This is a genomic window from Streptococcus cristatus AS 1.3089, from assembly GCF_000385925.1.
In the GTDB taxonomy this organism is placed as follows: Bacteria; Bacillota; Bacilli; order Lactobacillales; family Streptococcaceae; genus Streptococcus; species Streptococcus cristatus_B.
In genome coordinates, this window is sequence record NC_021175.1 from 1,815,640 (window position 1) to 1,873,310 (window position 57,671).

A 57,671-nucleotide genomic window follows, 5' to 3' on the forward strand; every position below is an offset into this window, starting at 1 on the left:
GCAACTCTCTTCCAGTATCTCCACTTTTCCTTTTGCAAAATAAAAAGCTTCCGTCTCTGAAACAGACGAAAGCCGTGGTACCACTGTTATTCGCCGCCCTAAAAGGCAGCCTCTACGCTCGTAACGTGAGCGACGTTTATGCTTGATCACACAAAAGATTACGAAGCATGTTCTTCGGTTTTTGCTTTCTTGGTGCTGCTCTCAGCTATCAGCACTCTCTGTGCAAGTCAGCAAGCCTACTTTGCTTCTCTTTTACTCTTAAATTGTATTTATTATAGTCGAACCTAAGACATTTTGCAAGTGATTTAGGGCAAATTTGTGATTTTCCTCTGACAAAGAAGCCACAGCTGGCTCTACCACTTGGATTTGATACCCCAGATTATAGGCATCAATTGCTGTATGCAAGACGCAAATATCCGTCAAGACCCCAGTCAAAATGACCGTATCTACCTTTCTTTCCCGCAGGCGAATATCTAAATCCGTGCCAGAAAAAGCAGAATAATGGCGCTTATCCATCCAAAAGACCCGAGAGTCCGCTTGGTGCTTCTCATAGAAATCCGCCAAGGGTCCATAAAGATTGCGACCGCTCGTTCCCTTGATATTGTGGGGCGGAAAAAGCTTGCTTTCTGGGTGAAAGGCATCATTTTCATCGTGGGCATCAATAGTAAAGAAGATATAGTCACCTCGATCAAATGCCGCCTCGGTTACTTGAGCGATAGCTTCAGAAATCGCCTGAGCGGGCGCTCCTGCTGTTAATTTTCCCTCATCTGCAACAAAATCAACTGTATAATCAATGGAAATCAGTGCTTTAGCCATTAGTAGTCCCTCTTTTTAATTTCCTCAAAAACATCTGGAATCAGGACTTTCAGATAAGTCCCTTTCATTCCCAGCGAGCGGCTTTCAATAATTCCCGCACTTTCCAGCTTACGCAAAGCATTGACAATAACTGAGCGGGTAATCCCGATGCGGTCGGCAATGACAGAAGCCGTCAGTTGCCCTTCATTGCCATTGAGCTCTCCCAGAATAGCTGAAACAGCTCTTAGCTCTGAGTAAGACAGAGTATTGACCGCCATAGTCACAGCTGTCCGGCGGCGGATGTTCTTCTCATCTTCTTCCCGCTGGAAGTTAAGCAGCTGAATACCGACCACTGTGCTGGCAATCTCGACCAAAATCAAATCGTCATCCAAAAATTCTTTATCATTGCGCCAGATAATCAATGAGCCCAAGCGAATCCCTGAAACATGAATCGGCGCGATAGTGGTCAGGCCATCTGGAAAGTCATCCTTAGTTTCCACAGGAAAAATGGTCAAATCATGCGTGACAGGCAGATTGGCCTCTGTCTCATAGACCATGTTCGCTTCTTGGACGTATCCTTTAGGGAAAGTCTTGTCTTGGAAAAAGGCTTCTACACGATCATTATTTGTCTTGTAGCGCATAAAGTAGCCCAAAAGACGGCCCTTGCTGTTGATGATGCAGGCATTACAGTGAATAATGTCAGCAAGCTGGCGAGTAATCGCATTGTAAGGAAGTTCCTCTTGAAGCTGCTCTTCTGAACGTTTCAAGATAGAAGTAATTTTCCTTGTTTTTTCTAATAGGTTTGCCATACATTTACCTCGTATTTAGTCTCCTTGATTGTACCACAATGACCCGAAATTTTCAATAATTATCTGAAAATTGTGTATTGAAAAAAAATTCGCTACAATTTAAAGAAAGTCCGAGCTTAGCAATAGAAAATGACAGGAAAAATCACCTCGCTCAAAAGAAAAACCATTTAAAACAATTCTACAAAAATCATTTTAAACGGTTTATGATTCAACATTTAGACTTATCTGCGGTATTGGCGCAGGAAGCGCGTCATTTTTTCTTGGATCTGAGCTAGCTCATCCACCCGTGGCAGATAGACAATCCGGAAATGATCTGGTTCTTGCCAGTTAAAGCCTCGGCCATGGACAAGAAGGACTTTTTCCTGCTTGAGGAAATCCAAGACAAACTGCTCATCATCATCGATACGGTACATTTCTCGATCAATTTTCGGGAAGATGTAAAGACCCGCCTTAGGTTTGACTGCAGACAAACCTGGAATATCTTGAATGGCATTGTAAATGAAGTTTCTTTGTTCATAGATACGACCGCCTGGCAAAAGCAATTCATCCACCGACTGGTGACCTCCAAGCGATGTTTGCACAACCTGCTGGGCCAAGACGTTGGAGCACAAGCGCATATTGGAGAGCATATTTAGCCCTTCGATATAGCCCTTAACATGCTTCTTAGGACCAGATAGCACCATCCAACCAACCCGGAAACCTGCGATTCGGTGGGACTTGGAAAGACCATTCATGCTGACACAGAAGAGGTCAGGAGCCAGACTAGCAACCGGCGTATGGACATGCCCATCCATGACCATGCGGTCGTAGATTTCGTCCGCGAAGATAATGAGATTATTTTGGCGCGCAATTTCCACAATTTCTAACAAAAGGTCGTCAGGATACAGTGCCCCTGTTGGATTGTTAGGATTGATGATAACGATAGCCTTGGTATTAGAGGTGATTTTTGACTTGATGTCGTCAATATCTGGATACCATTCTGCCTGCTCATCACAGACATAGTGAACAGCATTCCCACCAGCCAGACTGACTGCCGCCGTCCAGAGCGGGTAATCTGGCATCGGCACCAGCACCTCGTCCCCGTCATCAAGTAAGCCCTGCATGGACATGACAATTAGCTCGCTGACTCCATTTCCCAGATAAATATCATCGATATCCACACTTGGAAACTTCTTGAGCTGGCAATACTGCATAATCGCCTTACGGGCTGAGAAAATCCCCTTAGAATCAGAGTAGCCCTCACTATCACGCGCATTCATAATCAAATCATGAATGACCTCGTCTGGAGCGGTAAAACCAAACTCAGCTGGATTTCCTGTGTTCAGGCGGAGAATTTTTTCTCCATTAGCTCGCATCCGCATCGCTTCTTCCAAAACTGGTCCACGAATATCATAGGCTACATGCTCCAATTTACTGGACTTATTAAATTCTTTCATCCTATTTTCCTCAATTCATCTGAATGATTTTATTATACCACCAGAAAAAAAGATTGACAATTAGGAAGAATCTAGGAAAGCTCCTTTCAACTAAAATAAGGCTTCTAATTTAGGAAAATACACTTATCCATCAAAATAATTTCACTTGATTTCTGAATTTCATTTGCAGCTTTACTTTTTTTCTGAAAAGGTTTACAATATAGGTGAAGACATAAGGACTCGAATCTAAGATTCGACAAAAGATGGAGGTAGCTTTATGACTCAACAAAAATATGAAAATATCATGGTCGCTGTTGACGGCTCTCGCGAAGCAGAACTCGCTTTTGAGAAAGGTGTCAATGTGGCGCTGAGAAATGCTTCTCGCCTGACGATTGCTCATGTAATTGATACACGGGCTCTTCAAAGCGTTTCAACCTTCGACGCTGAGGTCTACGAAGATCTCCAAGAAGAAGCACAAAAGTTGATGACAGAGTACAAGGAAAAGGCGCAAAAAGCAGGGATTAAATACGTTGATATCGTCATTGAATTGGGCAATCCCAAAACCCTCCTTGCGACTGACATCCCTGACGAACACAAGGTCGACTTGATTATGGTCGGGGCTACTGGTCTCAACGCCTTTGAACGCCTCCTAGTCGGATCATCATCCGAATATATCCTCCGCCACGCGAAAGTGGACTTACTAGTCGTTCGTGACAAAGAAAAAACATTCTAAAAATATCTAGTAGGCAGCTGCGATAGCTGTTCCCTACTTCCCTCATAACTGTAAATTAAAATCCCTCATTAGGCTAGCCTCGTGAGGGATTTGTGTTTTAAAACGATAACAATATTATTTCAGCTTGCCTTTCAAGTACTGGCCGGTATAGCTGGCTGAATTAGCAGCGACTTCTTCCGGTGTCCCCGTGGCAATGATGGTTCCACCACCGACACCGCCTTCTGGTCCTAGGTCGATGATATGATCAGCTGTCTTGATAACGTCCAAATTGTGCTCAATGACGAGGACTGTATTGCCATCGTCCACGAAGCGAGCTAAAACCTTGAGCAAACGCGCAATGTCCTCTGTATGAAGCCCTGTCGTCGGCTCATCCAAGATATAGAAGGACTTACCAGTCGAGCGCTTGTGAAGCTCGCTAGCCAGCTTCATCCGCTGGGCTTCACCACCTGACAAGGTCGTGGCTGGCTGCCCTAGAGTCACATAGCCTAGTCCCACATCCTTGATGGTCTGGAGTTTGCGGGCAATCTTGGGAATATGCTGGAAGAATTCCACGGCATCATTGACCGTCATATCCAGTACCTGAGCGATATTCTTCTCCTTGTAGTGAACTTCCAGAGTCTCGCTATTATAGCGGGTGCCGTGGCAGACCTCACAGGCCACATAGACGTCAGGCAGGAAGTGCATCTCAATCTTGATAATCCCATCACCCGAGCAGGCCTCACAGCGACCGCCCTTGACATTAAAGCTGAAACGGCCTTTCTTGTAGCCGCGAATCTTGGCTTCATTGGTCTTGGCAAACAGATCGCGAATGTCGTCAAAGACTCCAGTATAAGTAGCCGGATTAGAGCGCGGTGTCCGGCCAATTGGACTTTGGTCAATATCAATCAAGCGGTCCACATGCTCAATGCCGCTGATTTTCTTGAACTTACCTGGTTTAGCAGAATTGCGGTTGAGTTTTTGTGCAATGGCCTTTTTAAGGATAGAGTTGACTAGCGTTGACTTACCAGACCCAGAAACTCCTGTCACAGCAATGAATTTACCCAAGGGGAATCTAGCCGTGATATTCTGCAGATTATTTTCCTGAGCACCTGTCACTTCGATAAAGCGTCCATTGCCTACACGGCGTTCCAATGGTACTGGGATCTCGCGCTTGCCTGACAGGTATTGGCCTGTGATAGACTTCTTACTCTTAGCTACTTGCGCAGGAGTACCGGCTGCGACGATTTCACCGCCGAAAACACCGGCTCCTGGTCCCACATCAATCAGCCAATCAGCCTCCCGCATGGTGTCCTCATCGTGCTCAACTACGATGAGGGTATTGCCTAGGTCACGCATCTTCTTGAGGCTGGCAATTAGACGGTCATTATCACGCTGGTGCAAGCCAATAGAGGGCTCGTCCAGGATATAGAGGACGCCACTTAGATTGGAACCAATCTGGGTCGCCAAACGAATCCGCTGGCTCTCTCCTCCTGATAAAGTCCCAGCCGAGCGAGACAAGGTCAGGTAATTGAGGCCAACGTTATTAAGGAAGGTCAGCCGGTCATGAATTTCCTTGAGAATCGGCCGCGCAATAGTAGCTTCATTATCAGTCAGACTCAACTTCTCCAACTGTTCCAAGTGATCTGCAATGGACAGATCTGAAATCTCACCGATATGCAGGCCATCTTCGCCGCCAACCTTGACCGACAAGGCCTGAGGACTGAGTCGATAACCATGACAAGCTGCACAGGTCAGCTCGTTCATATAAGTCCGCATCTGCGTTCGAGTAAAATCACTATTAGTTTCATGGTAGCGGCGGTTGATATTGGTGACAACCCCCTCAAAAGGAATGTCAATATCGCGCACGCCACCAAATTCATTTTCATAGTGGAAATGGAACTCCTGCCCATCTGAGCCAAAGAAAATCAATTGCTTCTCTTCCTCAGTCAGCTCCTCAAAAGGCTTGTCCATATCAATGCCAAAGGCTGCCATGGCCTGCTCCAGCATCTGAGGGTAGTAGTTGGAAGAGATGGGATTCCAAGGCGCTAGCGCTCCTTCGCGCAAGGTCTTGCCAGCTTCTGGCACAACCACATCTAGATCCACCTCCAGCTTAACCCCCAGACCATCACAGTCTGGACAGGAGCCAAAAGGTGCATTGAAAGAGAAGAGGCGTGGCTCTAGCTCTGGCACCGTAAAGCCGCAGACTGGACAGGCATAGTGCTCAGAAAAGAGCAGTTCTTGACCGTCCATGGTGTCAATCACCACATAACCCTCAGCAATCCGCAGAGCAGCTTCGACCGAGTCAAAAAGACGGCTGCGCACCCCTTCCTTGATGACAATTCTGTCTACCACGACCTCAATATCATGCTGCTTGCTCTTGGATAGCTCTGGCACTTCCGTTACATCGTAGACATCCCCATCCACGCGCACCCGGACATAACCATCTTTCTGAATCTTGTCAAAAACGGTCTTATGCTGGCCTTTTTTCTTGCGAATGACTGGCGCTAAAATCTGCAATCGCTGACGCTCTGGCAATTCCAAGACTTTGTCAACAATCTGCTCGACAGACGAAGCCTTGATAGCTCCGTGGCCGTTGATACAGTAGGGCGTTCCGACACGAGCATAGAGCAGGCGCAGGTAGTCATTGATTTCGGTAGCTGTTCCCACTGTTGAGCGAGGATTTTTACTGGTCGTCTTCTGGTCTATGGAAATAGCTGGGCTGAGACCATCAATCGAGTCCACATCCGGCTTTTCCATATTGCCCAAAAACTGCCGAGCATAGGCCGATAGACTCTCCACATAGCGGCGCTGCCCTTCTGCATAAAGGGTGTCAAAAGCCAGACTGGACTTGCCCGAACCGGACAGACCCGTCACCACGACCAGCTTGTCCCGCGGAATTTCTACATCAATATTTTTTAAGTTATGAGCTCGCGCTCCATGAATCACAATTTTATCTTGCATCTAGTCCACACTTTACCTTTAAACTTCCTCTATTATAGCAAATTTTTCTGCAAACTTTTGCCCAAAAAACTGGAATTTGTAGTATAATAAGACGGTGCTTAAAAATGATTCTAGGAGGAGATATGAAACAAGTATTTTTATCAACAACAACCGAATTCAAGGAAATTGATACACTTGAATCGGGAACTTGGATCAATATGGTCAATCCTTCCCAGAATGAATCTTTAGAAATCGCAAATGCTTTTGGCATTGATATTGCTGACTTACGAGCACCACTCGATGCCGAGGAAATGTCTCGGGTTACCATCGAAGATGACTACACCTTGATTATCGTGGATGTGCCCATCACAGAGGAACGGAATAACCAGACTTACTATGTCACCATCCCGCTTGGTATTATCATCACGGAAGATGCCATCATCACGACCTGCTTGGAAAAATTGCCCCTGCTCGATATTTTCATCAATCGACAACTGCGCAACTTTTACACTTTCATGCGATCACGTTTTATCTTTCAGATTCTCTACCGCAATGCCGAGCTCTATCTGACGGCCCTGCGTTCCATTGACCGTAAGAGCGAGCAGATTGAGAGCCAATTGCACCAGTCGACTCGAAATGAAGAACTGATTGAGCTCATGGAGTTGGAAAAAACCATCGTCTATTTCAAGGCTTCCCTCAAAACCAACGAGCGCGTGATCAAAAAATTGACCAGTGCCACCAGCAATATCAAAAAATATCTGGAAGATGAGGACTTGCTGGAAGACACCCTGATTGAGACCCAGCAGGCCATTGAGATGGCTGATATTTATGGAAACATCCTCCACAGCATGACAGATACTTTTGCGTCCATCATTTCCAACAACCAGAACAATGTCATGAAGACACTGGCCTTAGTAACCGTTGTTATGTCCATCCCGACCATGCTCTTCTCAGCCTATGGGATGAACTTCAAAGATAATGAACTACCTCTAAATGGTGAGCCCCATGCCTTCTGGATTATCATGTTTATCGCCTTTGCTCTGAGCGGCTCTCTAACCCTCTACCTCTTCCATAAAAATTATTCTAACCACCAGAAAGGACCACCATGTCACAAGTATTATTAGACAAACTAACCAAGAAAAATAAGGAATTTCTCCACATTGCTACTCATCAACTCCTCAAAGATGGCAAATCCGATGAAGAAGTGAAAGCAATCTTAGAAGAAATCATTCCAAACATTTTAGAAAACCAAGCCAAGGGTATCCCTGCCCGTGCTCTCTATGGGGCACCAACTTACTGGGCATCTTCTCTCACTGCTAAGGAGCGCTATGATGCCGAGCATCCTAAGCAAAATGATGATCCAAAATGGATGATGCTGGATTCCGTCCTCTTCATTTTCGGTTTCTTCACCGTTCTGACTTCCATCGTCAATTTAGCATCTTCTAAACCCTCTGTTTACGGCATGACGACACTTGTCTTTGGTAGTATTGTCGGCGGTCTCGCTTTCTACGCCCTCTATCATTTCGTTTACCGTTTCTACGGACCAGACACTGACCGTAGCCAACGACCACATCTACTCAAATCTATCCTTATCATGCTAGTAGCCATTGCTCTTTGGACCCTTTCAATCGTTGGTTCTAGCTTACTACCCGACTCTCTCAACCCGCATTTATCAAACATCATTGTTGCCATCATCGGAGGGATCACCCTAGCACTTCGTTTCTACCTCAAGAAACGCTTCAATATCAAGAGTGCAACCATGGGGCCAGCCAAATATTAAACAGCATAGAAAAGAGGTTATAAACCTCTTTTATTTTACTCTTTTTGAAAAGTATAACACCAACTCATCGTTATTCTCGCACGAAGCATAGGGGGTGAGTGGCTGATTTTGAAACCAAACTCCTGATCCATCTGGAATATAACCGCGACCTACATACAGTCGTTGTGCTGGACCATAGCCTTTATGCAGCCCAACACCCAAACTGATCACATCTGAATAATTCTGAGCCACTTGCTCTGCTTTGTTCAATAAAGCCGTGCCAATTCCTCGCTTTTGGAAACTTTCAAAAACATTAAAATCAGTTAACTCAGGATAAAGGCCAGCAAAGGGGCCATGCTTTGCCAATGGAATAACTGTAATGTAACCAGCCAAAGATTCCCTAATAACCGCCACCAAAACTTGGCGCTCACCCGCCTCTTGCTCCAGAAAGTAGTTTTTTAAAATCTCTCTCCGGCCAGGCCAGCCTTGCTGGATAAAAGCATTCGATAAGCCTTCAATATCCTCAAAAAACATCTTCCTGATGGCTAGTGCTTCTGTCATGGCAATCCTCCCATATCTTGATCGTTTCTTCTATTATAGCACTGTCCCTTTCTATCATCAAGATAGCAAAAATCCCTGCTAGAAGCAGGGACTCTCATTAGTCTTCATTTACGAAAGGCATCAAAGCCATTACGCGAGCGCGTTTGATAGCTGTTGTTACTTTACGTTGGTTTTTAGCTGAAGTTCCTGTTACACGACGAGGAAGGATTTTCCCACGTTCTGAAACGAAACGGCTAAGAAGCTCAGTATCTTTGTAATCAACATATTCAATCTTGTTTGCTGCGATGTAATCAACTTTTTTACGGCGTTTGAATCCGCCACGACGTTGTTGAGCCATGTTATTCTCCTTTATATTATAGTTCTAGTTTTGTCCATTATTAGAATGGTAAATCATCGTCTGAAATGTCCATTGGATTTGAATTGCCAAATGGGCTTTCATCACGAGAAAAATTCGGTACTTGGTTGAATGAGTCAGCACTTCCATAGCTTGGTGCAGAATTTCCACCGAAGCCACCGCCACCAAAGCCAGCTGAAGCCTGCCCTTCACGGCTTGCACGACTTTCCAGAAGCTGGAAGTTGTCTGCAACGACTTCTGTGACATAGACACGCTGGCCTTGCTGATTGTCGTAGTTACGAGTCTGAATGCGACCAGTAATTCCGATTAGAGCGCCTTTTTTGGCCCAATTAGCAAGATTTTCTGCCTGCTGACGCCAGATAACAACATTGATAAAGTCCGCTTCACGCTCACCACTTTGATTTTTAAAGTTGCGATTAACAGCTAGAGTAAAGGTTGCGACCGCTTGGTTCTGCGGTGTATAGCGAAGTTCAGCATCACGGGTCATACGTCCCACAAGTACAACGTTATTAATCATAATTTACCTTCTTAAGCGTCAAGTTTGACGATCATGTGACGAAGAATGTCAGCGTTGATTTTTGAAAGACGGTCAAACTCTTTAAGAGCTGCATCGTTGTTTGCTTCAACGTTAACGATGTGGTAAAGTCCTTCACGGAAATCTTGGATTTCGTATGCAAGACGACGTTTTTCCCAGTCTTTTGATTCAACAACAGTTGCACCGTTGTCAGTCAAGATAGAGTCAAAGCGTGCTACCAAAGCGTTTTTAGCTTCTTCTTCAATGTTTGGACGAATAATATAAAGAATTTCGTATTTAGCCATTGATATGTTCCTCCTTTTGGTCTAATGACCCCAAGTCGCTGCAAGGGGTAAGTGAGGTTCACTCACAAATAATAATTATACTAGATTTCCTTGCAAATAGCAAGAATAAATTTCGCTTTTCTTTGAATGATCTGCCAAAGCATTTCATCAGCTAGATAAAGCATAGCATCCAGTGATTATTGCACCTGTTCAGCTCCTTCTTTTAAGCGGCCATAGAGCAGATAGGGAACGGATCTTAATTCTTGAAGGTTACGGCAGGACAAGGCGCACATCAATAGACCTAACTCTTCTTTCCAGCCGTTTACGATAGCAATGACCTCTTCGACTGGATGTTTTACAACCAAGTCTAACATAGTCCGAGATAGACCAACTGCCTTTGCACCCAGAACCAAGGCTTTAACCATGTCTAGAGGATGGCGAATGCCTCCACTAGCCAGCAGCTCCACCTTGTCCACCCAGTCCTGTGCTGCCAGCAAGGCTTGGCCTGTGGTCTGCCCCCAACCGTTGAGATAGTCTCGCTGACCGCTCCGCCGATTTTCAATATAGGCAAAACTCGTTCCACCACGACCAGAAATATCAAAGGTTGAAATACCTAATGCCTGAGCCTCCTCAATCGTCTTCCGATCCATACCAAAGCCCACTTCTTTGAGGACAAGGGGAACTGGAAAATCTTTTCCATAGGCTTCCAGATGCTGCTTCCAAGCTCTGAAAGTCCGCTCTCCCTCAGGCATTAGCAATTCTTGCATGACATTGACATGTAGCTGGAGAAACAAAGGTTTCAAATCCGACACCGTCTGCAAGCCTGCTGCTACTGGTTTATCAAGACCGATATTGCTGGCCAAGAGTAGGCTAGACTTATCCTTTGCCACAGCATAAGAATCATCATCTGGATTTTTCAGAGCGGCACTGTAAGAACCTGTCACAAAGAGGATGCCACAGGCCTCTGCCACCTTAGCTAGTTTTTCATTGATTTCTCGCCCTTTTGGACTTCCACCTGTCATAGCATTGATATAAAAGGGAAAATCCCAATCACGACCAGCGAAATGAGTTGATAAATCAATCTCGGCCAAATCATAGGCTGGCAAAGAGCAATGAATCAATTCTATATCATCAAAGCTATTGTAGCCAAGCGGCTGTTCTAGGGCGTAGTTGATATGATCATCTTTACGACTTTGGCTCATGAGCACCCATCCTTTCTTGGTAGAGTAATTCCAGACCAGCTTCTTGCCAGCGTTGGATCAAGGTTTGGCTATCTTCGGTAGCAAAAGACAGGGCGAAGCCACAGTCTCCACCACCAGCTCCACTGCTTTTAGCGACACAATCCAAGCCCTGACTCGCCTCTCTTAAGGCCTGTAATTTCTCCGTGTAAATCAGCGAACTGAGCCTATCTAAAAGCTGGCTGGCAGTCGATATGCTATCTTTTACAGCTGTCTTATCAGCAGACTCAAGGGCTTCTTTCAAGCAATCCACCTGAAGCTGGGTCTGATTCAGGAAATCTTCGTTCAAGCCCGACTTAACCTGCTTGACAAGGTCACTAGAAATAGCTGGTTCTCTCGTCCAGCCAACCAGAAAATCACAGGCCAAAGCCGGCTGGATGGGCTTGATTTCATAGTCCCAATCTTGCTCCAAAATCTCTAATAGACTTGTGTCAGCCAATCGCTGGCGGATTGCCATCCGGTCAAAAGAACGATAATAAACCAGTTGCTCATAAGCAATACAAGCCAGATCTCCCATGGAGCCATTATCCCCCCGCTTGAGAAGCACTACTGCAGCTAGTTTAAAGAGGAGGTCAGAGCTTAGTTTCAGCTGATAAAAGGCAGCCATAGCCTTGATCGTCAAGACAACCACGCTGCCACTAGAGCCCAGCCCAAACTTACGACCGTCTTTCCCCATTTTTCCCCTGATCGTCAGAGCAAAGGGGTGCAATGGGCGTTGCAGCAAGCTAAGATAGTCATGCATCAGCTGGATGGTCTCCTGAATCAAGGCATAGTCCGCATCTGGTGCTAGACTGGCTTTGTGGCTAAAGAGATCCGAATCCAGCTCATAGCTGTCCGCCACCTCAATCTCTGCCCGCATATAGATGGGAATATTCTTAATCAAAGCCGCATGACCAGGACTCAGAACAGCGTATTCTCCCGCTAGATAAAGCTTTCCGCAGGTCTGGACTTGCATCTTAGTTTTCATCAGGCAATTCCTTGGTTTTGGAGACAATCAAACGGTACTGATTCTCAAAGAGGGGCACCAAGTCTTCCAAGTCCTCTTCAAGACAGAGAACCTTGACATTAGGACCAGCGTCCATGGTGAAATAGCAACGATGCCCCTGGCTTCGGAGCTGGCGAACAAAGTCCATCGCAGCATAGCTTTCCTCTGTCAGATAAGTAAATGGAGGCGTAGCTGTCTCTGTCGTTGCATGCATCCGCAAGGCATTCTCCTCGGTCAACTGCCCAACTTTCTCAAAATCATTATCCTTTAGGTAGGCCATCATATCCTGATAATCCTGAGCTGACTGGTCAATCCAAGCTTGAAAATTTTTGGAAGTTTCAGCACAAACTTGCATACCGAGTCGACTAGAAATCGGCTTTTTCTCATCATGAAGCACCAACATAATCATGGCTAGCTTCAGGTCGGTTTGCGCAGGATAAATTGCTCCGCTATCCTTGTCCCATGCTGCCAAAGGACCAAAAAAGGAGCGGGCTGACGAACCTGAAGCAAACTTGGCCAACTGGGCCAGCTCCTCGGTACTGTAATGAGTTCCAAAATAAGCATCACAAGCCTTGACCAGAGCAGATAAGCCGCTGGAACTAGAGGATAAACCTGCCGCTGTAGGCATATTGTTACTGGTGTCAATCCGAACCCAATCATTTGGCTCCGTCCGAAAACGATCAATAATTCGACTGACTTTGGCATGCTCTTCTGGGCTTTGCAGTTGCCCGTCGATATAAAATTCATCGCCAGCAGCCTCAGCCGCAAGCGGACTTAACTGGGTTTGGGTGTACATGTTTTCTAAAGTCAAGGAAATACTGCTGGTAGCAGGAATCATCCGCTCGGCATCCGCCTTGCCCCAATACTTGACAATAGCAATATTGGCGTAAGACTTGACACTTACAGACTTTCTATCCATATATTGCTGGCTCCTTTCTCTCTCAAAAGACGGGCTAGATCTTCCGCCTCTTTCTTTTCTTTTATTAGCACAATTACACAGCCACCTAGGCCGCCGCCGCTCATTTTAGCTCCGAGAGCTCCATTTTCAAGCGCCTGCTCGACCAAGTCATCAGATAGCTGGCAGGAAACTCCCAACTGGGCCAGTTTGCCGTGCGCCTTGGTCATGGCCTGTCCCATCGTCAGCAAATCCTTGAGTTGGATCGCCTTTTCAACGATTTTTGTCAGATTTCCCAACTCCTGTAAAAGGGGCAGAGCCTCCTGACCCAAGCTTTCTACCTTTTTGATGGCTTCCCGCGTATGTCCGTGAATACCCGTATCCGCAATCAGCAGATAAGCGCCCAAATCTAGCTCAATTTCTGAAAATCCGACATTACGGATAAACTTGATAGCTACATCACTAAGGCAGGTCTTGGCATCTAGACCGCTAGGATTCATATGGGCAATCATCTCTGCCCGATTGGCCAGAATTTCCAGTGTCTCATGATCCAAGGCTTCTTCGAAGTAGTCAAAAACCGCACGAATGGCTGCAATGCTGACAGCAGCAGACGAACCCATGCCCCGTTTTTCTGGCACCATAGAATCCACTTGACAACGAATCTGAGCGCCTTGCTTCCCTAAGTGCTCCAGACAGGCAAATACAGCCATGGACAAGGTATCTTGCTCGTAGAGAGTCCAAGGCTTCTCAGAAGGGAATACCTGACAAGTCACTTCGATATTGTTGAGAGGCAAAGCCAAGGCTGGATAGCCATAGACCACCGAATGCTCCCCCATCAGAATAATCTTGCTATGTGCCCTGCCGACACCCTTCTCTTTCGTCATACTTTCTCTCTATTTCTTCCTTCTATCTTCTATATTTTAATATACTTTTGGAAAAAAAGCGATTTTTTCCTGTTTTGATCGGCCAAGGCAAGTCGAACAGTCAAAAACTCCAAGCAAGTGCCGGAGTTCTATCCTATTTCATCATCAGTGACTGGCCTTTAGCTTCGGTAGGGCGGCCACTACCACTCTTTCCTGATTAAATCCATCAGTTCATTGCGGTCTAAAATCCATTGGGCACGTTCATCCTTCTCATAGGTGCGATTGGACAGAAAGATTGCAGCTTTCTGCTCCGCCCGATTGTACATGATAAAAGTACCCGTATAGCCAGTATGATCCAGCCATTTCCCCTCCAAATTCCAAGCCAGACTGCGTGTCTTGCCCGGCTCTGAAGCAAAGTTTTGGCTCAATTTCTCTGCAAATTCATCCTGCAAATAATGCTCTAAAAAGATCTGCAAATCCTCAAGCGTTGAAAAAAGCCCGGCACTCCCAGCATGCTGGCCTAAGACACGCGCTTTGGGATCATGAACCACACCCGCTTTAACACCACGAACAGTCGGAACCGCAGAAGCTACTGGTCCAAAGCTAGTTTTCCGCATCGCCCATGGCTGAAAAATCTTTTCTGCAAATAACCTGTCCAAATCCTCCCCATAGATCTCCTCCAGCATAAAGCCCAGCAGGAGAAAGTTGACATCTGTATAATGGAAGGTTTTATCATCCCGCACTGTCAAGCTATTGAGAGCCGCCTTTAATTCTTGAGCATTGAGCTTGTCCCGATTGGGAATAAAGGGATCGAGCCCAGAAGTATGGGTCAAAAGCTGGCGCAGGGTCACCCGATCATCATGAAAGGCAGGATAATATCGCCGCAAAGGCGCATCTATATCCAAGTCACCACTCTGAAACAGAAATGCCACCAAGGTCCCTACTCCGACAACCTTGCTGACACTGGCTAGATCATAAACCAGACCTGCTCGCGTTACTGATTGATTGGCTGGGTCTGCCAAGCCCAGATAGAAACTCTGCCAGTGCCCATCTCGATAAAGAGACAAACTAGCCCCAGGATAAAGCCCCGCAGCAAGCTGCTGATCTATCTTTTCTAAAATCCGCTGGGTCATAGTTGCTCAAACCATAGTTCAATATTACTTTGATCTTGGCTGACCAAGAATTTTTTAGATTTAGGGACAAAAAACTCCTGTGTCGCAAAAATCGATGACAGTTGTTCCACATCAAAGTCCGCCACCAAACATTTGAGCATGGCCAAATCCCAAGTTTTCGTATTATCAGCTGTCAAATCTTCTCCTTGGGCTTCCTGTACATCTAGGAAATCCAAGACATTGCTTACTGGCTGATAGAAGTCCTTGACAGCCTGCAAATCTGGAGCACGAAGCTCGATCTTTTCCACTTCAAATTGACTCAAGCCGATAAAATCGTCCTGCACTTCAAATGCAGGAGTTTCTTGGACTGGTTGCAGACAAGTCAACTTCTCTTCCGCATGGAGCAAGATACGATCACCTTCTGGGGAAATCGCTTCAAAAGCATATCCTTTCTCCCCACGATACAAATTGTCAATTTGGATTCCTCGAGCCAGCAAAGCCTCAATTTCTGCCACTTTTGCCACCTTGATTACTAAGCGAGCCAATTTCTTTGCTCCTTTAACTCGACGAGAGCGCATGCTTGGAGATTCTTCTAAAACCAATCTTTCTGTTCTGGTTTGATCGCCCAAAGACAACTGGGCTCCTTCTTCTAATAGGGATTTCATCCCCAGCGTTTTAACATAGAAATCTTGATTTAGGTTCCGATTATTTACTTTTATTACTGGAACGATTCTTGCCACATGATTTACACTCATAACTTCCTCCGAACCATTTTATTGTAATAGATTTTCATATTTTTTACAAGAAATTATGCGCAATCCAACAATTTTCAGAACATTTCCACTATCCTAATTAAACAAGTCAAAAAGTATAAAATATATGGTAATTCCCCACTACTCAAAGGTTGACAAAAAAGAGGCTGGGACAAAAGTCCTAGCCTCTCAATTGTCTTTGGATTATCGAGCAAGACGCAGTGGTTGAGTGGGCTCTATTACGCTGATTTCATCAGCTTTTACAGCCCTACTCAACTGTGCGGAGGTGGGACAACGAAATCGAATTCTAACGAATTCCCCATTTCTGTCCCACTCTCTTCGATAGATATTATCCGTAAATTGCTTTAAACAAAGCTACTGCTGTGATACCTGCAAGAATTGGTGCCACAACTGGTACCCAAGAATACCACCATTTTGAATCACCCTTGTGTTCACCAAGGATTGATTTTGGCAAGATAAAGTGCAGGATACGAGGTCCAAGGTCACGGGCTGGGTTAAGACCTGGTCCAGTAGGGCCTCCAACTGAAGTTACCAAGGCCATAACAAGGAAACCAAGCGCCAAGTGAGCAACAGCAGATGATCCATTTGTTGCTTGTGCAAATGTATTATGAATCAGACTTTGAACATCCGATTCTGCTACTTTTTGACCAGCTTGAGCTGCTTGAAGAGCTTGTTGTTGTACATTCTTCTCGATAAGAACCTTCAATTCCGCACCGAAGTGAAGTTTAGTCATGCCCATCGCTGCAAAGAAAAGAACAAATGAACCAACAAACTCATTGATAAAGCCATTGATTGTTGCTGCTTTACGAGATTCAGCTGTTCCGTGATCTAGGCTTGAAATGGTTGAGAAAGTACCCAAGATATTGTTTGGATTTTCTGTTTTCAAGTAGTAAGGGCGGTGTGTCGCTACGACCAAAGCCTGTCCGAAGATAGCACCCAAAACTTGAGCAATAATATAAGGAGCTACCTGAGCCCATGGGAAGTAACCGCTAATTGCAAGCCCTAAAGTAAAAGCAGGGTTGATGTGGTTACCTGAGGTATTTCCAAACATCAGAGCTGGAATCATAACCCCCATACCGTAACCAACGGCAATGACTAACCAGCCACTTTGATGACCTTTAGTTCCTTTTAATTCAACATTGGCAACAGCACCATTCCCCAAAATAATAAGGATAGCTGTCCCTAAAAATTCCGTGGCATATTTAATAGCCCAACTGAAATCCATCTAATTTCTCCTTTAAAATTTTTTAGACAATCTATATTTTATCAAGTATAATGGATAATGTAAAGGTCATTTTAAACAAAAATAAGAAAAAGAGGGAAAAATATGCGCTTCAATCAGTATAGTTATCGCAAGACAAATCCAGACACCATGCGCCAAGAATTAGCCGACTTGGGCTTTGTTTATGAGCCGCACCTTTCTGATAAAGACAATCTCCAAAGCTTTCTACGACGCTGTTTCTTTCTCTATCAGGATACCGACTACTTGCTTCGAGCTTGGGCCGCTGATAGCGAAACTGACTTGTTGACCTTCTTCGAGTCAGACCGCGAACTAACAGCTGAGGTCTTCTATATGACTGCCTTTCAGCTCTTGGACTTTGTCCCTTTTGTTGATTTCACCGATCTTGAGAAATTCCGAACAGAAAGCGACTTCCCTATTGTCTACGGCAATCTGCTAGAAAACCTCTACCAGTTGCTCAACACTCGAACAAAGAATGGCAATTTGCTTGTTGATAAGCTGGTCAGCGAGGGATTGATTCCCGAGGAAAATACCCACCACTACTTCAACGGTAAGAGCTTGGCAACCTTTTCCAGCCATGATGCCATCCGTGAGGTGGTTTATGTTGAAAGCCGAGTTGATACTGATGGAGATGGCCTGCCAGATCTGGTCAAAGTTAGCATTATCCGTCCTCGTTACCAAGGGCAAATCCCTGCTGTCATGACCGCTTCTCCTTATCATCAGGGAACCAACGATCCGGCCAGCGACAAGGCTCTCCATGATATGAATGTGGACTTAGTAAAAAAAGAGCCACATCACATCACTGTACAAGATCCTGAGCTTAAATTGCTCCAACTGGATTCGACAACTCCTGCCCAAGAAGTCTCTGAAGCCGAGGAAAAATTAGGTCATATCGGCACCTACACCCTCAATGACTACTTGCTGCCCCGCGGCTTTGCTAATCTCTACGTGTCTGGCGTAGGAACTAAAGATTCTCAGGGCCTAATGACCAGCGGCGACTATCAGCAGATCGAGGCCTACAAGAATGTCATCGACTGGCTCAACGGCCGCTGCCGAGCCTTCACTGACCACACGCGCCAGCGGGAAATCAAGGCCACTTGGTCAAACGGCAAAGTCGCAACGACCGGCATTTCTTATCTGGGCACCATGTCCAACGGATTGGCAACGACTGGTGTAGATGGTTTGGAAGTCATTATCGCCGAAGCTGGGATTTCTTCTTGGTACAACTACTACCGCGAAAACGGTCTCGTCACTAGTCCCGGAGGTTACCCAGGAGAGGATTTTGAATCCCTGACTGAACTGACCTACTCCCGCAACCTGAGGGCTGGTGACTACCTGCGTCATAATGATGCTTATCAGCAGAGCCTAGAGCAACAGCGCAAAGACCTAGACCGGCAAACCGGAGATTACAATCAATTTTGGCATGACCGCAACTACCTGCTCCATACAGATAAGGTCAAAGCCGAAGTCGTCTTCACCCATGGCTCTCAAGACTGGAACGTTAAGCCTCTCCATGTCTATAATATGTTCCGAGCTCTGCCATCTCACATCAAAAAACACCTCTTCCTCCACAATGGAGCCCATGTTTACATGAACAACTGGCAGTCCATTGACTTCCGCGAAGCCATGAATGCCCTTCTCAGCAAGAAACTACTGGGCCATGCTTCAGACTTTGAACTACCGCCAGTCATCTGGCAGGACAACAGCCAAGCCCAAAACTGGCTGACTCTGGAGGACTTTGGTGGTCAGAAGAACTACGCTCATTTCCAACTAGGTAAAGGCACTCAAAAGATTCAAAATCAGTATTCAGAAGAAGACTACAATCGTTTTGCCAAAAACTACCAAAGCTTTAAAAACGAACTCTTTGACGGCAAGGGCAACCAGATTACTCTGGATTGGACTTTGGAAGAAGACCTCTTCCTCAACGGAGCCACCCAGCTCAAACTGCGCCTTAAATCCAGCACGGACAAGGGCCTGATTTCCGCCCAGCTACTGGACTTTGGACCAGCCAAACGTCTCACTCCAATTCCGACACCGCTTGAGCCTAGAGTCATGGACAATGGTCGCTACTATATGCTGGATAATCTACTTGAGCTGCCTTTTACTGAAACACCACACCGTGTCATCACCGAAGGCTTCCTCAACCTGCAAAATCGGACAGACTTGCTGACGGTCGAAGAAGTTGCCCCTGACCAATGGATGGAATGTAGCTTTGAGCTGCAACCAACTATCTACAAGATGAAAAAAGGCGACCAACTCCGCCTCGTCCTCTACACCACTGACTTCGAACACACCGTCCGTGATAAGACTGATTATCAGTTGACAATTGACCTAGAACAATCTAGTCTAGACTTGCCGACCATGACATCACTTTAATAAAACCTAAAAGACGCTGAAATTCAGCGCCTTTTTCTCTTATTTTAGATTGAAATATTTCTCCGCATATTTTTTATAATCTGGCTTTTCCTTGCGATGCATAGCAAAGAGCATACTACCTGTAAGATAGTCATCGTCTGAATCAGGAATTAGCATAATAGCAACATTTTTATCTTTCTCAGGAAAGACGATAGAAAATTTTTTGCCATTATCTTTCCGAGTCAGGCCATAATAACTCACCCCATTTTTAAAACCAATAGCATTTTGAGTATACTTATACTCTTCTTCGTTGACAATGATGGTCTTGTCTTTTATTTCAATTGTAGTTTGCTCACCTCTAACATCCTGAACATTCCATTTCCCCTGAATTTTAGGGCTGCCACTACAGCCGATTAAGATGAAGAGGGATGAGAGAACTACCAACAGCAAGCCTTTTATCTTCTTATTTTTCAAGTTGTCTTCTCCTTGGTATATAGATTCATGACCATTCTACTATAAATGCTAAATCTTTGTCAAACCTTCTAAAAATGTTCTTCTTGCCACTTTTCCAAAAAATGATATAATTGAAGAGTGAAGATTACCAAGGGGATCAGCCCTTGCGAGAGAAAGGAAAGAAAATCTTATGATGAATATGCAAAACATGATGAAGCAAGCCCAAAAACTTAAAAAAGAGATGGACATTGCTCAAGCAGAATTAGCCGCAACTGAATTTGTTGGAAAATCTAGCCAAGATTTAGTTGTAGCAACTCTTACTGGTGATAAAAAGGTTGTCAAAATTGACTTTCAGCCTGCTATCGTAGACCCAGAAGATATGGAAACTCTATCTGATTTGACTAGCCAAGCTATCAATGCTGCTATCGATCAAATCAACGAAGTAGCTAAACAAAAACTCAGCGCTTTCCAAAGTGGACTTTCTTTCTAATTCTGTTAAGTCCTTATAAAATTCAACTCCCAAAAAGATGGTTCATTCATCCTTTCGGGAGTTTTTTTGCGCAAAAAATTGGAGAAAAAGTCTCAGCATTTTCTCCAATATAAATCTTCTTAATGTCTAAAATGTCTCACTCCCGTGAAGATCATGGTCAAGCCATATTTGTCTGCTGCTTCAATGGATTCTTGGTCACGAACGGAGCCACCTGGCTGGATGATGGCTTTGATTCCTGCTTTGGCGATTTCTTCCACATTATCCGCAAATGGGAAGAAGGCATCGGAAGCGAGCACAGCGCCGTCAAGGCGGTCTTTGGCTTGTTCAATGGCAATGCGAACAGAAGCCACACGGTTGGTTTGACCTGGACCTACCCCAAGTATCATGTGGTCGTTGGTTACGATGATTCCGTTTGATTTGACGTACTTGATAGCCTTCCAAGCGAACTCAAGAGCAGTCGCTTCTGTCTCGGTTGGCTGGCGTTTGGTCACCACTTGCCAGTCAGCTGGGCTTTCTTTGACCACGTCTTGGTTTTGCACGAGAAGTCCACCTACTACACCTGTGTATTCTGCTTCCACTTCGCTAGCGTCTTGGGCATCAAATGGCAATTCTAGGATACGCAAGTTTTTCTTTTTATTGGTCAAAATGGCTAGCGCCTCATCCGTATAGCTTGGAGCGATGATGATTTCAAGGAAAACTCCGTGCATCTTCTCAGCAGTCGCAGCGTCCACTTCACGGTTAAGAACGACAATTCCACCGAAGATAGACACCGGATCAGACTCATAAGCGTAGTCCCAAGCAGTCTCGATGTCATCAGCCTGACCGATACCGCACGGATTCATGTGTTTGAGAGCTACAACGGTCGGACGGTCTTTGAAGTCACGGATGATACGGATAGCGGCATCAGCGTCACGGATATTGTTGAAGGATAATTCCTTACCGTTGAGCTGTTTTGCTGATGCAATGGAGTAATCTGTCGGCAAGGCTTTTTGGTAGAAATCCGCATCCTGCTGAGGATTTTCCCCGTAGCGCATAGCTTGTTTGAGGTCATAGGTCAAGGTCAGTTTTTCAGGCTTGCTTTCTCCCACTTGAGCTGTGAAATACTCTGCAATCAAGGCATCATAGGCCGCTGTGTGACGGAAAACCTTGGCTGCCAAACGTTGACGCGTTTCGTAACTTGTTTCGCCATTTGCTGCCAATTCGTCAAGCACCACTTCATAGTCAGCAGGATCTACTACAACTGTCACGCTGGCATGGTTCTTCGCTGCTGATCGAAGCATAGATGGCCCACCGATATCGATGTTTTCCACCGCGTCAGCGTAAGTCACGTCTGGTTTGAGAATCGTTTCCTTGAAAGGATAAAGATTGACAACTACAAGGTCGATGAGCTCGATCTTATTGTCCTTAGCTGCTTCTAGGTGACTATCCAAGTCACGACGAGCTAGGAGCCCACCGTGGATATTTGGATGAAGGGTCTTGACACGGCCGTCCATCATTTCTGGGAAACCAGTCACATCATCGATCGCAATGGTCTCCACCCCAGCATTATCAAGGGCAACCTTGGTCCCACCTGTCGAGATAATCTTCCAACCGAGTTTTTTAAGTTCTTGGGCAAATTCAACAATGCCCGCTTTGTCTGAGACGCTGATTAAGGCGCGTTTAGTCATGTTATTTCCTTTCATTGTATCAAGAGGTGCTTTCACATCATTTAAACCAAAGACTGGCGATTATAGTCTGTAAGCTGATTCCCAAGTTCTTTTAACAGTTTTCTGACCTCCAGCTTACTTGTCTCACTTTCATAAATACTTCGCAGTTCGGCGTCTGTTGCACCAATTAAGGTTACAAATTCCACTTTTCCATGCGGAGTATCTAGAGGCTTAGCTAGATTATCACGAGCAGTCAGAAAGCCTGTCAAATTAGATTTCTGTTGGGCATCAATTCCTACCGTTTGCTTGGTATAGATGTATTCTTCTGGCAAAACCACTTTACCCGTTTTAAAAATATATCTTGCCACATACTGTAGCAAACCACAGCCATTATTAATTTCTTCTTCGTCATTATCTGATTTCTTTAACTTAAACGTTAATTCAATCCCATAACCACTGTATTCAGGGTCTTTGCTTTCTTTGGTATATAATTCTGACAAGCCATAACTCACAAAATGCCAAAAATCTCTTGCATCATAAACACTGATGCCATCAAGCGGGTCTGGACCGCCTAGCATATACTTGATAACTGTTCCATAATGAAGAGGACTGGGCTGATCAGGGTATAAACGAATAAATTCTGCATCAATCGCTTCCCATCCTGGAGCGCTATCATCTGTATTTTCAACTTTAATAACAATCTTGTCTTCATCTTTCGTTGACTTCTCTTCATCAGAAGATTTCTTCTTAAAAAAATCAAACAACCCCATAAATTTCTCCTTAGCAGATGACTTTTAATCCTTGCCACAAAATCAGCTATGATTTCCTTCTTATTTTCGTGCAACTCCAAAGCTCTCCAGCACCTCTGGATACAACTTGTACTCCGCTTCATGAATACGAGCTTCAAAGCTTTCAATGGTATCATCAGCTAATCGTGGCACACGGACTTGTTGGATAATCTTCCCAGTATCGACACCTGAATCCACCCAGTGAATGGTCACACCAGACTGCTCAACACCTGCATTCCAAGCATCTTCAATCCCATGAGCTCCTGGAAACTCTGGCAAATAGGCTGGATGAATGTTAATGATACGACCCTCGTAAGCAGCGAGCAAAGTCGGACCAACAATTTTCATGTAGCCTGCTAGACAAATCAAGTCAATCTGGTGTTCTTGCAATAGTTCGACAAGGGCTGCTTCGTAGTCTGCCTTGCTCTCAAACTCCTTGAGTTCAAAAGCATAGGACAGGACACCAAGCTTGTCTGCACGCTCGAGCACATAGGTATCACGATGGTCTGAAAAGACAAACTCCACCGGAAATTCTTCGGCAATCACCTGAAAATTTGAGCCATTACCAGAGGCAAAAACCGCTATTTTTTTCATTTGATAATGACACTTTCGTTTTCTTTCTTGACGATGCGACCAATTTCATAGACTGGTTCATCCAACAATTCCTTAACGCGATCTACATTTTCAGGTCTAACTGCCAACATGAGTCCTACGCCCATATTGAAGATTTCAAACATTTCTTCATGCTTGATCTGACCGTATTTTTCAAGGGCTTTGAAAATTGGAAGGACTGGAACCTTGCTTTCCTCAATCTCAGCAGCCAAGTCAGCCGCAAACATGCGAGGGACATTCTCGATAAATCCACCACCAGTGATGTGGGCAATGCCGTTGACCAACTCTTCCTTGATGAGTGGCAAGACAGCCTTGACATAGATACGAGTCGGCTCAAGAAGAACGTCCTTGAGTTGCTTGCCTTCCAATTCTGGCAAAACTTCCTCACCCGTATAGTCAGCAAAGACACGACGGACGAGTGAGTAACCATTTGAGTGAATCCCACTTGAAGCAAGTCCGAGAAGAACATCACCTTCTGCCACTTTTGAACCATCGATGATTTGAGATTTTTCAGCCACGCCGACCGCAAAACCAGCCAAGTCATAGTCATCTGCGCCATACATACCTGGCATTTCAGCAGTTTCACCACCGATGAGGGCTGCGCCTGCCTGCACACAACCTTCTGCTACACCAGCGACGACTTGTTCTAGCTTAGCTGGTTCATTCTTCCCTGTCGCCACATAGTCGAGGAAATAGAGGGGCTCCGCACCTGCAGCGATGATATCGTTGACACACATAGCCACACAGTCCTGCCCAATCGTGTCATGCTTGTCGTACTTGATAGCCAACATGAGCTTGGTTCCGACACCGTCAGTCCCTGAGATCAAGACAGGCTCTTTGACACCTGTCTTTGAAAGGTCAAACATGCCACCAAAGCCACCAAGAGCTCCCATGACACCTGCACGCTCCGTACGAGCCACGTGCTTTTTGATCCGTTCAACAACTTCATAACCCGCTTCAACATCCACACCCGATTGAGCGTATGCATTTTTATTTGTCATTTGTTTATTCCTTTCCTTTAATGGAAAATCATCATCCGCCTATTTGTAAAAACTGGTCTTGTCCCCCAAGCTTCTACGATATTCTTCTTCGTAATCATAGAGGGGAGTTGGGTAGTCACCGTCAAAATAAGCGACACAGAGACCACCATTTGGTGCATCTGTTTCAATCCCGATAGAGTTAATCAAGCCATCAATCGAAAGATAGGTCAGGCTATCCGCACCAATGATTTGGCAAGTTTCTTCAACTGTATGATTGGCTGCAATCAGCTCCTGACGCGTCTGGATATCAATTCCGTAGAAACATGGATAAGCTAGCGCAGGACTTCCAATAGCAACGTGAACCTCCGTCGCCCCTGCTTCTTTCAAAAGCTGAACGATACGGCGAGAGGTTGTCCCACGAACAATGGAATCATCCACCATAACCACACGTTTGCCTTTGACAACGCCTGAAACGGCAGATAGCTTCATCCGCACACCTTGCTCTCGCAACTCTTGAGTCGGTTGGATAAAGGTACGTTGGGTGTATTGGTTCTTGATGAGTCCCATTTCATTTGGCAAACCTGATTCTTCCGCAAAGCCCATGGCTGCGCTAAGTGATGAGTTTGGCACACCGACCACGATATCGGCTTCATGTTTGAATTCACGCGCTAGTTGGGCACCCATACGTTTTCGAGCAGTATGGACATTGACACCATGGATATTGGAGTCAGGACGGGCAAAGTAGATATACTCCATAGAGCAAATCGCGAGCTGAGTATCATTTGTGTAGCTATCATACTGGATACCATTGTCGTCAATAATGACAATCTCGCCTGGTTTCACATCGCGAATCCACTCAGCACCGATTACTTCAAAGGCACAGGTTTCAGATGAAACCACGACTGCTCCATTGGCCATTTTTCCGATCGAAAGAGGACGAAAACCATTAGGGTCAAGGGCAGCAATCAACTTGTCCTCAAACAGCAAGATATAAGCAAAGCCACCTTTGACAAGACTAAGTGCTTCCTTGATTTTGCCCATCAGACTTGGATTGTGACTACGGCGAATCAAGTGAGCCAAGATTTCCGAGTCCGAAGTCGCGCTGAAAATCGCTCCTCTTTGTTCTAATTCTTGCTTGAGAGATTCTGCATTGGTCAGATTTCCATTATGAGCCAAGCCAAACTGCATATCATGAAAGCGGAAAAGGAAAGGTTGGATATTGTCTACAGAAGCTTCTCCCGCAGTCGCATAACGCACGTGTCCAATCGCTCCAGTCCCTGTCAATTTATCCAAATTAGCAGGATTTCTGAACACTTCTGATAAAAGCCCCATATCGCGATGACGCTTTAATGTCCCTTGGTCATTGGAGAGGATCCCTGCCCCCTCCTGACCACGGTGCTGAAGACTGTGGAGCCCAAAATAGGTCATTTTAGCAGCATCTGGATGCCCCCAGATACCAAAAACGCCACATTCTTCATTAAGAGATTTTACTTCGTATGTCATTTTTATACCTAATTTTATTTCCCTGTGAAATAACGCACAGCTGACGCGAACAGATGCTGGTCTTTATTCCCTGGGATGTTTTGGAAGAGACCGTCTTCATAACGTTCTGAGTGGCCCATCTTACCGATGATTTGGCCGTTCTTGCTGGTAATTCCTTCGATAGCGTTGACTGAACCATTTGGATTGTACTTGGAATCCATAGTTGGTTTTCCGTCAAAGTCCACGTATTGGCTAAAGATCTGACCATTGTCACGGAGCTCCGCAAATTCCTCCGCCGTCACGACAAACTTCCCTTCACCGTGCGAAACAGGAATAGCGTGGATATCGCCCACTTGCACCCCAGCCAACCATGGCGAGTTAGTATTGGCAATGCGGGTTTCCACCATCTTGGCCACGTGTTGGTTAGCATCATTGTAGAAGAGAGTTGGGCTAGTGCTAGTGGCATTCTCAAAGTTCCCGTATGGAAGAAGACCTGATTTTACGAGAGCTTGGAATCCATTACAGATACCGATAATCAAGCCACCACGAGCAATAAAGCTATCAATGGCTGCACGCACTTTTTCATTGAGCAGGATGTTGACGATAAACTTAGCGGATCCATCTGGCTCATCTGCAGCTGAGAAACCACCTGCAAAGAAGAGGATGTTAGCCTTACCAATATTGTCAACCATGGCTTCAACTGATTTGACAATAGCTTCTTCATTCAAGGTTACGAATGGCACCAAGTTGACCTCTGCACCTTCTTTTTCAAAGGCCTTGGCCGAGTCATATTCTGAGTTGGTTCCTGGGAAGACTGGGATGTAAACCACAGGTTTTTCAATAGTTTCTTTGGCTTTGATGACTGTGTCAGAAGTGACAGCTGGAACTTCTGACAATTCTTTTGCTTGGGCAAATTCGGTAGGATAAACTGCTTCCAATGTCCCTTGGAAGGCACTGTCTAGTTTGTCTCCATCTAGCTTCACGCCGTTGACAAGGAGTGTAAAATCTACTTTTGTCTGACCAATCTTCTCCACCCCAACGATTTCTTCAGGAGATGTGAAGACAAATCCACCTAATTGAGCTGTCAAAGCCGTTTCAAGATCAGGCAAGATTACCTCTGCACCGATATGATTTCCAAAAGTAGCAAGAGCCAAGCTTTCAAGGACACCACCATATTTAACAGCTGAAGCCGCCGTCACCTTATGAGCTTTTTGAATGGCTTCAAATTGAGCAAAATTAGACTTAATAAGTTCAAAATCAATTTCTGCAGAGAGAGCTTGACCTGGGATGTAGTAGATGTTTTCACCGGCAGTCTTAAACTCAGGAGAGAGCACCTTGCGGTTATCTGCTGTTGTCACCCCAAAGGCAACCAAGGTTGGTGGCACCGTCAATTCTTCAAAGGTACCAGACATAGAGTCCTTACCACCGATAGATGGCAAACCAAGTTGAAGTTGTGCTTCGATAGAGCCTAGAAGAGCTGCTACTGGCTGACCAAAACGCTCTGCTTGCTTGTCCATCCGCTCGAAGTACTCTTGGTAAGAGAAACGAGCCTTAGACCAGTTAGCACCAGCAGCCACCAAACGAGCAGTTGCTTCGATAACTGCATAGGCAGCACCGTGGTATGGAGACCATTCAGCTACATATGGATTGAATCCTTGAGCCATGACGGACGCAGTATGAGTCACACCATGTTGAACTGGTAATTTCTGCACAGATGCCTCAGTTGGTGTGAGTTGGTAGCGACCACCAAGTGGGTGGTTGACTGTAGAACGACCAACAGAACAGTCAAAGATAGTTTGTAAACCTTTTTGACTAGCATGGTTGAGATCAGATAGAACCGCAAGGGTATCAGCTTCAAGTTTGTCAGCGCTTGTTGTACGCTCCTCTGGGAGCTTGACATCCTTATCCACAACCTTGGCATCGACGACCACGCGCACACCATTGGTATCAAGGAAACGACGTTCCAAGTCAACAATGGTTTCACCATTCCAGTGCATGACTAGATTTGGTTTTTCAGTCACTGTCGCAACCACAACAGCGTCAATATTTTCTTTGTTACATTCTGCAACAAAGGCATCTACATCCTCAGGACGAACCACGACCGCCATCCGTTCTTGTGATTCAGAGATGGCAATTTCGGTACCATTTAAGCCTTGGTATTTAAGAGGAACCTTGTTGAGGTCGATTTCAAGACCGTCTGCCAATTCACCGATAGCCACACAGACACCACCTGCACCAAAGTCATTGGATTTTTTGATGAGACGAGTGACATCGCCATTACGGAAGAGGCGTTGAATCTTACGTTCTTCAATGGCATTCCCCTTTTGAACCTCAGCTCCAGCAGTCTCCACAGACTCCACTGTTTGAACCTTAGAAGAACCTGTCGCACCACCGACACCATCACGTCCAGTCTTACCACCAAGCAGGATAATGACATCGTCCGCTTCTGGTTTTTCACGGACAACATTTTCCTTAGGAGCCGCACCGACAACGGCACCAAGCTCCATGCGTTTGGCTACAAAGCCTGGGTGGAAGTATTCACGAACATAGGTCGTCGCAAGACCGATTTGGTTCCCGTATGAAGAATAACCATGAGCAGCTGTTTTAGAAATAACTTGTTGTGGCAGTTTACCAGCACGTGTTTCCGAAATCGGTGCTGTAATATCACCAGCACCCGAGATACGCATGGCTTGGTAGACATATGAGCGACCTGACAATGGGTCACGAATAGCGCCACCGATACAAGTAGCCGCTCCACCAAAGGGTTCAATTTCTGTTGGGTGGTTGTGGGTTTCATTCTTGAACATGAGGAGCCATGGTTCTTTGACACCATTAACATCTACTTCAATTTCAACCGAACAAGCATTGATCTCATCAGACACTTCCATGTCATCCAAACGACCATTGGCACGCTCATAACGCCCGAAAATAGTCGCCATATCCATCAAGGTTTGTGGTTTCTCCGAGCGCCCCAACTCCTCACGCATGGCAATATACTTATCATAGGTCGCCTGCAATTGCTTTTGGAATTTAGAAGCTGAGAAATCAATCTGTTTCAACTCAGTCTCAAAAGTCGTGTGACGACAGTGGTCAGACCAGTAAGTGTCCAAAACCTTGAGTTCTGTTTCCGTCGGCACGCGCCCAATTGACTTGAAGTAGTCTTGGATAAAGAGCAAATCATCCACTTCCATGGCCATCCCTTGCTCAGCCTTGTAGCGGGCAAAGTCTTCTGCTGTATAGCTTTCAAAGAAAGTCAATTTTGGAATGGTCTTGTCTGACTCTGAAAATTCCTGCTTGGCAATCCCTGTTGTGATATCCTTGAAACGAGAATCCACTGGATTGAGCAGGTAGTTCTTGACCGCTTCTAGCTCAGTCGCATCGATATCCTTATTGACCAAGTAAAGTTGAGCTGTGTTGACCGTTACATCACTTGAACTACCAAGCAAGAGCAAGGCTTCTTGTGAAGATGCTGCACGTTGGTCAAACTGTCCTGGCAGGCTTTCAATGGCAAAGAAAGCATAGTTAGCAAGATCAGCGTGCACAGCCGCTTCATCCAAGACATGGTCGGTCACCTGCTCAGAGAAGATGTGTTTCTCTGCGGGCGCAAACAAATCCTCTGCCAAATCAAAGACATCATACACTTGCACGATGCGAATACTTTTCAAGGTTGAAAGTCCCAAGTTGTGCTGGAGTTCTCTCACCAAACTCTCTGACTTGACCTGAAAATCAGCCTTTTTTTCAACAAAAATACGTTTATCCATCAATTCTTATTCCTTTATTTCAGCTCTTGCAATGTTCCCAAATGACCTTAAAGGTGTTATTTTAAACCTTGCAACTTCTCCCAAACAATCTCGTAAACATCTGTCAATTCACCCAAGCCACGACGGAGTGAAAAGGTCTGGGAGACCTTTTCAGCCTGAGTCCTTTTATTTGAGAGACGAAGGTTTTCCGTTACCAACAGACTATTTTAATCCTTGTAACTTCTCCCAGACAACTTCATAAACGTCTGTTAGTTCTCCCAATCCCCTACGGAAAACATCCTTGTCCATGTGGTTGCCATCCGCATCCCACAAACGGCAGTTGTCTGGTGAAAATTCGTCTGCCAAGATAATCTCGCCATCCTTGTCAAAACCAAACTCTAGCTTAAAATCAATCAACTTAAGACCAATCTCAGCAAACCAAGCTTTCAAAAGTTCATTGATACGACGCGTTTCTTCCTTCAAGTAAGCAATCTGCTGGTCATCCGCAATTTTAAGGAATTTCACATGCTCGTCATTGATAAAAGGATCATCCAAATCATCATTTTTATAGTAAAATTCGACAATTGGAGTCTCAAATGCGATACCTTCTTCTACGCCAAAACGTTTTGAAAAGGAACCAGCCGTGTAGTTGCGGAGCACAACTTCCAGAGGAATAATGTCAACTTTTTTATTAAGCTGATCTGTATCTGAGATTTTCTCGATAAAATGCGTTGCTACATCGGCAGCGTTCAACTTTTCAAAGATAAAGGCTGAAATCTGATTATTTAACACTCCCTTGCCCGCAATCTGCTCCTTCTTGACACCGTTAAAAGCAGTCGCCTGATCCTTGTAGCGGGACAAAATCACCTGCTCATCTTCTGTCGCAAAAATATCCTTTGCTTTTCCCGAATATAACAACTTGTTTGACATTTTATTATTCGCCTTTCGTGCTTTTATGCTTTAAGTTTATCACTTTTAAATATATTTTACAAGTATTCCCCGTACATTGCAGACGAAAAAACATGAAAAAAATTGGAAATACAACATTTAAAAACTGAAAATATCTTGTTTCCATACAAAAACAGGACTTTTTCAAGTCCTGTTCTAGAATTCATTAATATAAGTCCAAATAATTATCAATTTCCCATTGGGAAACGAAGGTCGCATAGCTAGCCCATTCAATCCGCTTGGCTTCAACAAAGCTAGTGTAGATATGATTGCCCAAAGCTGCCTTGACGACCTCATCTTCGGTTAAAGCCTTAAGGGCATTATGGAGAGTAGATGGCAGGTCTGTAATACCAGCTTCCTTACGCTCCTCAGCTGTCATCACATAGATATTTTCCTCGATTGGAGCTGGCGCTTCGATTTTATTTTCCACTCCATGCAGTCCCACTTCTAGGAGCACTGCCATAGCAATATAAGGATTAGCCATCGGGTCTACTGAACGCAACTCCAAGCGAGTTCCCATACCACGTGATGCTGGTACTCGAACCAAAGGTGAGCGATTTTGCCCAGCCCAAGCGATGTAAACTGGCGCTTCAAAGCCAGGCACCAAACGTTTATAAGAGTTGACCGTCGGATTCATGATAGCCGTATAGTTATAGGCATGCTTAATCAAACCACCCAAGAAATAATAGGCTGTCTCAGACAACTGCATTCCTTTTGGATCTTCTGGATCATAAAAAGCATTATTACCATCTTGGTCAAAGAGGGACATATTGCAGTGCATACCAGAACCAGCAATACCAAACTTGGGCTTAGCCATGAAGGTCGCATAAAGGCCGTGCTTACGAGCAATGGTTTTAACAACCAGCTTGAAAATCTGAATCTTATCACAAGCTCGTAGCACCTCATCATATTTAAAGTCAATCTCGTGCTGACCGACTGCTACCTCGTGGTGACTAGCTTCCACTTCAAAGCCCATCTTGGTCAAGACATTGACAATTTCCCGACGCGTATTGTCCGCCAAGTCTGTCGGTGCCAAGTCAAAGTAGCCACCCTTATCATTCACTTCCAGTGTCGGATCGCCATTTTCATCCAATTTGAAAAGGAAGAATTCTGGCTCTGGTCCAAGGTTGAAGGATTTGAACCCTACTTCCTCCATATGTTTGAGAGCCCGCTTGAGATTGCTGCGAGGATCTCCTGGAAAGGGAACATGTTCTGTCGTGTAAACATCACAGATCAAGCCTGCTACACTACCATTTTCATCTCCCCAAGGGAAAACTGTCCAAGTATCCAAATCAGGATATAGATACATGTCAGATTCATTGATCCGGACAAATCCCTCAATGGACGAACCGTCAAACATGGCCTTATTTGACAAGACCTTTTCAAGCTGCTCATCCGTTGCTGGAATTTCAACGTTTTTCATGGTTCCCAAAATATCAGAGAACATAAGACGGATGAAAGTAACGTTTCTTTCTTTTACTTCGCGACGAATATCAGCTGCTGTAATGGGCATGGGTAACTCCTTATAGTTTTAAAAATAGTTTATGATCGACGCATGTGACCAAAAGTTGGCAGAGAAGAACCAAAACGACCTTGCTGTAAAATATCATTGTGGAGGGCCCGACGGACTTCCTTTTCACTAATCGTTTTATGGGATTTAGCTTCACGTTCAGCATATTTCTTTTTGATAGCGGCGATATTATAACCTTCAGAAATATAATCCTTAATTTCCAAAAGTCGATCCATATCATTCAAGGAATACATCCGACGATTGCCCTCATTCCGAACGGGGGTAATCAGATTTTGCTCCTCATAATACCGAATCTGACGGGCAGATAAGTCCGTCAACTTCATAACGCTACCTATTGGAAAGACTGCCATATTTCGGCGAAACTCTTTTTCCTTCATCTTTTTCCTCTCTATGCACTATTATAACCATTTTTTTTTGTATGTCAACAAGTAATGTAAGATTTTCTTACACGATTTACTTTCCAATTTTGAAAAGATGCTTAAGCCTATCCACATCCGAATTTACTAATATCGCAACAAAAACCCCCATAAAGGTTTCAAAAACCCTAGCGAAAACGTATAAAGTCGTATCTTCTGGACTAATGGAGAGAGTGATGATTAGCATGGCTGAAACACCACCAATCACCCCCGCCTTATTATTCATAGCGACATTGGTCATGATGGTCAGCATGGTACAGATTGGGACAAATACCAAGGTCACCCAAAACTGACCGTTCAATAAATTTCCTAACAAATAAAATAACAGGGCGTAGAAACCGCCGACGCTATTTCCTAAAATACGAGAAGTCCCGAAATGAACACTTTTATCAAAATCTTCCCGCAAACTAAATACCGCTGTCAAAGCCCCAATCTGGAGCCCCTTCCAGCCAAACATACCAAAGATGAGCAGGACAATAAAGACTGCTATTCCTGTTTTCAGCGTCCTCATGCCCAAGCGGAACTTGGATTTGTCAAATTTGTACTTACTAAAATAGCCCATGCCTTTTCCTTTTTAAAAGTAAACTATCTTTATTCTAACATATTTTTCAACAAAAAGGCTCTGTCCATCCAGTTTATTGTCAACCGCCTAGCAAAAAGACATAGCCAGCTCCTTCTCTTTTCTAGATACATTTCCCATTCTTGGTCAGCTATTAAGAAAATATAACTAGAAACCTACGAGGACAAGAGAAAATAGGCTGGGACAAAAGTCCTAGCCTCTCAATTGTCTTTGGATTGTCGAGCAAGACGCAGTGGTTGAGCGGGCTCTACTAGGCTGATTTCATCAGCTTTTACAGCCCTACTCAACTGTGCAGAGGTGGGACGACGAAATCGAATTCTAACGAATTACCGATTTCTGTCCCACTCTCTTCCGTTACAAATATTATTTTTCAGTCAATGCTGCAAGTCCTGGAAGAACTTTACCTTCAAGGAGTTCCATTGATGCACCACCACCAGTAGAAATCCATGAGAACTTGTCTGCACGGCCAAGGTTGATCGCTGCGGCAGCTGAGTCACCACCACCGATGATTGATTTCACGCCTGGTTGTTTCACGATAGCGTCCATGACACCGATTGTACCAGCTTGGAAGTCAGGGTTTTCAAATACACCCATAGGTCCGTTCCAGACAACAGTTTTCGCACCAGTCAAAGCTTCGTCAAATTTAGCGATAGATTTAGGACCGATATCCAAACCAAGGAAGCCTGGATCTACTGCTTCACCTTCAGTGTCTTTCACTTCAGTGTAATCAGCAAATGCGTTTGCTTCTTTTGAGTCAACTGGCAAGATCAATTTGCCGTTTGCTTTTTCAAGAAGAGCTTTAGCAACATCCAATTTATCTTCTTCTACAAGTGAGTTACCGATTTCGATACCTTGTGCTTTGTAGAATGTGTAAGTCATCCCACCACCGATAAGGACTTTATCAGCTTTTTCAAGCAAGTTTTCGATAACACCGATCTTGTCTGAAACTTTTGAACCACCAAGGATAGCTACGAATGGACGCTCTGGAGTTTCAACTGCTTCTTGGATGTAGGCAATTTCGTTTTCAAGAAGGAAACCAGCAACTGCTTTTTCAACGTTTGCTGAGATACCAACGTTAGATGCGTGTGCACGGTGAGCTGTACCGAATGCATCGTTTACAAAGATACCATCTCCAAGTGATGCCCAGTATTTACCAAGTTCAGGATCGTTTTTAGATTCTTTCTTGCCGTCAACATCTTCGTAACGAGTGTTTTCAACCAAGAGAACTTGTCCATCTTCAAGAGCGTTGATTGCTGCTTCCAATTCAGCACCACGAGTGACACCTGGAAGGAAAGCAACGTCTTGACCCAATTTAGCTGCCAAGTCAGCAGCTACAGGAGCAAGTGATTTACCAGCTTTGTCTGCTTCTTCTTTTACACGGCCAAGGTGAGAGAAGAGGATAGCACGTCCACCTTGTTCAAGGATGTACTTGATAGTAGGAAGAGCTGCAGTGATACGGTTGTCGTTGGTAATCACGCCATCTTTTACAGGAACGTTGAAGTCAACACGAACGAGAACTTTTTTCCCTTTCAATTCAACGTCTTTAACAGTCAATTTTGCCATTAGATATGACTCCTTCTTTTTTTATACGTGTTAATTATATCACAAAATCTACAAAAGTGATAGCAAAAATTAATGGCTTTTCCTCCTCTTATTGACATGAGATCCTTCAGAAGATAGAATAAGTATAATAAAGGAGGATAAGCCCGTGAACAAACTACCTCCCCTTCAAAAGAAAGCTAACCAAGATTTAAACATCATCGCTATCTTGACCGGTCTTTCATTTACTGTCTACTTATTTTATCGCGAGCAACTACTAGCCCTTATTCATCAAACCTCCATCCCCGTCTGGATCCGTCTTCTTGCCCTCGCCACCTACCAATTTGCTGTGGCAGGATTAGGGACAGTCTTGGTAATGGTTCGCCGCAAAGAAAACTGGAAAACATATGGTTTGGTAACTAAAGGTTTGCTTCCGACGCTTATCCAGACGACACTGATCTGTCTCCCCTTGCTTCTTTTCCTCAGTATTACAAGAAAAATTCATAACTACCTCCCCTTCCAATCCATCCCTTAACGCAAGAAATTCTTGCTAGTTATTTCCCCACAAATATCTTGGGTTACTTGCTCATTTCCCTGATCTAGGGTTTCTGGGAAGGTTTTAATTATGTTGTAATTGCCAGCAAAATCAACTGCCGCTACCCGTCTCAGCTAAATAGAGTCGATCTCGGCGCCTTCGTTTGTGCCCTGATTTGCCTGCTCATCCATGGAATGTTTGGCTTGGACCCGACTTCGCTATTTGAAGCAGTCACCGTATTCATCCTCATTTACGGCATGCTCGTCATTCAAAGAAAATGCATGGAGCTGTGTTCTCATCTTTTTCCTTCTATGGAATGCATTTTAAGACTAGGCAAAACTTCCATTTTAACAAAGCTTTGTCTCTAAGCGAATATCTTGTTTTTCTTATTCAATCTAAGAATAGACAATCCACGTTCCTAGGCTAATCGCTAATGACGCTACATGAAGGATTTGCCATCTGATAGCCATTCCTTCAAGCTGTTCTGCAAAACAAAAAAAGAGATCTCATGGATCTCTTTTTCATACAATTGAATTATTTAGCGATTTTCGCGAAGTATTCAAGAGTACGTACAAGTTGTGCAGTGTATGACATTTCGTTGTCGTACCATGATACAACTTTAACCAATTGTTTGCCGTCAACATCAAGAACTTTAGTTTGAGTTGCGTCGAACAATGAACCGTAAGACATACCTACGATATCTGAAGATACGATTGGATCTTCTGTGTAACCGTATGATTCGTTAGCTGCTGCTTTCATAGCTGCGTTTACTTCATCAACAGTAACGTTCTTTTCAAGAACTGCTACCAACTCAGTAACTGATCCAGTTGGAGTTGGAACGCGTTGTGCAGAACCGTCAAGTTTACCGTTCAATTCTGGAATTACCAAGCCGATAGCCTTAGCAGCACCAGTTGAGTTAGGAACGATGTTAGCAGCACCAGCGCGAGCACGACGAAGGTCACCACCACGGTGTGGTCCGTCAAGGATCATTTGGTCACCAGTGTAAGCGTGGATAGTAGTCATCAATCCTTCTACAACACCAAAGTTGTCTTGAAGTGCTTTAGCCATTGGAGCCAAACAGTTTGTAGTACATGAAGCACCTGAGATAACTGTTTCAGTACCATCAAGAACGTCGTGGTTAGTGTTAAATACGATTGTTTTAACATCGTTTCCACCAGGAGCAGTGATAACAACTTTCTTAGCTCCACCTTTAAGGTGTTTTTCAGCAGCGTCTTTCTTAGCAAAGAAACCAGTTGCTTCAAGAACGATTTCTACACCGTCAGTAGCCCAATCAATTTGTTCTGGGTCACGTTCAGCAGAAACTTTAACGAATTTACCGTTAACTTCGAATCCACCTTCTTTAACTTCAACAGTACCATCGAAACGACCTTGAGTTGTGTCGTATTTCAACAAGTGTGCAAGCATAACTGGATCTGTAAGGTCGTTGATGCGAGTAACTTCAACACCTTCTACGTTTTGGATACGACGGAAAGCAAGACGACCGATACGACCGAAACCGTTAATACCAACTTTAACTACCATTCGTGATTTCCTCCTTATGAAAATCAAAAAAATTTTTATGTGAAAAGAGTAACTTGAATCACTACAAATCACCTTTCAACATATCTATTATATACCTTATTGAGCAAAATTGCAACTGATTTCATTATTATTAACAAGTAACAAACTTTCTTTCATAGTTTTTCATAACTTTTCAAAATCACGCTTCATATAATAAAAAAACGCCCGCTAAAAGCGAGCGTCATGCAGTGAATTATTCACCACGGTGTTTCTTAATGATTTCTTCTTGTACTGACTTAGGTACATCTTCGTAGTGGTCAAACACCATCATGAAAGTACCGCGTCCTTGTGATGCTGAACGAAGAACTGTTGCATAACCGAACATTTCAGCAAGTGGAACGTAAGCACGAACGATTTGGCTGTTACCATGAGCTTCCATACCATCTACACGTCCACGACGAGCTGTTACGTGACCCATAACGTCACCAAGGTTTTCTTCAGGCACAGTGATTGTTACCAACATCATTGGCTCAAGGATAGCTGGTTGTGCAGTTTTAGCAGCTTCTTTCAATGCAAGTGAAGCCGCGATCTTGAAGGCAGTTTCAGATGAGTCGACATCGTGGTATGAACCATCGTAAAGTTTAGCTTTAACGTCAACCATTGGGTAACCTGCAAGAACACCGTTAGCCATAGATTCTACCAAACCTTTTTCAACCGCTGGGATAAATTCACGAGGAACCACACCACCGACGATTGCATTTTCGAATTCGAATCCTTTACCTTCTTCGTTTGGAGTAAATTCAATCCATACATCACCAAATTGACCTTTACCACCAGACTGACGTTTGAAGAATCCACGTGCTTGAGTAGAAGCACGGAATGTTTCACGGTAAGATACTTGAGGAGCACCTACGTTCGCTTCAACCTTGAACTCACGACGCATACGGTCAACAAGGACGTCAAGGTGAAGCTCACCCATACCAGAGATAACTGTTTCACCAGTTTCAGGGTTTGTTTCAACGCGGAATGTTGGATCTTCTTCAGCCAATTTTTGAAGGGCGATACCCATCTTGTCTTGGTCAGCCTTAGATTTAGGCTCAACCATCAATTGGATAACTGGTTCTGGAACGTTGATAGACTCAAGGATGATTTTAGCCTTTTCATCTGTCAAAGAGTCACCAGTAGTTGTATCTTTCAAACCTACGGCAGCAGCGATATCACCAGCATATACAGTTTCAATTTCTTGACGGCTATTAGCGTGCATTTGAAGGATACGTCCGATACGTTCACGTTTACCTTTAGAAGTGTTCAATACGTAAGAACCTGATTGAAGCACACCTGAGTAAACACGGAAGAATGTCAAACGACCTACGAATGGGTCAGTCATGATCTTGAAGGCAAGAGCTGCAAATGGCTCTTCGTCAGACGCTGGGCGAGTTTCTTCTTCATCTGTATCTGGGTTGATACCTTTGATAGCTGGGATATCAAGTGGGCTTGGCAAGTAATCGATAACTGCATCAAGCATCAATTGAACACCCTTGTTCTTGAAGGCTGAACCACACAATACTGGGAAGAATTCAACGTTGATAGTCGCTTTACGGATACCAGCTTTCAATTCTTCGTTAGTGATTTCTTCACCTTCAAGGTATTTCATCATCAATTCTTCATCAGTTTCCGCAACTGCTTCCACCAATTTTTCACGGTATTCTTGTGCTTGTTCAAGGTATTCAGCAGGAATATCTTCTTCCAAGATATCTGTACCAAGGTCGTTGGTATAGATTTCAGCTTTCATCTTGATCAAGTCAATGATACCACGGAAATCATCTTCAGAACCGATTGGCAATTGGATTGGATGTGCATTTGCTTGAAGACGGTCATGAAGAGTGCTTACTGAGTAAAGGAAGTCAGCACCGATTTTGTCCATTTTGTTCGCAAATACGATACGTGGAACTCCGTACTCAGTTGCTTGACGCCAAACTGTTTCAGTTTGAGGCTCAACACCTGATTGTGAGTCAAGAACGGTAACCGCACCATCCAAGACACGAAGAGAACGTTGTACTTCGATTGTGAAGTCCACGTGTCCTGGTGTGTCGATGATATTTACGCGGTGGTTGTTCCATTGAGCAGTTGTCGCAGCAGATGTGATAGTGATACCACGTTCTTGCTCTTGCTCCATCCAGTCCATCTGTGATGCACCTTCGTGAGTTTCACCGATTTTGTGAATTTTACCAGTGTAGTAAAGGATACGCTCAGTTGTAGTTGTTTTACCAGCATCGACGTGAGCCATGATACCGATATTACGTGTTTTTTCAAGTGAAAATTCGCGTGCCATGAGGTTGTTTTCTCCTATTATTTTATTTTACAATCTATTATAACATTATTTAGAAAAAACGGATAGGCAGGACCTACCCGTTCTCAATCTTTTCATGTTAGAGTTGGTTCCAACTTACAAGATGACAAGTTGAATTGAAGCTAATACTAATCGTTTTAACTAATTTGAACCCGAGCGAGGCTCTACGCAAAAAAGATAAACCGCTTTGTGTTCACAGAACACTGCATCAGTTTCCTATTTTTGCCTTGCGCCTTTAGCGCTCTTGGTATCATAATTGAACCCGGGCTAAAAGCTCGGAAAATAGATAAGCTCTCCTAGAATCTTCGATTCTTTGTCAAGCTTCCTAATTTTCAGTCGCTTTTCTAACGCCCTTAGTATCTTAATCTTACCAACGGAAGTGTGCGAAGGCACGGTTAGCTTCTGCCATACGGTGAGTATCTTCGCGTTTCTTAACTGCTGCACCAGTGTTGTTAGCAGCATCCATGATTTCTTTTGCAAGACGATCTTGCATAGTGTGTTCACCACGACCACGTGAAATTGTTACCAACCAACGAAGGCCAAGTGTAGTACGACGTTCTGGACGAACTTCAACCGGTACTTGGTAGTTTGAACCACCGACACGGCGTGCACGTACTTCAAGAACAGGCATGATGTTTTCCATCGCTGTTTCAAATACTTCAAGTGCATCATTCCCAGTAGCTTCTTTGATTTGCTCAAAAGCTCCGTAAACGATAGAAGCCGCTGTACCACGCTTACCATCAAGCATAACGCGGTTGATAAGACGAGTAACTAATTGTGAATTGTAAAGCGGATCTGGCAATACTTCGCGCTTAGGCGCACGGTTTTTACGACTCATTTATCTTTATCCCCTTTCCTTATGCTTTTGGACGCTTAGTACCGTATTTAGAACGGCCTTGCTTACGGTCAGTAACACCTGCTGTATCAAGTGCACCACGAACGATATGGTAACGTACCCCTGGAAGGTCTTTTACACGTCCACCACGAAGAAGAACCACGCTGTGCTCTTGCAAGTTGTGTCCGATACCTGGGATGTAAGCTGTAACTTCGATCAAGTTGCTCAAACGTACACGGGCAAATTTACGAAGGGCTGAGTTAGGCTTCTTAGGTGTCATAGTTCCGACACGAGTTGCAACACCACGTTTTTGTGGTGAAGATACGTTTGTTTGAACTTTTTTGTGGCTGTTGTAACCAACGTTCAAAGCTGGTGATTTAGATTTTTCTACTTTTGATTTACGCGGTTTGCGAACCAATTGGTTAATTGTAGGCATCTACATTCTCCTGTATTTTTTTAATTTTGGTGATGATACACTTGGTGACAGCTACCATCTGTGTGTACTTTTGCAACATTTGTCAGCACGTCTCTGTACACTTTTGAGAGACCAAAAGTAAAAAGTACCGTCTATCATTATAACACAGAAGCATATCCTCGTCAATAGGTTTTCTTGATTTTTTGCTTATCTTCACTTCTTAATCAACCCTTTGCTTGATTATTATCATCTTAAAGATCTGAAAATATGCTACAACTGATTGTTGATAATTACTTAAATACTAACAAAAATAGCTATTCAATCTTATTTTTCACTTGAAGTCTGGGAAGGAACCACCGTATTTGAAGAGGCGCCCGAAGTATCTGAAGACGGGCTTGGTATCTCCGAAGATGGATTTGGGGTAACTTCTGGACTAGAGGATGGTGCAGGAGTCAAACTTTCTTGTTGCTGTATTCGTGGTTCGATTGAGATGGCAGGTGTTCGATAAACTGGCGCAACAGGCGTAGGAGAGAACGACTGCTGCTGGTCTGATTCAGATTCAGCAGCTTCTTCAGGTGTTTTCATTGCATCTTTCACCGCTTGAATCCTAGCTTGGAACTTAGCTTTGGCTTCCTCGTCTTTTACCTTATCAACCGCTGCTTGCGCTTGATTCACATTTTCATCCGTTCGTTCTTCTTCCGACTTTTTAACAGCAGCTTCAGCATCTTGAATCGTACTATCTTCTGATAATACTTTATTTGTAGAATGAGCGCTGCTAGAGCTTAGACGTCTACTGTAACTGGCTGGTTTAGTGGAGCCCGTATTCTTCTGGGCTGGTTTCAAGAACAAAAGTCCAGAAACCAAGACGGCTACTAGAACCAATATAATTCCAGACTGAACAAAGATAGAACTTCTCTCTAATTTATCAAAAATATTTCTCATGACTCTTTCCTAAAGTTAATCAAATATATTTCCAATCTCAACATCTATTGTATTTGATTTGACATCGATATTGGTCACCTTCAACAGTGATTTGTAATCTAGATGATCGCGACTTGCTTGGGCATTGTCTGCAAAGACTGCCACTCCTGCCAACTCTGAATCAAACTCAGACAGAAGGCTAATCATCCCATTAACCGTTCCGCCTCCCTTAAGAAAGTCATCGACAATCAGCACTCGACTGCCAGCCTTGAGACTACGTTTGGAGAGGAACATTTTTTCAATCCGATCTCCACTAGAGCCAGAGACATAGTTGACACTGACTGTTGAGCCCTCAGTGATTTTCAAATCGCGACGGACAATGACAAAGGGAACATTCAAAACATTCGCGACAGCATTGGCAAGCGGAACTCCCTTGGTCGCAACTGTCATAACCGCATCAATCTTTTGATCTTTGAAAGCTTTGGCAATGATGCGACCGATATTATTGAGGATAGATGGCGTACTAAGCAAATCGGACAAGTAGATATAGCCGCCAGGCAGGATTCGATTGCTTTCAGATAGTTGATCGCGGAGATCCTGAACGATGACTTTTGCATCTTCTTCTGAAATGGAAGGAGTGAAGACAACACCTCCTCCGGCACCCGTAATGGTCTCAATCGTACCAATTTCAATTTCTTCAAAGGCACGTTTGATAATCACGATGTCTTCTGAAATAGAAGACTTGGCAGATTCATATTTTTCTGCAAATGTATTTAAACTTGTTAATTGGTAAGGATGGTTAATCAAGTAATTGGAAATAACCACCATGCGCTCACTTCTTCTTAATTTCATTTTTTCACCAATTCGACTCCATCAAAATCAGCCACAAACTAATCTATGAGCTAGAATTTTCTCACACAGAGCACAAATCAGCTCTTTCGATTTCAAAGTTTGGAGTGATTTCTTTGAATATTTATTTTATTTTTTCATTATATCATACTATATCAAAAAAACGAACATTATACTAAATATAATGCCCATTTTTCGTATTTCACTTGTCAATTTTTGGTTTATAGAAGGAACGATTTTCCAGCGCAAATATTTTATTGGTCATTTCTCCTGGAGCAACGAGAGACAGAGCCGTAGTCATCATCATCATTTCGGCATCCAGATTGTCAATCATGTGCAGGATTTCGGCCTCCATGATCTTTGGACGAACGGGACTGCCGTATTCAAGAAGGCCGTGGTGACTGAGAAGAACGTGGCGCAAAACGATGACATCTTCTTTGGTGTCGTCGATTTTCAGCTCCGCCAAGGTTTTAGTCAGTTCCTCATCAATCAGTGCGATATGCCCAATCAAATTGCCTCGGACGGTGTATTCCGTATTTTCTGGGCCACTCAGCTCAATGACTTTGGCCAAGTCGTGCAGCATAATCCCTGCAAAAAGGAGGCTTTTATTGAGCTGAGGATAGATGTCGCCAATCGCATCCGCTAGTTTGACCATGGTCGCTGTGTGAAAGGCTAGACCTGACTCAAAAGCATGGTGATTGGTTTTCGCAGCTGGATAGGAATAAAATTCCTTATCGTATTTGCTGTAAAGTGAGCGCACAACCCTCTGCCAGACTTGATTTTCAATTTTGAAAATCATTTGCGCCAAGTATTCCCTCAGTTCTTTTTGATCAACCGGTGGTTTTTCTTTGAAATCAGCAGGATTATTAGGCTCGCCGGCTTTTGGCAGGCGTAGCGTCAGCTGATTAACCTGAGGGGTGTTATTGTAGACTTCGCGTCGGCCTTGCATATGGACGACTTTCCCCGCTGTAAATTCGGCCACATTATGGGGCTGGGCATCCCACAATTTCCCCTCAATCACTCCAGTGTCATCTTGGAAAGTGAAGGCGAGGTAATTTTTCCCAGCTCTGGTCTGGCGGACTTCGGCTGACTTAATCAGATAAAATCCTTCAAACAGTTCATCCTTTTTCATTTGATTAATTTTCATAGTCTTCCCTTTCATCTGGAATATCTAGCAAGTGTAACTGAAGGTCTTGGTCAGACAATTCAATGTGTCGCAGCGTTCTTTCAATGGCATTGGTTCGGCGAGTCAGTAGCTCATCGATGCTGCCAGAAGCGTTCTTCAGGTGCTTCTGGGCCTTGGCTAGAATGCCGCCAAATTTGTTGAATTCCAGCTTGACACTGCCCAGAACCTTGCTGATGTCATCTGCGCTACGCTGGATGTTCAGGGTTTTAAAGCCAACTGAGAGAGAATTAAGTAGGGCTGACAAGGTAGATGGACCCGCCACGACAATCTGCTCATCTCGCCGCAGGCCGTCGAAAAACTCTGGATTGCGAACCACTTCGGAATAGAGACCTTCCGTTGGCAAAAACATAATCCCAAAATTAGTCGTAGCTGGCGGAGCTAGGTATTTGCTGTTGATATCCTTGGCAAAGCGCTTGACGCTAGCCAACAGCGACTTACGGTAAAGTTCAATTTCTTCCTTATTGCCAGACTCATAAGCCTCTTCCAAGCGGTAGTAATCCGCCAGAGGAAACTTGGAATCGATGGGCAGGTAGACATAGTCCTGCTCCGTCTGTCCCGGCAATTTGATGGCATACTCCACGCGCTCACTAGAACCTGCTACTGTGGCAAATTCCCGCTCATACTGACTGGGTGTCATGATGTCTTCGATAATTTGTCCCAGCTGGAGCTCGCCCATAATGCCGCGGGTTTTGGTATTGGAAAGAACCTTATTGAGGCTGCCCACATCCCGAGCCACAGTCTGCATCTCTCCCAAACCACGATTGACAGATTCTAGCTGCTTGGATACCGTCTCAAAGGAGGTCTGCAGGCGATTCTGCAAAGTCTTCTCCAATTTTTCCTCAACGGTCTGGCGCATCTGCTCCAGCCGCAGGTCATTGGACTCCTGAATCTGACGCATTCGCTCATCGGTTTTATCTCGATTTTTGCTGAAACTATCCGCCATTTCGGTTCGCAAATCCGTCAAATGAAGGTGCAAATCTGTTCGAACTTCGGCTAGCCGATCTCCCAGAACAAGTTCCAACTCTTTTTGCCGAAGAGCCTCCTGCTGTCTTTCTTGCTCAAAACGGTAATCCAGCTGGTCAGACAAGTGATCCTCCTGCTCTTCTAGCAAGACTTTGATTGCCTGCTCCTGCTGCCCCTGCCTCTGCCAGAAGAAATAGAGAAAGACCAGATTGATGATAAGCAGGATGATGATGATATACTCCATATCAACTCCTATCTTTACTGTAAATAACAACCGTATAACCCTTGTCAAAGGATAAAAATACAGGTCTATCTATAAATTCGTTAGAAGCATAGACTTTTTTAAAGAAAAAATTCCTTTCATTCAAAGGATATTTGGCTCCTTCAATGGTCAGAGCCACATCCTCTGTCGGCAGAAAGGCCAGATAGTCCATGCCTTCCACTGGCTTAATTTCATGACGACCAGAGGGCACATAGCGGATGCAATTCTGGGCATCCACTAAAGTCAGCTGCTCCATATAGGGAGCGATTTTATCATTGCTGGGCAAAAAAACATTGGCCAGAGCATGGTCTAGACGACCGCCAAAGGCGCCGAAAATCGTCAGATAAGCATCTGAATAGCGCTCAAGGCAAGCCAGAACAGCCAATTCCAAGTCCGTATCATCCTTTTCAGGCTGAGCCTGAATGACTTCCTTGGCGCTAGCTTTTATGCGCAGCAATTCTTCATCGGAAACAGAGTCAAAATCGCCAATCGCTAAGTCCAGAGGCAATCCCTGCTTTAGCAAATAAAAGGCACCACGATCAACTCCGACAAAAACATCAAAATCTCGATTGACCGCAGTCAAATCACCGCCAGCAAACAGAGCAATTCTAGTCATCTAACGCATCCCTCAAGGTCTGCACTTGATGACCGACATCACCTTTGAAGACATAGCTGCCTGTTACGAAAACATTAGCGCCAGCTTCTCTAGCCATCTGAATCGTCTTATCGTCAATCCCTCCGTCAACCTCAATATCAAAGTTTAGATGATTAGCTTCTCGCAGAGCGACTAGTTCACGAATCTTACCCATGGTTTCGGGGAGAAATGCCTGACCACCAAAACCTGGATTGACTGTCATGACTAGGACCTGATCCACTAGATTCAAAACATTTTTTATCGCTTCAACTGGTGTTCCAGGATTGATAGCAACGCTAGGTTTGACACCTGCCGCACGAATCTTCTGCAGAGCCCCATGAATATGCGGTGTCGCTTCCACATGGATGCTGATAATATCTGCACCTGCCCGAGCAAAGTCCTCAATATGATGCTCAGGATTGGACACCATGAGATGGCAATCAAAAACCATCTTGCTGTGGGGACGCATACTGGCCACAACCCCAGCTCCAAAGCTGATATTAGGGACAAAATGGCCATCCATGACATCCAAATGGGCATACTCTGCTCCGCTAGCTTCTAGCTTTTTCAACTCAGTCTCAAAATTAGCATAGTCCGCACTCAGAACAGAGGGAGCAATTTTAAATGTTTTCATGATAGTTCCTTTCTTTATTTAGGAAGTTTTTTAGCTGTCTTTTTATAGGTTTCACGACGGTTCTCGATTTCACTGAGAAATTGCAGGTAATTTTCAAAACGAAAAGCAGCAATTCGCTCGTCTTCTACGGCTGGTTTGACAGCACAAGCCGGCTCGTGCGTATGGGTACAAGTTCGGAATTTGCAGTCCCGACTGATTTCGGCAATTTCTGGAAAGGCTCCATTCAGATCTTCTGCCTTGTCTACTTCATAGTCTAAGGAAGAAAAGCCCGGAGTGTCCGCAATCTTTCCGCCATTCAGGTTATAAAAGCTAACCGCTCGTGTCGTATGACGCCCCCGCCCCAGACTTTCAGAAATTTCTCCTGTTTCTAATTGCAAGTCTGGTGCTATTTTATTGAGCAGGGTGGACTTTCCAACACCGGTCTGACCCATGAAAACAGTGATTTTCCCTGTCAGAAGTGGCAGTAACTCCTCAGTGGTTTTAACGACCTCATAGCCGATGGCCTGATAGGCCTGTACATAGACATCCAAGCTCTGCTCATCTTCAAGCAGGTCTAACTTGCTGATGTAGATAATAGGATGGATCCGCTTATGCTCCAAAAGCACCAAAAAACGATCCAAGAGATTAGCATTGAAGTCCGGCTCCTTGGCACTCATGATGACAACTGCCTGATCAATGTTTACAATGGGTGGCCGCACCAAACTATTTTTACGCTCGGCGATTTTTAAAATGTAGCCTTCAGAATCCTTGTCCGCTGAAAATTCGACATGGTCACCAACATAAGGCGTCTGACCTTTTTTGCGGAAATTTCCACGCGCTCTCGTCTGATACACCTGCCCATCTGACTCTACATAATAAAAGCCAGCCAAGGCTTTGATAATTATTCCTTGCAAGACTGCTCCTTTAAAGTTAATACAATTATTATATCAAAAAACATATATTTGGCTTTTACTATTGGCATTTTCGAAAAATATGTTATAATAAAAAGCAAGCGGAGGTGGTGGAACGGCAGACACGCATGCTTCAGGCGCATGTGCCCGTACGGGTGTGAGGGTTCAAATCCCTTCCTCCGCATCGAACAGGAACTCTTGTCCAAGTTGACAAGAGTTTTTCTTTTGAAAAATTATGGAAACCTCGTGAAATTTATTTCAAAAAACCAGACCTTTTTGAAAAGGGCTGGTTTTCATCATCTTATAATCCTTGTTCCTTCAAGGCATCCGCCAGACGGGCAAAATCTGCCAAAGTCAAGGCTTCCCCCCGAACACTTGGAGACAATTCAGCTTGCTCTAAAGCAGCTGTTAGCTTAGCCTTGGTCTCCTCTGACTTCCCAAAATGACTGGTCAGATTGTTCCAGAGCGTCTTGCGACGGTGGACAAAGCTAACCTTGGAAACCTTGAAAAAGAATTTCTCGTCTTGGACTTCAACTGCAGGCTGGTCTCTGCGTACCATCTTGAGAATGGCCGAATCCACATTTGGTGCTGGCACAAAGACTGTCCGCGGCACGATGAAGGCAACCTTGGCAGTCATGTAATACTGCACGGCAATCGACAAGCTACCATATGCCTTGGTATTTGGTTGAGCAGAGATACGATCTGCCACTTCCCTCTGCATCATAACGACAAACTCACTAAAAGGAATCCCGCTCTCAATCAAATGCATAAGAATAGGCGTCGTGATATAGTAGGGCAGATTCGCCACTACCTTGATAGGCAGGTCTGGATTTTTAAACTCTGCTATGTACTGAGCCAGATCAACCTTGAGAATATCCTGATTGACCACAGTCACATTGTCAAAATCGCGCAGAGTATCCGCCAAAATGGGCACCAGACGCTCATCAATCTCAAAGGCCATGACCTCTGCGGCACTTTCCGCCAAAAACTCTGTCAAAGCCCCAATACCGGGACCAATTTCAATGACATTGACATTTTTGTCAATCTCAGCTGTATCCACAATCTTCTGGAGGATGTTGGTATCCGTCAGGAAATTCTGACCGAAAGATTTTTTAAAAGTGAAACCGTGACGCTCCAGAATGGCACGGGTCACACTATAATCTGCAATTCTCATATATCTTTCTTTCTATTTCTTTTTTACTTACCCTTGTCTTCCTGAGTTTATTTTAGAAGTATCCCCAGTAGAGTAATTAATTTCGTAGCCAGGATAAACGTTATAAATATAAATATCAAAATAATAGCCTTTACCATTAACTTCCATAGGAACATGTGCTTCATCAAATCCTACAGCAGTCATCCTTACTCCTCGCGGAATCACTTCGTTTTCTCTATAAACTGGAGTCACCTGATAATATACACGCATTTCAGGAACTTCGTTAAGCCATTCCCAAACTCTATCCTCAAAATGTAACATCGATACTTCATCCCCAAAATCTCTATCATCATTTAAATAACGAGTTCCGGTAAAAAATTGCCCATATATTGCCTTCTTATTTACAAATTGATAAGCAATTAAATGACACCTATTATAAAAATAATTACCTTGTTCTATTTTTATATTTCTATACCCTGGCGATTTTGCCCTTGATACTCTGTCTTCTCTTTTACCTATTTGGAGTTCTCTATCAATCCGTTCATTCTTTGTTTGTTTTACGAATTCTTTTGTCAACACAATTCGAGCACCTCGGATTCTCTTAACTGGACAGCTCTCAAATCCATCAAATTCTGGCTCTCCTTGTTTAAACGAGCTATTTGAGAAAAAAGTATCAGTCATGAAATCAGCCTTAAATTTTTCTAACAAATTTAGAAATCTAACTTTTTTAAAATCTAATTTGGATAATCTATCATTTAAATCTTCGTCAATATCCAACTGCAAGACACCTTTCTATGCTAATGTGCTTCCTTATGTTTTGAATCCTTATTATACCTCTCCATCACTTCTTCCACTTCCGCCAAAGTTACGCCAAACAGTTCCAGCCGTTTGAGCAGTTGTTTGCCATTAGAATAGCCGATGCGGAGCTGTTCGCCTAGATACTCTCGGCGTCTACGGCTGTCTGCTCCCGCTAAGAAACCTAGGCGAATCAAGTCACCACGACTGATATCAAACTCGTTCTCGTTTTCAAATTGCTCTGTCACCTGAGCCAGCGCTGTTTTTATATCTTCATAGCTGGCGTGTTCGATTCCCAAAGAACGTCCCTTGGACTTAGATTTGGGAACAGCCTCATCTCGCTTGAGAAAGGCATGTTGTACCGTTGGAATGGCCGTCATAATCATGCGACGAATCCGCTCCCCATTAAAATCTGGATCGGTAAAGACAATAACTCCATGCAAATCATGCAGGCGCTGAATGCGTTCTATATCCTGGTCATTTATTGCGGAACCTCGTGTCTCATATGTTTCCACGTCAAAGTAACGCTTGAGATTGGCCGTATCATCGCGACCTTCAACCACGATGACTTGGGAAATTTTTATTCTATTTATCACTATCGTACTCCATTTTAATCATAACCTGACAAAGTTAAAAGAACGATTTCTTCTGGAAAAACCAACAAGCGAACACTGCCAGTCACGGCACCTGATTCCAAAAACAAGAGTTCCCCATTTTCCCCTTTTAAAGAATAAATAAGCGGCTGCCTCTCTTTAATTTTTTGACATAATTTCTGAAATCGTACCTCTAATTCAGGAACATTGATGATTAAATATTTGAAAAAATTCAGCAAATTTTTTTCTGATATTAGATTATCTTCATAATTGATTTCTCCTAATTCATTTAAGAGGCAGATTGTATCTGGCAGATTTTTCAAACTGTATCCAAGTAATTCAAAAGTGAGAGGAGAAATCAAAATCTCACATAAATTCATTTCTTGAAGTAAATCATTGAACGCAATAGTTGATGTTTTATTAATCCTTGCCATCAAATCATCGGAAATACCTCTAAAATAATTTTTATCATTATTCTGTATATCAGACAATCGTTCACTCCTGTTCAACTAGGTCGCTCAGACCAAATAAACTCTTTGCATTATCATAGGTAGCTTTCGCTATTTCTTCAACAGTCAGTCCACGAAGCTCAGCAATTTTCTCTACCACATAGCGAGTATAGGCTGTTTTGTTTTCTCGGCCACGTTTGGGAACAGGCGCTAGGTAAGGTGCATCCGTCTCGACGAGGATTTTGTCCAAAGGCAGGTTCTGCGCAGCTTCTTGAATATCCGTCGCTTTTTTAAAGGTGACGACTCCAGAAAAGGAGATCATCATCCCCAACTCGATAAAGCGCTCTGCCATTTCCAAAGAACCCGAATAAGAATGCATAATACCACCTCGAGGGCCTACACCCTCACTCTTGATAATCTCATAAGTATCTTCTAAAGCATCACGTGTGTGGACGACAAAGGGCAGATCTAACTCTTTCGACAGCTGGATTTGTCGGCGAAATACTCGCTCTTGCACTTCCTTGGGCGCTGTCATCCAGTGATAATCCAGCCCAATCTCGCCCAGAGCCACCACTTTTGGATGAGCAAGCTTGCCCAGCAGATAGGCTTCCACTGCCTCATCATAAGTCCCAGCCTCAGTCGGATGCCAGCCAATCGTAGCGTAAATCTGCTCATAACTATCTGCCAACTCCAAGGCGCGCTCAATGGTCGGCCGGTCAAAACCGACAACATTCATATTGCTAACACCCAGTTCTGCAGCTAGTTGGAGCTCCTCTACCTCTCGACCAGCAAATTCTTCCACATTTAAATGCGTGTGTGTATCAAAAATCTTCATGCTTTACTTCCTTGTGTTTCCTGCCTTTCATTATACCAAAAAGTCAGATAAAGGGGCAAGAGCTTTACTTTCTCTCCATCTATTCCAGCGGGTATTTGTTATTTTTTTAGCGCCTATCAAAAATACTTTTACTGTTTTTGATAATTTTTTATTATTTTTCGATATTTTGTTATTGATTATCGATATATTTTGTGATATAGTAAATAAAAATAGAAATTATTTGGAGGAATCCATGTCAAAGACAAGACAAAAAACAGCTGAAGATATAAGCATTGTCCTTACAAAAATCAGCCTCAGCATTTTATTTATTGCTTCCATTGTCCTGATAGCCATCGGACCTTGGGTGGTCAGCCTGGTCATCGAGTTTCCTTCCCCTTTCTTTCAGGGAGAAAGTCGCTATTGGATACTGTTGCTTCTAGGCTATGTCTTAGGCTGCCTGGCTCTGACCTGTATCGTGCATCTCTATCGGCTCCTTAGCCGTATCGGGAAAAATCAGGTCTTTATCAGACAGAATGTACAGTATATGCGCTATCTGGGCTGGGAAGTTGGAATGGTCGCCCTCATTTCTTTCTTTATGGGCTTGACAGTCTATATGCCCATGCTCCTCGTAGCCGTTTCTTGCTGCATTTTAACCTTGATTATTCGGGTTATCCGCAATGCTTTTGGCAAGGCCATTGAGCTGCAAGAAGAAGTAGACTACACGATTTAGGAGGGACTATGATTCAGATAAATTTAGACCTTGTCATGGCTCAAAAACGGATTAGTGCTGGACGCTTAGCAGAATTGATTGACCTCACCCCTGCCAACTTGTCCATCTTGAAAAATAACCGAGCCAAGGCAATACGCTTTTCAACACTTAATGCCCTTTGTCGGGAATTGGACTGCCAGCCCGGCGATATTCTTGAATATATCACAGATGAAACTGAGGAGGAATAATCATGGAAACACCATTACAAGAACAAAGGACGGGGCAACCCTACCTTCCTTTTGAAAAAGGCGAAGAGCGAAAAAGCATCTTCTCAGCTTTAAACATACAGGAACTGAAGAATTTTAGAATCAGCTCTCTCATTCTCTATTTCTTGGCCTACTTTTATACAGTTGCCATTGACGGCAACAAAAGCATTTACTTTTTTCCTATTGCGATTGGTTTGATTAGCCTGACCGAGTGGTTAGTAAGAAAAACGCCGAAAAGCTTGCCTCAAATTGAAAAAGATGCTTCTATTGGGCTCGAGTCCAAGCTTTTCCTGATTCTCAGCCTGACTCAGGCACTGGCACTCAGTATCTGGGGCTTTCACCCACAATTAGAAATTTTTCAGACTTTGGCTCTCCACATCTCCTTTTCTTTTTATATCCTGTCACGGACGGGGTGGCTCAATCAAGGCCGCTTGGGAATCATGGTTTGGTACGATAGCATTCAGGCCTTTGTGATTCTACCTTTTAGAAACTTTTTCGCTGGTCTTCAAGTCTTTGCTCTGAGTGATAAGGCTTCAGATGCAACCACTGAAGACGGCGATTCTTCGAAAAAAGCTCTCCAAAGTACGATGATCGCAAGCAGCCTTCTTATTGCTGGTATGCTTGTCTTCTTCGTTTGGTCACAACTCAGCCAAGTCTCTGATAGATTTGCTCTTTTCTTTAGTGATACAGCTGATGCCTTGCATCTTTTCTTTGACTTGATCTTTTCAAATCTTGATACAGACGCCATCGCTCTTCGCCTCTTCTTGGCCCTACCTATTGGCCTCTATCTCTACAGTCTGATTATTGGCAGCTTACTGAATCAAAAAGATATCAAAGTTACCTATCAAAGCTTCCAAAATAAAATTCAGCCACTGCGAATGTTTCCTGCTTTTACAGCCTATATCATCATCGGCAGCCTCTGCCTGACCTACGCTCTCTTTTTCCTCGTTGGTTTAGGAGAATTAAGCGAACTCCTTAGTGCTGGCACTAGCCTCCAAACCATTTCTCCACAAAATGCCTCAACTGTTGCTGTTGCTGGTTTCTGGCAGCTTGTTCGTGTATCACTTCTAAATTTCGCTGTACTAGCCGCCTTTTATTTGCTGGCCCAAAAACCTCTCTGGGACCAGAAAGGTACTCGTCTAGCCAGCACTGTCCTCTTTATTTTCGCCTTTTTATTGGCCTTGCTTGCCGGCTGGAAACTCTTTGGCATCTACATCTATCTCTACGGTCCAACACCATTGCGCCTGATCTCCGCTTGGTTTATCCTCGTTCTACTGGTCTGGTGTATTCTGACCCTGATTCGCTTCTACAAGCCCATCCAAGCGATCCGAATCGGTATCTTCTACGCCCTTATTAGTTTCACGCTGCTTTGCTATCTCTATCCTCTGCTCTTAGCTGCTTGATAGAGAGCATACTTATATGCCAATATAATTATCAAAAAGAAGGCTGGGACAAAAGTCCTAGCCTCTCAATTGTCTTTGGATTGTCGAGCAGACGCAGTGGTTGAGTGGGCTCTACTACGCTGATTTCATCAGCTTTTACAGCCCTACTCAACTGTGCGGAGGTGGGATGACGAAATCGAATTCTAACGAATTACCGATTTCTGTCCCACTCTTCTTTTCTTTTATTCAAACTAGATAAGATACACCTAGAAACCACCTAGACTAGCCCGTTTACCTTCCATTTCATGTAAAGTTCCTATTCTGCATGGACTCCTTCATAGCAATACTAGCCACCCTTAAACCATAGAAGCCTATTCTATCAAGTACAATAGAAAAACCAGCGGTCTCGAGTCTCCACTGGTTTCTTTATGGTAATCGTTTGGATTATGCAGCCAAAACTTTGCGTCCTTTACGACGACGAGCTGCCAATACGCGACGACCGTTTTTAGTTGACATACGGTTACGGAATCCGTGTTTGCGCGCACGACGAAGTTTACTTGGTTGATAAGTACGTTTCACGATGAATACCTCCTCATAGATTTTGTATTCGTTTAGCCGGCTATAAAGTGATCAGTTACTAAACATACTTTACTATTCTATCGGATTCTCTCCTGTTTGTCAATAGTATTGGACTAATTGTTTCTTTTTGGAAGCGAAATCATTCAAATCGTGTCGCTTCATAGAAGGGAATCAAGGCTGTCATAGCCTGCTCAAGCTCCGATAAAACTTGCTGCTTGCTCGTAGCCTCGGAAAGATTGACATCATATTTAACCAAAACCTTGCGGACTAATCCTGTAGCCACCTGCTGGCTTAGATGCTGCCTATTTTCCTCCGTAGCGTCGAAGCGTTGACTCACACCATCTATCTGGGCAAAATAGTAAGCTGGCGGTTGAATGGGTAGATTCAACACCCGATTTTGCTTGCTAAGGCTGTGCTCGTCTTTCTTGCGCTCCATGAAGCTCACCTCTAGCGAGATCCCAAAATCTTCTGCAGTCCCATACAAACGCAGGGCAAACATAGGCTCTGTGATGTCCCCATAGCCTCTTAGATAATTCCAAAAATGTGGGCGTAAGATCTGACCCTGATTCATCCAATTGCTGGTTCGCTCCAGACTCAGCTTGGGATAAAGAGCCTGAAAGTCTCGGACCAAGTCTGCAAACTCCTGCCGAGCAGCCTGACCTCTAGCTTTCCAATCCAACATTATCTCTCGCAGATCCCCTGCCTTGTCTGGCGCAATGTATTTGCTGCCTTGAACAGCCAAAAATGACTCAATAGCTGGAAAAAGTGACATAGAATTTCTCCTTTCTATATTTAAAAACCAGCTGAGAGGCTGGTTAAGATTTATTCCGAATCAACATCTACAACAACGTAGCGGTTAGGCTCATCGCCTTCTGAATAGCTTGTCACACCATCAATTCTTGAGATAATCCGATGGATGATTTTACGTTCACTATTAGACATAGGATCCGTATGCTGACTGCGACGGTCTTCTAGGGCACGCTGAGCCAATTTTTGCGCATAGCTTTGCAAGACTTCCGCCCGATGCTCCACATAGTCATTTACATTGATAGAAATGTAGAAGCTCTTGGAATATTGATTGTAAAGATAGTTTTGAGCCAAGAGCTGCAAGGCTTTCAAGACTTTACCGTGGTAACCAATCACGCGCCCTGGCTCATTGGTATCAATTTGCATATTGATTGTCCGACGATTATGGCTGCTGGAAAGAGTCGCTTCAACATCCATTTCATCCACAATCTTCTGCACATACGCGGTCACACTTGCGACAACTTCCTCAATATCACAATTATCCTCAACCTGAATACCCAAGTCAAAGAAGGATGACTCTGCTACATCCGCACTTGCTTCTTCCTGACTAGGCCCTGTTTCTTCTAAAGAGCTGATTTCGTCAGTTTCTTCCGTATCCACCGCTTCATCACTAGCTTGATCGGCCTTTAAAACATCAATTGTGCCCGTTTCTTCCAAAATCGTAGTCGCATGCTTATCGTTTTTGAGAATTTCAGCCTTGACCTCTTCTGAAATAGCTTCGCCTTCATTTTCGACTTTTTTGATGGCTGCAACCACACGTCCCAAGTCAACCGTTGCTTCACTAACGCTCTGTACAGGCTCATTTTGCGCATTGATTTCCTCAGGCACTCCTTTAATTGCCTGCTGATTAGCCTTGGTCACTGTCGCTTCAGCAATCGGCTCCACATCTACCTGGGCAGGCTTCTTGCCAAACAAACCGAGAAAACCTTTCTTTTCACGCGAAACAACGGTAATATGTGCTCTCATTCGTGGAATATCCAGCGTTTTTAGTCCATTTTGAATCGCTTCTTCAACACTTGCTCCTGTAAAAATAACCATCTGCAAGAGTCCTCCTTTTTACTTTTTCTTTTTCTGTGCTTTTTGAAGGGCACGTTTTTTCTTCATTTCCAATTGGCGCTCTGCCTTTGCCTTTGCTTCCCGTTCAGCAATAATCTTAAAAGGATTACTTAAAAGCAAGGTCTGACCAACTTGATAGGCGTTGGAGACTGTCCAGTAAAGAGCAACCCCGCTGGCTGCATACACCGCAAAGAAGAAAATTAATACCGGCATCAGGTAGGTCATCACTGCCGTCCCACCATTCTTTTCTGGCAAGGCTTTATTGGATAGCCAAGTGCTAAAGAAAGTAAAGAGAGCAGCGAGAATAGGTAGGATGAAGGTCGGATCCGTCGCACCTAGATTGAGCCAGAGGAAGTGACCCGTTTTCAAAAATTCAACCCGTGTCAGAGCTTGGAAAAGTGCCAAAAGCACTGGCATTTGGATAAATAACGGAAGAAAAGCGGCATAGGGATTGACTCCCATTTCTTTATAAAGCTTGCTGGTTTCCTCTGCTAAAGCGGTCTTACTATCCATATCCTTGCCTGGATATTTTTCCTGAAGCTTCTTGATCTGAGGCTGAACTTCCTGCATCTTTCTAGACGAGGTCGTCTGAAACTGGAAGACTGGCAACAAGACTGTCCGAATAATCAAGGTAAAAAGAATAATCCCGATTCCTGTACTTCCATTAAAGGACAAGAATTGAATCATCTCCGCAAAGAAATAAACTAATTTCTCCCAAAAATCACTTGAATTAGCGGTCACTTCGCTGGTGCCACAAGCCGTCAGAATGAGCAGCGAAGCCACTAAAAGAAATCCTATTTTACTCTTCTTTTTCACAAATAAATCCTTCCTGATAAATTCTTGCAATTTTCAAGACATGCAATAAATTTTGTTCCACTTGGTGGTAGTCCAAAGTTTCAACTCCCTTGCGGGCAATAACAACAAAGTCATCCTTGGTCAAGTCTGCCCGATGCTGAATCAAGACATGACGAATCTTTCTTTTGATACTATTGCGGACAACTGCATTGCCCAGCTTTTTACTGACCGAAATCCCCACTCGAAAATGGCGCTGATCTTTTTCTAATTTATAAACGACAAACTTTCGATTGGCAAAATTCTGCCCAGCTTTAAAAATCGCCTTGAAATCTTTTTCGCTCTTGACGCGATAGTTTTTTCTCAAAACTCAACTCCATCCACCAAAATTAACTCTATTATACCATATTTTCCCAAAAAGCCAATAAGGGCTAGGGGTGCAATACGAGCCCTCTTTTTAGAAAAAGTTCACCTAAAAATCGAACTTGAAGCAAGTACTGGTCACATATACGGAAAAATCCAGAAATGATGAGTCACACAGCTCCAAAAAAGAGTCCGGGACAAAAGTCCTAGCCTCTCAATTGTCTTTGGATTGTCGAGCAAGACGCAGTGGTTGAGTGGGCTCTACTAGGCTGATTTCATCAGCTTTTATAGCCCTACTCAACTGTGCGGAGGTGGGACGACGAAATCGAATTCTAACGAATGACCGATTTCTGTCCCACTCTCATTTTACACGGTAAAAAACGTCTGGGCGCTCTGAGATGCCTTGGGCAATGATGAAGCGGTCTTGACTGCTATCAGTCGGATCCTGCCCGCTAACAGTCTCTTTTGCTGGCAACTTTTTCCCAGCGGGAATAATAGACAAGGCAGCACCTGTAAGATTATGCCAACGAATGCTAGTACGATAAATTCCATTTTCATCCAGACCAGCGTAAACCAGCTCTAACTTGGCAACATCTGATACAAGTCCCTTGGCATCAAATGTATAAGTGACGCCATTGGCATCCTTCCAAGTACCAGCCATGCTAGAAAAGTCCCCAGAAGCAATGGCCTGCATGTCTAAACTAGAGGCTGTGGCAGACTCTTTTTCCCCCTTGCTTTCTGGCTTAGCAGAAGACTCCTTAGTTGCTGGCTCCGAAGGCTCCTGACTGCTAGAGATAGAAGTGTCCGAACTACTTGTTTCAGTAGAAAGCTCTGTCGAACTTTTGCTCGTCTCAGACTTTTTGGAAGAAGCTGAGCTAGTCGAGCTAACTTTGGAACTGCTAGAAGGCGAAGTCGGCTGGTCTTTCTTTTGACCGCAAGCCACTAACACAGACGATGCTACCAGAGTTCCAGTCAAGATAATCAACCATTTTTTCATCTTTAGCACCTCGCAATATTTTCTTATTCTTGTAACATTATTGTAACATAAATATAATTTTTTAGAAAGCAAAAGGCTGGGACAAAAGTCCTAGCCTCTCAATTATCTTTG

At 44.1% G+C, this 57,671-nt stretch carries 59 protein-coding genes and 1 tRNA gene; 10 read left to right on the forward strand and 50 right to left on the reverse strand.

What is annotated here, in order from left to right:
• Positions 1-258: 258 nt before the first annotated feature.
• From I872_RS08970 to I872_RS08980, 3 genes are all read right to left on the reverse strand, one after another.
• On the reverse strand, positions 259-816 hold the full coding sequence (locus I872_RS08970; RefSeq protein WP_015605779.1) for a cysteine hydrolase family protein: 558 nt from the start codon (positions 814-816) through the stop codon (positions 259-261).
• Positions 816-1,604: a GTP-sensing pleiotropic transcriptional regulator CodY gene (codY, locus tag I872_RS08975; protein ID WP_015605780.1), complete on the reverse strand. Its 789-nt coding sequence runs from the start codon at positions 1,602-1,604 to the stop codon at positions 816-818. Before codY ends, I872_RS08970 begins: the two co-directional genes overlap by 1 nt.
• A 221-nt stretch (positions 1,605-1,825) precedes the next feature.
• Positions 1,826-3,040, reverse strand: coding sequence for a pyridoxal phosphate-dependent aminotransferase (locus tag I872_RS08980; RefSeq protein ID WP_015605781.1), 1,215 nt, complete (start codon positions 3,038-3,040; stop codon positions 1,826-1,828).
• A 256-nt stretch (positions 3,041-3,296) separates the two neighbouring features.
• Here I872_RS08980 and I872_RS08985 point away from each other — a divergent pair, with 256 nt between their 5' ends.
• Positions 3,297-3,752 (forward strand): universal stress protein, encoded by a 456-nt coding sequence (locus I872_RS08985; protein WP_015605782.1) that lies wholly within the window; start codon positions 3,297-3,299, stop codon positions 3,750-3,752.
• Between the two features lie 114 nt (positions 3,753-3,866).
• Here the strand turns inward: I872_RS08985 and uvrA are convergent, their stop codons facing one another.
• Positions 3,867-6,692 (reverse strand): excinuclease ABC subunit UvrA, encoded by a 2,826-nt coding sequence (uvrA, locus tag I872_RS08990; protein WP_015605783.1) that lies wholly within the window; start codon positions 6,690-6,692, stop codon positions 3,867-3,869.
• Between the two features lie 122 nt (positions 6,693-6,814).
• Between uvrA and I872_RS08995 the strand changes: the two genes are divergently transcribed.
• Positions 6,815-7,795, forward strand: coding sequence for a magnesium transporter CorA family protein (locus I872_RS08995; protein ID WP_015605784.1), 981 nt, complete (start codon positions 6,815-6,817; stop codon positions 7,793-7,795).
• The gene (locus tag I872_RS09000) at positions 7,777-8,451 is read left to right on the forward strand and encodes a DUF1129 domain-containing protein (protein ID WP_015605785.1); all 675 of its coding nucleotides are present in this window, start codon (positions 7,777-7,779) and stop codon (positions 8,449-8,451) included. The genes I872_RS08995 and I872_RS09000 overlap by 19 nt, the downstream gene beginning before the upstream one ends.
• A gap of 30 nt (positions 8,452-8,481) precedes the next feature.
• Here I872_RS09000 and I872_RS09005 read toward each other — a convergent pair whose 3' ends face one another.
• The 11 genes from I872_RS09005 to gla all read right to left on the reverse strand — a co-directional run bounded on the left by I872_RS09005 (position 8,482) and on the right by gla (position 17,235).
• Positions 8,482-8,991: a GNAT family N-acetyltransferase gene (locus I872_RS09005; RefSeq protein WP_015605786.1), complete on the reverse strand. Its 510-nt coding sequence runs from the start codon at positions 8,989-8,991 to the stop codon at positions 8,482-8,484.
• Positions 8,992-9,088: 97 nt separating this feature from the next.
• A complete protein-coding gene (gene rpsR, locus I872_RS09010; protein WP_000068664.1) occupies positions 9,089-9,328 on the reverse strand; it encodes a 30S ribosomal protein S18 in 240 nt (79 codons plus the stop codon).
• A gap of 40 nt (positions 9,329-9,368) precedes the next feature.
• Positions 9,369-9,863: a single-stranded DNA-binding protein gene (locus I872_RS09015; RefSeq protein WP_015605787.1), complete on the reverse strand. Its 495-nt coding sequence runs from the start codon at positions 9,861-9,863 to the stop codon at positions 9,369-9,371.
• 11 nt (positions 9,864-9,874) lie between these two features.
• The gene (gene rpsF, locus I872_RS09020) at positions 9,875-10,165 is read right to left on the reverse strand and encodes a 30S ribosomal protein S6 (protein ID WP_015605788.1); all 291 of its coding nucleotides are present in this window, start codon (positions 10,163-10,165) and stop codon (positions 9,875-9,877) included.
• Positions 10,166-10,341: 176 nt separating this feature from the next.
• Positions 10,342-11,346 carry a type 2 isopentenyl-diphosphate Delta-isomerase gene (gene fni, locus I872_RS09025; protein WP_015605789.1) on the reverse strand — a complete coding sequence of 335 codons (1,005 nt, stop codon included), beginning with the start codon at positions 11,344-11,346 and terminating at the stop codon, positions 10,342-10,344.
• The gene (locus I872_RS09030; RefSeq protein ID WP_015605790.1) at positions 11,330-12,349 is read right to left on the reverse strand and encodes a phosphomevalonate kinase; all 1,020 of its coding nucleotides are present in this window, start codon (positions 12,347-12,349) and stop codon (positions 11,330-11,332) included. The genes fni and I872_RS09030 overlap by 17 nt, the downstream gene beginning before the upstream one ends.
• Positions 12,339-13,286, reverse strand: a complete 948-nt coding sequence (mvaD, locus tag I872_RS09035; protein ID WP_015605791.1) for a diphosphomevalonate decarboxylase — start codon at positions 13,284-13,286, stop codon at positions 12,339-12,341. Before mvaD ends, I872_RS09030 begins: the two co-directional genes overlap by 11 nt.
• A complete protein-coding gene (gene mvk / locus I872_RS09040; RefSeq protein WP_015605792.1) occupies positions 13,268-14,146 on the reverse strand; it encodes a mevalonate kinase in 879 nt (292 codons plus the stop codon). Before mvk ends, mvaD begins: the two co-directional genes overlap by 19 nt.
• A 179-nt stretch (positions 14,147-14,325) precedes the next feature.
• Entirely contained in the window at positions 14,326-15,258 is a 933-nt protein-coding gene (locus tag I872_RS09045) for a serine hydrolase domain-containing protein (protein WP_015605793.1), read from the reverse strand.
• On the reverse strand, positions 15,255-15,992 hold the full coding sequence (locus I872_RS09050; protein ID WP_015605794.1) for a CppA N-terminal domain-containing protein: 738 nt from the start codon (positions 15,990-15,992) through the stop codon (positions 15,255-15,257). The genes I872_RS09045 and I872_RS09050 overlap by 4 nt, the downstream gene beginning before the upstream one ends.
• Positions 15,993-16,338: 346 nt before the next feature.
• Positions 16,339-17,235: an aquaglyceroporin Gla gene (gla, locus tag I872_RS09055; protein ID WP_015605795.1), complete on the reverse strand. Its 897-nt coding sequence runs from the start codon at positions 17,233-17,235 to the stop codon at positions 16,339-16,341.
• Between the two features lie 102 nt (positions 17,236-17,337).
• On the opposite strand from gla, the gene I872_RS09060 reads away from it, so the two are divergent.
• Positions 17,338-19,626 carry a Xaa-Pro dipeptidyl-peptidase gene (locus I872_RS09060; RefSeq protein WP_015605796.1) on the forward strand — a complete coding sequence of 763 codons (2,289 nt, stop codon included), beginning with the start codon at positions 17,338-17,340 and terminating at the stop codon, positions 19,624-19,626.
• A 39-nt stretch (positions 19,627-19,665) separates the two neighbouring features.
• On the opposite strand, the gene I872_RS09065 is transcribed toward I872_RS09060, so the two are convergent.
• A complete protein-coding gene (locus tag I872_RS09065; RefSeq protein WP_015605797.1) occupies positions 19,666-20,079 on the reverse strand; it encodes a hypothetical protein in 414 nt (137 codons plus the stop codon).
• Positions 20,080-20,248: 169 nt separating this feature from the next.
• On the opposite strand from I872_RS09065, the gene I872_RS09070 reads away from it, so the two are divergent.
• Positions 20,249-20,548 (forward strand): YbaB/EbfC family nucleoid-associated protein, encoded by a 300-nt coding sequence (locus I872_RS09070; protein ID WP_015605798.1) that lies wholly within the window; start codon positions 20,249-20,251, stop codon positions 20,546-20,548.
• A 119-nt stretch (positions 20,549-20,667) separates the two neighbouring features.
• On the opposite strand, the gene purH is transcribed toward I872_RS09070, so the two are convergent.
• The 12 genes from purH to I872_RS09130 all read right to left on the reverse strand — a co-directional run bounded on the left by purH (position 20,668) and on the right by I872_RS09130 (position 34,834).
• Complete coding sequence (purH, locus tag I872_RS09075; RefSeq protein ID WP_015605799.1) at positions 20,668-22,215, reverse strand: bifunctional phosphoribosylaminoimidazolecarboxamide formyltransferase/IMP cyclohydrolase; 1,548 nt, start codon at positions 22,213-22,215, stop codon at positions 20,668-20,670.
• Between the two features lie 41 nt (positions 22,216-22,256).
• Complete coding sequence (locus I872_RS09080) at positions 22,257-22,964, reverse strand: suppressor of fused domain protein (RefSeq protein WP_015605800.1); 708 nt, start codon at positions 22,962-22,964, stop codon at positions 22,257-22,259.
• A 60-nt stretch (positions 22,965-23,024) separates the two neighbouring features.
• Positions 23,025-23,576, reverse strand: a complete 552-nt coding sequence (purN, locus tag I872_RS09085; protein ID WP_015605801.1) for a phosphoribosylglycinamide formyltransferase — start codon at positions 23,574-23,576, stop codon at positions 23,025-23,027.
• Positions 23,573-24,595: a phosphoribosylformylglycinamidine cyclo-ligase gene (gene purM / locus I872_RS09090; RefSeq protein ID WP_015605802.1), complete on the reverse strand. Its 1,023-nt coding sequence runs from the start codon at positions 24,593-24,595 to the stop codon at positions 23,573-23,575. Before purM ends, purN begins: the two co-directional genes overlap by 4 nt.
• A 39-nt stretch (positions 24,596-24,634) precedes the next feature.
• Positions 24,635-26,077: an amidophosphoribosyltransferase gene (gene purF, locus I872_RS09095; RefSeq protein WP_015605803.1), complete on the reverse strand. Its 1,443-nt coding sequence runs from the start codon at positions 26,075-26,077 to the stop codon at positions 24,635-24,637.
• Between the two features lie 14 nt (positions 26,078-26,091).
• Positions 26,092-29,817: a phosphoribosylformylglycinamidine synthase gene (locus I872_RS09100; RefSeq protein WP_015605804.1), complete on the reverse strand. Its 3,726-nt coding sequence runs from the start codon at positions 29,815-29,817 to the stop codon at positions 26,092-26,094.
• A gap of 56 nt (positions 29,818-29,873) precedes the next feature.
• Positions 29,874-30,014: a hypothetical protein gene (locus I872_RS12510; protein WP_015605805.1), complete on the reverse strand. Its 141-nt coding sequence runs from the start codon at positions 30,012-30,014 to the stop codon at positions 29,874-29,876.
• Between the two features lie 4 nt (positions 30,015-30,018).
• On the reverse strand, positions 30,019-30,726 hold the full coding sequence (purC, locus tag I872_RS09110; protein WP_015605806.1) for a phosphoribosylaminoimidazolesuccinocarboxamide synthase: 708 nt from the start codon (positions 30,724-30,726) through the stop codon (positions 30,019-30,021).
• Between the two features lie 184 nt (positions 30,727-30,910).
• Positions 30,911-32,257, reverse strand: a complete 1,347-nt coding sequence (gene glnA, locus I872_RS09115; RefSeq protein WP_015605807.1) for a type I glutamate--ammonia ligase — start codon at positions 32,255-32,257, stop codon at positions 30,911-30,913.
• A 29-nt stretch (positions 32,258-32,286) separates the two neighbouring features.
• Positions 32,287-32,652: a MerR family transcriptional regulator gene (locus I872_RS09120; RefSeq protein WP_015605808.1), complete on the reverse strand. Its 366-nt coding sequence runs from the start codon at positions 32,650-32,652 to the stop codon at positions 32,287-32,289.
• 76 nt (positions 32,653-32,728) lie between these two features.
• Positions 32,729-33,253 carry an FUSC family protein gene (locus I872_RS09125; protein WP_015605809.1) on the reverse strand — a complete coding sequence of 175 codons (525 nt, stop codon included), beginning with the start codon at positions 33,251-33,253 and terminating at the stop codon, positions 32,729-32,731.
• 381 nt (positions 33,254-33,634) lie between these two features.
• On the reverse strand, positions 33,635-34,834 hold the full coding sequence (locus I872_RS09130; protein WP_015605810.1) for a phosphoglycerate kinase: 1,200 nt from the start codon (positions 34,832-34,834) through the stop codon (positions 33,635-33,637).
• Positions 34,835-34,979: 145 nt separating this feature from the next.
• Here I872_RS09130 and I872_RS12345 point away from each other — a divergent pair, with 145 nt between their 5' ends.
• Positions 34,980-35,345 carry a hypothetical protein gene (locus I872_RS12345; RefSeq protein ID WP_015605811.1) on the forward strand — a complete coding sequence of 122 codons (366 nt, stop codon included), beginning with the start codon at positions 34,980-34,982 and terminating at the stop codon, positions 35,343-35,345.
• A 534-nt stretch (positions 35,346-35,879) separates the two neighbouring features.
• On the opposite strand, the gene gap is transcribed toward I872_RS12345, so the two are convergent.
• The 11 genes from gap to rsgA form a co-directional block, all read right to left on the reverse strand.
• A complete protein-coding gene (gene gap / locus I872_RS09140) occupies positions 35,880-36,887 on the reverse strand; it encodes a type I glyceraldehyde-3-phosphate dehydrogenase (protein WP_005591661.1) in 1,008 nt (335 codons plus the stop codon).
• 232 nt (positions 36,888-37,119) lie between these two features.
• Complete coding sequence (fusA, locus tag I872_RS09145) at positions 37,120-39,198, reverse strand: elongation factor G (protein WP_015605812.1); 2,079 nt, start codon at positions 39,196-39,198, stop codon at positions 37,120-37,122.
• A 385-nt stretch (positions 39,199-39,583) separates the two neighbouring features.
• Positions 39,584-40,054 carry a 30S ribosomal protein S7 gene (gene rpsG / locus I872_RS09150; protein ID WP_005591659.1) on the reverse strand — a complete coding sequence of 157 codons (471 nt, stop codon included), beginning with the start codon at positions 40,052-40,054 and terminating at the stop codon, positions 39,584-39,586.
• A gap of 19 nt (positions 40,055-40,073) precedes the next feature.
• On the reverse strand, positions 40,074-40,487 hold the full coding sequence (gene rpsL / locus I872_RS09155) for a 30S ribosomal protein S12 (RefSeq protein WP_005591658.1): 414 nt from the start codon (positions 40,485-40,487) through the stop codon (positions 40,074-40,076).
• A 303-nt stretch (positions 40,488-40,790) separates the two neighbouring features.
• The gene (locus I872_RS09160; protein ID WP_015605813.1) at positions 40,791-41,408 is read right to left on the reverse strand and encodes a hypothetical protein; all 618 of its coding nucleotides are present in this window, start codon (positions 41,406-41,408) and stop codon (positions 40,791-40,793) included.
• Positions 41,409-41,423: 15 nt separating this feature from the next.
• Positions 41,424-42,239 carry a pur operon repressor gene (gene purR, locus I872_RS09165; protein WP_015605814.1) on the reverse strand — a complete coding sequence of 272 codons (816 nt, stop codon included), beginning with the start codon at positions 42,237-42,239 and terminating at the stop codon, positions 41,424-41,426.
• A 199-nt stretch (positions 42,240-42,438) separates the two neighbouring features.
• Positions 42,439-43,383: a 3'-5' exoribonuclease YhaM family protein gene (locus I872_RS09170; RefSeq protein ID WP_015605815.1), complete on the reverse strand. Its 945-nt coding sequence runs from the start codon at positions 43,381-43,383 to the stop codon at positions 42,439-42,441.
• Complete coding sequence (locus tag I872_RS09175; protein WP_015605816.1) at positions 43,373-44,629, reverse strand: DNA recombination protein RmuC; 1,257 nt, start codon at positions 44,627-44,629, stop codon at positions 43,373-43,375. The genes I872_RS09170 and I872_RS09175 overlap by 11 nt, the downstream gene beginning before the upstream one ends.
• A gap of 1 nt (position 44,630) precedes the next feature.
• Positions 44,631-45,263, reverse strand: a complete 633-nt coding sequence (locus tag I872_RS09180; protein WP_015605817.1) for a thiamine diphosphokinase — start codon at positions 45,261-45,263, stop codon at positions 44,631-44,633.
• Complete coding sequence (rpe, locus tag I872_RS09185) at positions 45,256-45,915, reverse strand: ribulose-phosphate 3-epimerase (protein WP_015605818.1); 660 nt, start codon at positions 45,913-45,915, stop codon at positions 45,256-45,258. The genes I872_RS09180 and rpe overlap by 8 nt, the downstream gene beginning before the upstream one ends.
• A gap of 14 nt (positions 45,916-45,929) precedes the next feature.
• The gene (rsgA, locus tag I872_RS09190) at positions 45,930-46,808 is read right to left on the reverse strand and encodes a ribosome small subunit-dependent GTPase A (protein ID WP_015605819.1); all 879 of its coding nucleotides are present in this window, start codon (positions 46,806-46,808) and stop codon (positions 45,930-45,932) included.
• Between the two features lie 98 nt (positions 46,809-46,906).
• On the opposite strand from rsgA, the gene I872_RS09195 reads away from it, so the two are divergent.
• Positions 46,907-46,989: transfer RNA gene (locus tag I872_RS09195), tRNA-Leu, on the forward strand.
• Between the two features lie 117 nt (positions 46,990-47,106).
• On the opposite strand, the gene rsmA is transcribed toward I872_RS09195, so the two are convergent.
• From rsmA to I872_RS09220, 5 genes are read right to left on the reverse strand one after another with little or no spacing between them, the layout of a single operon-like run.
• Positions 47,107-47,979 carry a 16S rRNA (adenine(1518)-N(6)/adenine(1519)-N(6))-dimethyltransferase RsmA gene (gene rsmA, locus I872_RS09200; RefSeq protein WP_015605820.1) on the reverse strand — a complete coding sequence of 291 codons (873 nt, stop codon included), beginning with the start codon at positions 47,977-47,979 and terminating at the stop codon, positions 47,107-47,109.
• 27 nt (positions 47,980-48,006) lie between these two features.
• Positions 48,007-48,735 carry a DNA/RNA non-specific endonuclease gene (locus I872_RS10695; RefSeq protein WP_145980504.1) on the reverse strand — a complete coding sequence of 243 codons (729 nt, stop codon included), beginning with the start codon at positions 48,733-48,735 and terminating at the stop codon, positions 48,007-48,009.
• Positions 48,736-48,755: 20 nt separating this feature from the next.
• Positions 48,756-49,349, reverse strand: coding sequence for a ribonuclease M5 (rnmV, locus tag I872_RS09210; RefSeq protein ID WP_015605822.1), 594 nt, complete (start codon positions 49,347-49,349; stop codon positions 48,756-48,758).
• 14 nt (positions 49,350-49,363) lie between these two features.
• Positions 49,364-49,837, reverse strand: coding sequence for a hypothetical protein (locus tag I872_RS12040; protein ID WP_015605823.1), 474 nt, complete (start codon positions 49,835-49,837; stop codon positions 49,364-49,366).
• A gap of 4 nt (positions 49,838-49,841) precedes the next feature.
• Positions 49,842-50,630 carry a TatD family hydrolase gene (locus tag I872_RS09220; RefSeq protein ID WP_015605824.1) on the reverse strand — a complete coding sequence of 263 codons (789 nt, stop codon included), beginning with the start codon at positions 50,628-50,630 and terminating at the stop codon, positions 49,842-49,844.
• A gap of 232 nt (positions 50,631-50,862) precedes the next feature.
• Here I872_RS09220 and I872_RS09225 point away from each other — a divergent pair, with 232 nt between their 5' ends.
• From I872_RS09225 to I872_RS09235, 3 genes are read left to right on the forward strand one after another with little or no spacing between them, the layout of a single operon-like run.
• A complete protein-coding gene (locus tag I872_RS09225) occupies positions 50,863-51,339 on the forward strand; it encodes a DUF2975 domain-containing protein (RefSeq protein ID WP_041826919.1) in 477 nt (158 codons plus the stop codon).
• An 8-nt stretch (positions 51,340-51,347) separates the two neighbouring features.
• The gene (locus I872_RS09230; protein ID WP_005591644.1) at positions 51,348-51,566 is read left to right on the forward strand and encodes a helix-turn-helix domain-containing protein; all 219 of its coding nucleotides are present in this window, start codon (positions 51,348-51,350) and stop codon (positions 51,564-51,566) included.
• Between the two features lie 2 nt (positions 51,567-51,568).
• On the forward strand, positions 51,569-52,987 hold the full coding sequence (locus tag I872_RS09235; RefSeq protein ID WP_015605826.1) for a DUF4153 domain-containing protein: 1,419 nt from the start codon (positions 51,569-51,571) through the stop codon (positions 52,985-52,987).
• Between the two features lie 423 nt (positions 52,988-53,410).
• On the opposite strand, the gene rpmH is transcribed toward I872_RS09235, so the two are convergent.
• The 6 genes from rpmH to I872_RS09265 form a co-directional block, all read right to left on the reverse strand.
• A complete protein-coding gene (gene rpmH / locus I872_RS09240; protein ID WP_000831905.1) occupies positions 53,411-53,545 on the reverse strand; it encodes a 50S ribosomal protein L34 in 135 nt (44 codons plus the stop codon).
• Between the two features lie 139 nt (positions 53,546-53,684).
• Positions 53,685-54,317: a hypothetical protein gene (locus I872_RS09245; protein ID WP_015605827.1), complete on the reverse strand. Its 633-nt coding sequence runs from the start codon at positions 54,315-54,317 to the stop codon at positions 53,685-53,687.
• A gap of 50 nt (positions 54,318-54,367) precedes the next feature.
• Positions 54,368-55,390, reverse strand: coding sequence for an RNA-binding cell elongation regulator Jag/EloR (gene jag, locus I872_RS09250; RefSeq protein ID WP_015605828.1), 1,023 nt, complete (start codon positions 55,388-55,390; stop codon positions 54,368-54,370).
• 18 nt (positions 55,391-55,408) lie between these two features.
• Positions 55,409-56,224, reverse strand: coding sequence for a YidC/Oxa1 family membrane protein insertase (locus I872_RS09255; protein WP_015605829.1), 816 nt, complete (start codon positions 56,222-56,224; stop codon positions 55,409-55,411).
• Positions 56,208-56,567, reverse strand: a complete 360-nt coding sequence (gene rnpA, locus I872_RS09260; RefSeq protein ID WP_015605830.1) for a ribonuclease P protein component — start codon at positions 56,565-56,567, stop codon at positions 56,208-56,210. Before rnpA ends, I872_RS09255 begins: the two co-directional genes overlap by 17 nt.
• A gap of 357 nt (positions 56,568-56,924) precedes the next feature.
• Positions 56,925-57,560: a DUF6287 domain-containing protein gene (locus I872_RS09265; protein ID WP_015605831.1), complete on the reverse strand. Its 636-nt coding sequence runs from the start codon at positions 57,558-57,560 to the stop codon at positions 56,925-56,927.
• Positions 57,561-57,671: the final 111 nt, after the last annotated feature.

Coding starts and splice junctions, on each gene's coding strand:
- rpsF (WP_015605788.1), bottom strand. CDS start 10,165: ATGGCTAAATACGAAATTCTTTATATTATTCGTCCAAACATTGAAGAA.
- purH (WP_015605799.1), bottom strand. CDS start 22,215: ATGACTAAACGCGCCTTAATCAGCGTCTCAGACAAAGCGGGCATTGTT.
- purF (WP_015605803.1), bottom strand. CDS start 26,077: ATGACATACGAAGTAAAATCTCTTAATGAAGAATGTGGCGTTTTTGGT.
- rpsL (WP_005591658.1), bottom strand. CDS start 40,487: ATGCCTACAATTAACCAATTGGTTCGCAAACCGCGTAAATCAAAAGTA.
- I872_RS09225 (WP_041826919.1), top strand. CDS start 50,863: ATGTCAAAGACAAGACAAAAAACAGCTGAAGATATAAGCATTGTCCTT.
- I872_RS08970 (WP_015605779.1), bottom strand. CDS start 816: ATGGCTAAAGCACTGATTTCCATTGATTATACAGTTGATTTTGTTGCA.
- I872_RS09235 (WP_015605826.1), top strand. CDS start 51,569: ATGGAAACACCATTACAAGAACAAAGGACGGGGCAACCCTACCTTCCT.
- purN (WP_015605801.1), bottom strand. CDS start 23,576: ATGAAAAAAATAGCGGTTTTTGCCTCTGGTAATGGCTCAAATTTTCAG.
- I872_RS09005 (WP_015605786.1), bottom strand. CDS start 8,991: ATGACAGAAGCACTAGCCATCAGGAAGATGTTTTTTGAGGATATTGAA.
- mvk (WP_015605792.1), bottom strand. CDS start 14,146: ATGACGAAAGAGAAGGGTGTCGGCAGGGCACATAGCAAGATTATTCTG.
- mvaD (WP_015605791.1), bottom strand. CDS start 13,286: ATGGATAGAAAGTCTGTAAGTGTCAAGTCTTACGCCAATATTGCTATT.
- rpsG (WP_005591659.1), bottom strand. CDS start 40,054: ATGAGTCGTAAAAACCGTGCGCCTAAGCGCGAAGTATTGCCAGATCCG.
- I872_RS09120 (WP_015605808.1), bottom strand. CDS start 32,652: ATGAAGGAAAAAGAGTTTCGCCGAAATATGGCAGTCTTTCCAATAGGT.
- I872_RS09080 (WP_015605800.1), bottom strand. CDS start 22,964: ATGGGGTTGTTTGATTTTTTTAAGAAGAAATCTTCTGATGAAGAGAAG.
- purR (WP_015605814.1), bottom strand. CDS start 42,239: ATGAAATTAAGAAGAAGTGAGCGCATGGTGGTTATTTCCAATTACTTG.
- I872_RS09060 (WP_015605796.1), top strand. CDS start 17,338: ATGCGCTTCAATCAGTATAGTTATCGCAAGACAAATCCAGACACCATG.
- I872_RS09175 (WP_015605816.1), bottom strand. CDS start 44,629: ATGGAGTATATCATCATCATCCTGCTTATCATCAATCTGGTCTTTCTC.
- I872_RS09220 (WP_015605824.1), bottom strand. CDS start 50,630: ATGAAGATTTTTGATACACACACGCATTTAAATGTGGAAGAATTTGCT.
- I872_RS09130 (WP_015605810.1), bottom strand. CDS start 34,834: ATGGCAAAATTGACTGTTAAAGACGTTGAATTGAAAGGGAAAAAAGTT.
- jag (WP_015605828.1), bottom strand. CDS start 55,390: ATGGTTATTTTTACAGGAGCAAGTGTTGAAGAAGCGATTCAAAATGGA.
- I872_RS09265 (WP_015605831.1), bottom strand. CDS start 57,560: ATGAAAAAATGGTTGATTATCTTGACTGGAACTCTGGTAGCATCGTCT.
- I872_RS08985 (WP_015605782.1), top strand. CDS start 3,297: ATGACTCAACAAAAATATGAAAATATCATGGTCGCTGTTGACGGCTCT.
- fni (WP_015605789.1), bottom strand. CDS start 11,346: ATGAGCCAAAGTCGTAAAGATGATCATATCAACTACGCCCTAGAACAG.
- gap (WP_005591661.1), bottom strand. CDS start 36,887: ATGGTAGTTAAAGTTGGTATTAACGGTTTCGGTCGTATCGGTCGTCTT.
- I872_RS09000 (WP_015605785.1), top strand. CDS start 7,777: ATGTCACAAGTATTATTAGACAAACTAACCAAGAAAAATAAGGAATTT.
- rsmA (WP_015605820.1), bottom strand. CDS start 47,979: ATGAGAATTGCAGATTATAGTGTGACCCGTGCCATTCTGGAGCGTCAC.
- glnA (WP_015605807.1), bottom strand. CDS start 32,257: ATGCCCATTACAGCAGCTGATATTCGTCGCGAAGTAAAAGAAAGAAAC.
- I872_RS09180 (WP_015605817.1), bottom strand. CDS start 45,263: ATGACTAGAATTGCTCTGTTTGCTGGCGGTGATTTGACTGCGGTCAAT.
- purC (WP_015605806.1), bottom strand. CDS start 30,726: ATGTCAAACAAGTTGTTATATTCGGGAAAAGCAAAGGATATTTTTGCG.
- rpe (WP_015605818.1), bottom strand. CDS start 45,915: ATGAAAACATTTAAAATTGCTCCCTCTGTTCTGAGTGCGGACTATGCT.
- purM (WP_015605802.1), bottom strand. CDS start 24,595: ATGACAAATAAAAATGCATACGCTCAATCGGGTGTGGATGTTGAAGCG.
- codY (WP_015605780.1), bottom strand. CDS start 1,604: ATGGCAAACCTATTAGAAAAAACAAGGAAAATTACTTCTATCTTGAAA.
- I872_RS08995 (WP_015605784.1), top strand. CDS start 6,815: ATGAAACAAGTATTTTTATCAACAACAACCGAATTCAAGGAAATTGAT.
- I872_RS09050 (WP_015605794.1), bottom strand. CDS start 15,992: ATGAGTGTAAATCATGTGGCAAGAATCGTTCCAGTAATAAAAGTAAAT.
- I872_RS09170 (WP_015605815.1), bottom strand. CDS start 43,383: ATGAAAATTAATCAAATGAAAAAGGATGAACTGTTTGAAGGATTTTAT.
- I872_RS09100 (WP_015605804.1), bottom strand. CDS start 29,817: ATGGATAAACGTATTTTTGTTGAAAAAAAGGCTGATTTTCAGGTCAAG.
- I872_RS09160 (WP_015605813.1), bottom strand. CDS start 41,408: ATGAGAAATATTTTTGATAAATTAGAGAGAAGTTCTATCTTTGTTCAG.
- I872_RS09245 (WP_015605827.1), bottom strand. CDS start 54,317: ATGTCACTTTTTCCAGCTATTGAGTCATTTTTGGCTGTTCAAGGCAGC.
- I872_RS09030 (WP_015605790.1), bottom strand. CDS start 12,349: ATGAAAACTAAGATGCAAGTCCAGACCTGCGGAAAGCTTTATCTAGCG.
- I872_RS08980 (WP_015605781.1), bottom strand. CDS start 3,040: ATGAAAGAATTTAATAAGTCCAGTAAATTGGAGCATGTAGCCTATGAT.
- I872_RS09045 (WP_015605793.1), bottom strand. CDS start 15,258: ATGACCCAGCGGATTTTAGAAAAGATAGATCAGCAGCTTGCTGCGGGG.
- I872_RS09070 (WP_015605798.1), top strand. CDS start 20,249: ATGATGAATATGCAAAACATGATGAAGCAAGCCCAAAAACTTAAAAAA.
- uvrA (WP_015605783.1), bottom strand. CDS start 6,692: ATGCAAGATAAAATTGTGATTCATGGAGCGCGAGCTCATAACTTAAAA.
- gla (WP_015605795.1), bottom strand. CDS start 17,235: ATGGATTTCAGTTGGGCTATTAAATATGCCACGGAATTTTTAGGGACA.
- fusA (WP_015605812.1), bottom strand. CDS start 39,198: ATGGCACGCGAATTTTCACTTGAAAAAACACGTAATATCGGTATCATG.
- I872_RS09125 (WP_015605809.1), bottom strand. CDS start 33,253: ATGGGCTATTTTAGTAAGTACAAATTTGACAAATCCAAGTTCCGCTTG.
- rpsR (WP_000068664.1), bottom strand. CDS start 9,328: ATGGCTCAACAACGTCGTGGCGGATTCAAACGCCGTAAAAAAGTTGAT.
- I872_RS09015 (WP_015605787.1), bottom strand. CDS start 9,863: ATGATTAATAACGTTGTACTTGTGGGACGTATGACCCGTGATGCTGAA.
- I872_RS09230 (WP_005591644.1), top strand. CDS start 51,348: ATGATTCAGATAAATTTAGACCTTGTCATGGCTCAAAAACGGATTAGT.